This is a genomic window from Actinomycetospora aurantiaca, assembly GCF_037401875.1.
Taxonomy (GTDB): domain Bacteria; phylum Actinomycetota; class Actinomycetes; order Mycobacteriales; family Pseudonocardiaceae; genus Actinomycetospora; species Actinomycetospora aurantiaca.
The window spans coordinates 225,018-280,815 of record NZ_JBBEGN010000007.1 but is presented as its reverse complement, the minus strand read 5'-3'; the positions used below and the strand labels follow the sequence as shown (position 1 = coordinate 280,815).

Annotated in this window: 55 protein-coding genes and 1 tRNA gene (2 of these 56 only partly in view); 21 read left to right on the top strand and 35 right to left on the bottom strand. The window is 73.6% G+C overall.

Annotation, left to right across the window (positions count from 1 at the left end; translation table 11 throughout):
- Positions 1-1,252, top strand: the 3' portion of a protein-coding gene (locus WCD74_RS16775; RefSeq protein WP_337695999.1) for an alpha/beta fold hydrolase. The gene continues 1,679 nt to the left of window position 1, outside the view; 1,252 of the gene's 2,931 nt are visible here — the last part of the coding sequence; the start codon falls outside the window, past its left edge; it ends in the stop codon at positions 1,250-1,252.
- A complete protein-coding gene (locus tag WCD74_RS16770) occupies positions 1,249-2,106 on the top strand; it encodes an ABC transporter permease (protein ID WP_337695998.1) in 858 nt (285 codons plus the stop codon). The genes WCD74_RS16775 and WCD74_RS16770 overlap by 4 nt, the downstream gene beginning before the upstream one ends.
- Positions 2,107-2,112: 6 nt before the next feature.
- On the opposite strand, the gene WCD74_RS16765 is transcribed toward WCD74_RS16770, so the two are convergent.
- The 3 genes from WCD74_RS16765 to WCD74_RS16755 all read right to left on the bottom strand — a co-directional run bounded on the left by WCD74_RS16765 (position 2,113) and on the right by WCD74_RS16755 (position 4,303).
- On the bottom strand, positions 2,113-3,015 hold the full coding sequence (locus WCD74_RS16765; protein WP_337695997.1) for a hypothetical protein: 903 nt from the start codon (positions 3,013-3,015) through the stop codon (positions 2,113-2,115).
- 239 nt (positions 3,016-3,254) lie between these two features.
- Positions 3,255-3,425 carry a 50S ribosomal protein L32 gene (rpmF, locus tag WCD74_RS16760; protein ID WP_337695996.1) on the bottom strand — a complete coding sequence of 57 codons (171 nt, stop codon included), beginning with the start codon at positions 3,423-3,425 and terminating at the stop codon, positions 3,255-3,257.
- Between the two features lie 44 nt (positions 3,426-3,469).
- On the bottom strand, positions 3,470-4,303 hold the full coding sequence (locus tag WCD74_RS16755; RefSeq protein WP_337695995.1) for a class I SAM-dependent methyltransferase: 834 nt from the start codon (positions 4,301-4,303) through the stop codon (positions 3,470-3,472).
- Between the two features lie 253 nt (positions 4,304-4,556).
- Here WCD74_RS16755 and WCD74_RS16750 point away from each other — a divergent pair, with 253 nt between their 5' ends.
- The 3 genes from WCD74_RS16750 to WCD74_RS16740 are packed head-to-tail and all read left to right on the top strand — an operon-like array spanning position 4,557 to position 7,311.
- Positions 4,557-5,531: a metal ABC transporter solute-binding protein, Zn/Mn family gene (locus WCD74_RS16750; protein ID WP_337695994.1), complete on the top strand. Its 975-nt coding sequence runs from the start codon at positions 4,557-4,559 to the stop codon at positions 5,529-5,531.
- Entirely contained in the window at positions 5,528-6,397 is an 870-nt protein-coding gene (locus WCD74_RS16745; protein WP_373696091.1) for a metal ABC transporter ATP-binding protein, read from the top strand. The genes WCD74_RS16750 and WCD74_RS16745 overlap by 4 nt, the downstream gene beginning before the upstream one ends.
- 26 nt (positions 6,398-6,423) lie before the next feature.
- Complete coding sequence (locus WCD74_RS16740; protein ID WP_337695992.1) at positions 6,424-7,311, top strand: metal ABC transporter permease; 888 nt, start codon at positions 6,424-6,426, stop codon at positions 7,309-7,311.
- On the opposite strand, the gene WCD74_RS16735 is transcribed toward WCD74_RS16740, so the two are convergent.
- Positions 7,275-8,429, bottom strand: coding sequence for a citrate/2-methylcitrate synthase (locus WCD74_RS16735; protein WP_337695991.1), 1,155 nt, complete (start codon positions 8,427-8,429; stop codon positions 7,275-7,277). The two genes, WCD74_RS16740 and WCD74_RS16735, sit on opposite strands and share 37 nt — an antisense overlap.
- A gap of 54 nt (positions 8,430-8,483) precedes the next feature.
- Here WCD74_RS16735 and WCD74_RS16730 point away from each other — a divergent pair, with 54 nt between their 5' ends.
- Genes WCD74_RS16730 through glmS form a run of 3 tightly spaced genes read left to right on the top strand, consistent with a single transcriptional unit; the run spans position 8,484 to position 11,747 of the window.
- Positions 8,484-9,614 carry a citrate/2-methylcitrate synthase gene (locus tag WCD74_RS16730; RefSeq protein WP_337695990.1) on the top strand — a complete coding sequence of 377 codons (1,131 nt, stop codon included), beginning with the start codon at positions 8,484-8,486 and terminating at the stop codon, positions 9,612-9,614.
- A 48-nt stretch (positions 9,615-9,662) separates the two neighbouring features.
- On the top strand, positions 9,663-9,920 hold the full coding sequence (locus WCD74_RS16725) for a hypothetical protein (RefSeq protein WP_337695989.1): 258 nt from the start codon (positions 9,663-9,665) through the stop codon (positions 9,918-9,920).
- 24 nt (positions 9,921-9,944) lie between these two features.
- Entirely contained in the window at positions 9,945-11,747 is a 1,803-nt protein-coding gene (gene glmS / locus WCD74_RS16720; RefSeq protein WP_337695988.1) for a glutamine--fructose-6-phosphate transaminase (isomerizing), read from the top strand.
- On the opposite strand, the gene WCD74_RS16715 is transcribed toward glmS, so the two are convergent.
- From WCD74_RS16715 to WCD74_RS16680, 8 genes are all read right to left on the bottom strand, one after another.
- Positions 11,748-13,679 (bottom strand): AAA family ATPase, encoded by a 1,932-nt coding sequence (locus WCD74_RS16715; RefSeq protein WP_337695987.1) that lies wholly within the window; start codon positions 13,677-13,679, stop codon positions 11,748-11,750.
- Between the two features lie 82 nt (positions 13,680-13,761).
- Complete coding sequence (locus WCD74_RS16710) at positions 13,762-14,208, bottom strand: hypothetical protein (RefSeq protein ID WP_337695986.1); 447 nt, start codon at positions 14,206-14,208, stop codon at positions 13,762-13,764.
- Between the two features lie 27 nt (positions 14,209-14,235).
- Positions 14,236-15,972, bottom strand: a complete 1,737-nt coding sequence (locus WCD74_RS16705; protein ID WP_337695985.1) for an ABC transporter ATP-binding protein — start codon at positions 15,970-15,972, stop codon at positions 14,236-14,238.
- Positions 15,969-17,450 (bottom strand): ABC transporter transmembrane domain-containing protein, encoded by a 1,482-nt coding sequence (locus WCD74_RS16700; RefSeq protein ID WP_337695984.1) that lies wholly within the window; start codon positions 17,448-17,450, stop codon positions 15,969-15,971. Before WCD74_RS16700 ends, WCD74_RS16705 begins: the two co-directional genes overlap by 4 nt.
- Positions 17,451-17,688: 238 nt before the next feature.
- On the bottom strand, positions 17,689-18,000 hold the full coding sequence (locus WCD74_RS16695; protein ID WP_337695983.1) for a hypothetical protein: 312 nt from the start codon (positions 17,998-18,000) through the stop codon (positions 17,689-17,691).
- A 222-nt stretch (positions 18,001-18,222) separates the two neighbouring features.
- Positions 18,223-19,005: an acetoin reductase gene (locus tag WCD74_RS16690; protein ID WP_337695982.1), complete on the bottom strand. Its 783-nt coding sequence runs from the start codon at positions 19,003-19,005 to the stop codon at positions 18,223-18,225.
- The gene (locus WCD74_RS16685; protein ID WP_337695981.1) at positions 19,002-20,057 is read right to left on the bottom strand and encodes a 2,3-butanediol dehydrogenase; all 1,056 of its coding nucleotides are present in this window, start codon (positions 20,055-20,057) and stop codon (positions 19,002-19,004) included. Before WCD74_RS16685 ends, WCD74_RS16690 begins: the two co-directional genes overlap by 4 nt.
- A gap of 48 nt (positions 20,058-20,105) precedes the next feature.
- Entirely contained in the window at positions 20,106-21,377 is a 1,272-nt protein-coding gene (locus WCD74_RS16680; RefSeq protein WP_373696090.1) for a GAF domain-containing protein, read from the bottom strand.
- A 74-nt stretch (positions 21,378-21,451) separates the two neighbouring features.
- Between WCD74_RS16680 and WCD74_RS16675 the strand changes: the two genes are divergently transcribed.
- Together WCD74_RS16675 and WCD74_RS16670 are read left to right on the top strand one after the other, a co-directional pair.
- Positions 21,452-21,940, top strand: coding sequence for a GNAT family N-acetyltransferase (locus tag WCD74_RS16675; RefSeq protein WP_337695980.1), 489 nt, complete (start codon positions 21,452-21,454; stop codon positions 21,938-21,940).
- A 107-nt stretch (positions 21,941-22,047) separates the two neighbouring features.
- Entirely contained in the window at positions 22,048-22,707 is a 660-nt protein-coding gene (locus tag WCD74_RS16670) for a UdgX family uracil-DNA binding protein (RefSeq protein WP_337695979.1), read from the top strand.
- Position 22,708: 1 nt separating this feature from the next.
- Here WCD74_RS16670 and uvrB read toward each other — a convergent pair whose 3' ends face one another.
- Together uvrB and WCD74_RS16660 are read right to left on the bottom strand one after the other, a co-directional pair.
- Entirely contained in the window at positions 22,709-24,940 is a 2,232-nt protein-coding gene (gene uvrB / locus WCD74_RS16665) for an excinuclease ABC subunit UvrB (RefSeq protein WP_337695978.1), read from the bottom strand.
- Positions 24,941-24,985: 45 nt separating this feature from the next.
- Complete coding sequence (locus WCD74_RS16660; RefSeq protein ID WP_337695977.1) at positions 24,986-26,152, bottom strand: DUF5685 family protein; 1,167 nt, start codon at positions 26,150-26,152, stop codon at positions 24,986-24,988.
- Positions 26,153-26,259: 107 nt separating this feature from the next.
- On the opposite strand from WCD74_RS16660, the gene WCD74_RS16655 reads away from it, so the two are divergent.
- Positions 26,260-26,772 carry a ribonuclease FAU-1 family protein gene (locus WCD74_RS16655; RefSeq protein ID WP_337695976.1) on the top strand — a complete coding sequence of 171 codons (513 nt, stop codon included), beginning with the start codon at positions 26,260-26,262 and terminating at the stop codon, positions 26,770-26,772.
- Here the strand turns inward: WCD74_RS16655 and coaE are convergent.
- From coaE to rpsA, 3 genes are all read right to left on the bottom strand, one after another.
- Complete coding sequence (gene coaE / locus WCD74_RS16650; protein ID WP_337695975.1) at positions 26,769-27,740, bottom strand: dephospho-CoA kinase; 972 nt, start codon at positions 27,738-27,740, stop codon at positions 26,769-26,771. The two genes, WCD74_RS16655 and coaE, sit on opposite strands and share 4 nt — an antisense overlap.
- 23 nt (positions 27,741-27,763) lie before the next feature.
- Entirely contained in the window at positions 27,764-27,928 is a 165-nt protein-coding gene (locus WCD74_RS16645) for a hypothetical protein (RefSeq protein WP_337695974.1), read from the bottom strand.
- Between the two features lie 143 nt (positions 27,929-28,071).
- Positions 28,072-29,595 carry a 30S ribosomal protein S1 gene (gene rpsA, locus WCD74_RS16640; RefSeq protein WP_337695973.1) on the bottom strand — a complete coding sequence of 508 codons (1,524 nt, stop codon included), beginning with the start codon at positions 29,593-29,595 and terminating at the stop codon, positions 28,072-28,074.
- Between the two features lie 263 nt (positions 29,596-29,858).
- On the opposite strand from rpsA, the gene WCD74_RS16635 reads away from it, so the two are divergent.
- The 3 genes from WCD74_RS16635 to WCD74_RS16625 are packed head-to-tail and all read left to right on the top strand — an operon-like array spanning position 29,859 to position 31,883.
- Positions 29,859-30,683, top strand: coding sequence for a class I SAM-dependent methyltransferase (locus WCD74_RS16635; protein WP_337695972.1), 825 nt, complete (start codon positions 29,859-29,861; stop codon positions 30,681-30,683).
- Positions 30,683-31,675 (top strand): GNAT family N-acetyltransferase, encoded by a 993-nt coding sequence (locus tag WCD74_RS16630; protein WP_337695971.1) that lies wholly within the window; start codon positions 30,683-30,685, stop codon positions 31,673-31,675. The genes WCD74_RS16635 and WCD74_RS16630 overlap by 1 nt, the downstream gene beginning before the upstream one ends.
- 52 nt (positions 31,676-31,727) lie before the next feature.
- Positions 31,728-31,883: a hypothetical protein gene (locus WCD74_RS16625; RefSeq protein WP_337695970.1), complete on the top strand. Its 156-nt coding sequence runs from the start codon at positions 31,728-31,730 to the stop codon at positions 31,881-31,883.
- Positions 31,884-31,886: 3 nt separating this feature from the next.
- Here the strand turns inward: WCD74_RS16625 and WCD74_RS16620 are convergent, their stop codons facing one another.
- Genes WCD74_RS16620 through polA form a run of 3 tightly spaced genes read right to left on the bottom strand, consistent with a single transcriptional unit; the run spans position 31,887 to position 37,025 of the window.
- Complete coding sequence (locus tag WCD74_RS16620) at positions 31,887-32,732, bottom strand: NAD(P)-dependent oxidoreductase (protein WP_337695969.1); 846 nt, start codon at positions 32,730-32,732, stop codon at positions 31,887-31,889.
- Positions 32,729-34,219, bottom strand: a complete 1,491-nt coding sequence (locus tag WCD74_RS16615) for a flavin-containing monooxygenase (protein WP_337695968.1) — start codon at positions 34,217-34,219, stop codon at positions 32,729-32,731. The genes WCD74_RS16620 and WCD74_RS16615 overlap by 4 nt, the downstream gene beginning before the upstream one ends.
- Positions 34,220-34,271: 52 nt before the next feature.
- The gene (gene polA, locus WCD74_RS16610; protein WP_373696089.1) at positions 34,272-37,025 is read right to left on the bottom strand and encodes a DNA polymerase I; all 2,754 of its coding nucleotides are present in this window, start codon (positions 37,023-37,025) and stop codon (positions 34,272-34,274) included.
- Between the two features lie 50 nt (positions 37,026-37,075).
- On the opposite strand from polA, the gene WCD74_RS16605 reads away from it, so the two are divergent.
- Positions 37,076-37,516 carry a PaaI family thioesterase gene (locus WCD74_RS16605; RefSeq protein ID WP_373696088.1) on the top strand — a complete coding sequence of 147 codons (441 nt, stop codon included), beginning with the start codon at positions 37,076-37,078 and terminating at the stop codon, positions 37,514-37,516.
- A 78-nt stretch (positions 37,517-37,594) separates the two neighbouring features.
- Here WCD74_RS16605 and WCD74_RS16600 read toward each other — a convergent pair whose 3' ends face one another.
- The 8 genes from WCD74_RS16600 to WCD74_RS16565 form a co-directional block, all read right to left on the bottom strand.
- Positions 37,595-38,314, bottom strand: a complete 720-nt coding sequence (locus WCD74_RS16600; RefSeq protein ID WP_444876344.1) for an ABC transporter ATP-binding protein — start codon at positions 38,312-38,314, stop codon at positions 37,595-37,597.
- The gene (locus WCD74_RS16595; protein ID WP_337696014.1) at positions 38,311-39,162 is read right to left on the bottom strand and encodes an ABC transporter ATP-binding protein; all 852 of its coding nucleotides are present in this window, start codon (positions 39,160-39,162) and stop codon (positions 38,311-38,313) included. Before WCD74_RS16595 ends, WCD74_RS16600 begins: the two co-directional genes overlap by 4 nt.
- A 44-nt stretch (positions 39,163-39,206) precedes the next feature.
- Entirely contained in the window at positions 39,207-40,421 is a 1,215-nt protein-coding gene (locus tag WCD74_RS16590; RefSeq protein ID WP_337695966.1) for a branched-chain amino acid ABC transporter permease, read from the bottom strand.
- Complete coding sequence (locus tag WCD74_RS16585) at positions 40,418-41,362, bottom strand: branched-chain amino acid ABC transporter permease (RefSeq protein WP_337695965.1); 945 nt, start codon at positions 41,360-41,362, stop codon at positions 40,418-40,420. The genes WCD74_RS16590 and WCD74_RS16585 overlap by 4 nt, the downstream gene beginning before the upstream one ends.
- A gap of 157 nt (positions 41,363-41,519) precedes the next feature.
- Complete coding sequence (locus WCD74_RS16580) at positions 41,520-42,740, bottom strand: branched-chain amino acid ABC transporter substrate-binding protein (RefSeq protein WP_337695964.1); 1,221 nt, start codon at positions 42,738-42,740, stop codon at positions 41,520-41,522.
- Between the two features lie 158 nt (positions 42,741-42,898).
- Positions 42,899-44,104, bottom strand: coding sequence for a branched-chain amino acid ABC transporter substrate-binding protein (locus WCD74_RS16575; protein WP_337695963.1), 1,206 nt, complete (start codon positions 44,102-44,104; stop codon positions 42,899-42,901).
- A 137-nt stretch (positions 44,105-44,241) separates the two neighbouring features.
- On the bottom strand, positions 44,242-44,880 hold the full coding sequence (locus WCD74_RS16570; protein WP_337695962.1) for an ANTAR domain-containing response regulator: 639 nt from the start codon (positions 44,878-44,880) through the stop codon (positions 44,242-44,244).
- 177 nt (positions 44,881-45,057) lie between these two features.
- A complete protein-coding gene (locus WCD74_RS16565) occupies positions 45,058-45,816 on the bottom strand; it encodes a hypothetical protein (RefSeq protein WP_337695961.1) in 759 nt (252 codons plus the stop codon).
- Positions 45,817-45,930: 114 nt separating this feature from the next.
- Here WCD74_RS16565 and WCD74_RS16560 point away from each other — a divergent pair.
- Positions 45,931-46,003, top strand: a tRNA-Leu gene (locus WCD74_RS16560).
- A 15-nt stretch (positions 46,004-46,018) separates the two neighbouring features.
- Here the strand turns inward: WCD74_RS16560 and WCD74_RS16555 are convergent.
- The gene (locus WCD74_RS16555) at positions 46,019-46,363 is read right to left on the bottom strand and encodes an ArsR/SmtB family transcription factor (RefSeq protein ID WP_337695960.1); all 345 of its coding nucleotides are present in this window, start codon (positions 46,361-46,363) and stop codon (positions 46,019-46,021) included.
- Between the two features lie 56 nt (positions 46,364-46,419).
- On the opposite strand from WCD74_RS16555, the gene WCD74_RS16550 reads away from it, so the two are divergent.
- Positions 46,420-47,346 (top strand): nicotianamine synthase family protein, encoded by a 927-nt coding sequence (locus tag WCD74_RS16550; protein WP_337695959.1) that lies wholly within the window; start codon positions 46,420-46,422, stop codon positions 47,344-47,346.
- 3 nt (positions 47,347-47,349) lie between these two features.
- Here the strand turns inward: WCD74_RS16550 and WCD74_RS16545 are convergent, their stop codons facing one another.
- Complete coding sequence (locus WCD74_RS16545) at positions 47,350-48,003, bottom strand: endonuclease/exonuclease/phosphatase family protein (protein ID WP_337695958.1); 654 nt, start codon at positions 48,001-48,003, stop codon at positions 47,350-47,352.
- Positions 48,004-48,117: 114 nt separating this feature from the next.
- Here WCD74_RS16545 and WCD74_RS16540 point away from each other — a divergent pair, with 114 nt between their 5' ends.
- The gene (locus WCD74_RS16540; protein ID WP_337695957.1) at positions 48,118-48,432 is read left to right on the top strand and encodes a Rieske (2Fe-2S) protein; all 315 of its coding nucleotides are present in this window, start codon (positions 48,118-48,120) and stop codon (positions 48,430-48,432) included.
- On the opposite strand, the gene WCD74_RS16535 is transcribed toward WCD74_RS16540, so the two are convergent.
- Positions 48,433-48,732, bottom strand: coding sequence for a hypothetical protein (locus tag WCD74_RS16535; protein ID WP_337695956.1), 300 nt, complete (start codon positions 48,730-48,732; stop codon positions 48,433-48,435).
- 126 nt (positions 48,733-48,858) lie between these two features.
- Between WCD74_RS16535 and WCD74_RS16530 the strand changes: the two genes are divergently transcribed.
- Entirely contained in the window at positions 48,859-50,181 is a 1,323-nt protein-coding gene (locus WCD74_RS16530; RefSeq protein WP_337695955.1) for an MFS transporter, read from the top strand.
- A gap of 4 nt (positions 50,182-50,185) precedes the next feature.
- Here WCD74_RS16530 and WCD74_RS16525 read toward each other — a convergent pair whose 3' ends face one another.
- Positions 50,186-50,890 (bottom strand): GntR family transcriptional regulator, encoded by a 705-nt coding sequence (locus tag WCD74_RS16525; RefSeq protein WP_337695954.1) that lies wholly within the window; start codon positions 50,888-50,890, stop codon positions 50,186-50,188.
- 312 nt (positions 50,891-51,202) lie between these two features.
- Here WCD74_RS16525 and WCD74_RS16520 point away from each other — a divergent pair, with 312 nt between their 5' ends.
- Positions 51,203-51,976, top strand: a complete 774-nt coding sequence (locus tag WCD74_RS16520; protein WP_337695953.1) for an isocitrate lyase/PEP mutase family protein — start codon at positions 51,203-51,205, stop codon at positions 51,974-51,976.
- Here WCD74_RS16520 and WCD74_RS16515 read toward each other — a convergent pair.
- From WCD74_RS16515 to ppsA, 3 genes are read right to left on the bottom strand one after another with little or no spacing between them, the layout of a single operon-like run.
- On the bottom strand, positions 51,955-52,200 hold the full coding sequence (locus WCD74_RS16515; protein ID WP_337695952.1) for a hypothetical protein: 246 nt from the start codon (positions 52,198-52,200) through the stop codon (positions 51,955-51,957). The genes WCD74_RS16520 and WCD74_RS16515 overlap by 22 nt on opposite strands.
- 46 nt (positions 52,201-52,246) lie before the next feature.
- Positions 52,247-53,008, bottom strand: coding sequence for a phytanoyl-CoA dioxygenase family protein (locus tag WCD74_RS16510; RefSeq protein ID WP_337695951.1), 762 nt, complete (start codon positions 53,006-53,008; stop codon positions 52,247-52,249).
- A 28-nt stretch (positions 53,009-53,036) separates the two neighbouring features.
- Positions 53,037-55,424: a phosphoenolpyruvate synthase gene (gene ppsA / locus WCD74_RS16505; protein WP_337695950.1), complete on the bottom strand. Its 2,388-nt coding sequence runs from the start codon at positions 55,422-55,424 to the stop codon at positions 53,037-53,039.
- A 239-nt stretch (positions 55,425-55,663) separates the two neighbouring features.
- On the opposite strand from ppsA, the gene WCD74_RS16500 reads away from it, so the two are divergent.
- Positions 55,664-55,798 carry the beginning of an NAD(P)/FAD-dependent oxidoreductase gene (locus WCD74_RS16500; protein WP_337695949.1) on the top strand. Its footprint extends 1,008 nt past the window's final position, so the window shows 135 of its 1,143 coding nt (coding positions 1-135); its start codon is at positions 55,664-55,666; the stop codon falls past the right edge of the window.

Here is a 55,798-nt window from a genome sequence, read left to right as displayed (position 1 = left end):
CGCCGTGACCCTCCCCGCGGTCGTCGCCACCGTGCAGGCGGGGCACCGGCTGGAGGTGGCGGTCGCGACGACCGACCAGGGCTTCGCCTCGCCCGCGGACCCCGCCGTGTACCGGATCGGGCTCGCCGGTCCCGGCCTCGCGGTCCCGGAGGTGCCGGGCTCGCAGACCGGCGGCTCGACCGTGCCCCTCGGGCCGCTCGTCGCGATCGGGGCGCTGCTCCTCGCGGTCGTCGTGGCCGTGGTGATCGGCCGGGTCGTCGCGGCCCGCCGTCGTCGTCGGGACCTCGAGCCCGGGGGCGACCTCGCCGTGGCCCCCGACCTCGTCGACGTCCCGCTGGTGGTCCGCGGGCTCGCGAAGCAGTACCGCAACGGGTTCGTCGCGGTGCGCGACGTGTCGTTCCGGGTGGAGCGCGGCCAGGTGCTCGGGCTGCTCGGGCCGAACGGCGCGGGCAAGACGACGACGCTGCGGATGCTGCTGGGGCTGCTCCGCCCGTCGGCGGGTGAGCTGCGCGTGTTCGGCGTGCGGGTGACGCCGGGCGCACCGGTGCTCGGCCGGCTCGGCTCGTTCGTCGAGGGCCCGGGGTTCCTGCCGCACCTGTCGGGCCGGGCGAACCTGGAGCTGTACTGGGCCGCGACGGGGCGCCCGATCGGTGAGGCGCGCCTCGACGAGGCGCTGGAGATCGCGGGGCTGGGGACGGCCGTGGACCGGGTCGTGCGGACCTACTCGCAGGGCATGCGCCAGCGGCTCGCGATCGCGCAGGCGATGCTCGGGCTGCCGGACCTGCTCGTGCTCGACGAACCGACCAACGGGCTCGACCCGCCCCAGATCCACGCCATGCGCGAGGTGCTCAAGGACTACGCGGCCTCGGGCGGGCGCACCGTGCTCGTCTCCAGCCACCTGCTCGCCGAGGTGGAGCAGACGTGCGACCACGTCGTCGTCATGCACCGCGGTGAGGTCGTGGCGAGCGGGGAGGTCGCCGAGCTCGTCGCGGGCGGGCAGGTGGCCGTGGCGGTCGGCGGGTCATCCGCCGACCGCGACCGGGCGGTGATGGTGCTGCGCGACGCCGGGTTCGCGGCGGAGTCCGACCCGGAGCGCGACGACGTGGTGATCGCCGAGAGCGGGAGCACGGAGGCCGAGCGGGCCGAGGTGGTGCGGGTGCTCGTCGAGGCGGGTGTCGCCGTCGCCGGGGTCGGGCCGCGGCGGCGTCTCGAGGACGCGTTCCTCGCGTTGATCGGAGAGGAGAACCGATGACGAGCGACGTCCGGCTGGGCCCGCGGCAGGAGACGTCGGGGCGGACGCTGCCGGTGCGGATCGAGCTGCTCCGGCAGCTGCGGCGCCGACGCACCCAGGTCACGCTGGGGCTGTTCGCGCTGCTCCCGGTGATCCTGTGGATCGCGTTCTCGGTGGGCGACTCGTCGTCGCCGGGGCAGGCGGGGCTGTCGCTGACCGACCTCGCACAGACCTCCGGCCCCAACTTCGTCGTGTTCGCGCTGTTCTCGTCGGCGAGCTTCCTGTTCGTGGTGGTCGTGGCGCTGTTCTTCGGGGACACGGTCGCGAGCGAGGCGTCGTGGTCGTCGCTGCGCTACCTGCTGGCGATCCCGGTCCCGCGGGTGCGGCTGCTGCGCCAGAAGGTGGTGGTCGCGAGCCTGCTCTCCGCCGTCGTCATCGGGGTCCTGCCGCTGGTGGCGATCGCGCTCGGGACGCTCGTCTACGGCGACGGCGCGCTCGCGTCGCCGACCGGCGAGACCCTGCCCTACGGCGCCGGGGTGCTGCGGCTCGCGATCGCGGTCGTCTTCATCGCGCTGCAGCTCACGTGGGTGGCGGGCGTGGCGACGCTGTTCTCGGTGGTCACGGACGCGCCGCTGGGGGCGGTCGGCGGAGCCGTCCTGGTGTCGATCCTCTCGCAGATCCTCGACACCGTGGACGCGCTCGGCTCGATCCGCCAGGTCCTGCCGACGCACTACGCGTTCGCGTGGACCGACCTGCTCACCGCGGACGTCGACGGCACCGACATGGCCCGTGGGGTGCTGGCGGCCTTCGTCTGGGCCACGGCGTTCGGTGCGACCGCGGTGTGGTGGTTCCGGCGCAAGGACATCACCAGCTGACCCGACTCAGGGTCGAGGACGGAGGCCGTGGATCAGCCGCCTCATCACCTTCGGCTCGTCCGGGTCGGTCGGGGCGGCGGTCGGGGCGGCGCCGGGAGCGGGTGCGTACACGACCGGCGCGGGCATCGGAGCGGGTTCCTCGGTGGTGCCGTCGTCCGGGACCGGGGAGGGCGGCGCCGCCACCGTGAGCACCGGGGCGAACGAGCTGCGCGGGCCCGGGTCGGCGGAGGGCGGCTCGGGGAGCGCCTCCGGCGCGGCAGGCTCGGAAAGGCTCAGCTCGACGGTGGTCGCCACCTCGGTCTCGGTGGTCTCGGTGGTCTCGGCGGTCGCGGCCTCCGGCTGGGGGGCCACCGGCTTCGGTGCGGCGACCCGCGCCGTGAGAACGACATGGGTCTTCGTCGTCAGCGGAGGCCAGATCGACGTCGCGGGCGCCGGCACGACCGTCGGGGCAGGCAGCTCCGGGGCGTCTCCGGCGAGGGGCTCCTCGCGCGGTCCCGGAATGCGTGCGGCGAGGGGAGCCAGGGGGCCGTCCAGCCCAGCGAGGGCCGCTTTCGACCAGGCCAGACTCCCCTGCTCACGATTCACCCGGAGGCCCACCCACACCGATTCGGGGTGGCCGGGCCCCGCGAGCACCAGGCGCGAGAGGTGGTATGCGGCCGGGGTCGTCGACACGACGTCCTCGAGCTCACGGCGCCCGCTCCGGGTGGCGTCGGCGCGGGCCCGGTCCAGCAGCGCGTCCGCCGAGCCCTCCGGACCACCCCACTCTGCCAGGACCTGCTGCCCCGAGGCGTCCACCACCGCGACGTGCTCGGCGCCGGGGAGCCCCGCCAGCGTGTCGACGTAGCGTTCGGCCGTGCCGGTCGTGTCCTCGCGCGGCATCGCTTCCGCGGCGGTTGTCGCCTGTGCCACCACGTCGCACCTCGTCACTGTCGGAGTCCCCGGGCTCACGGCACGGCAGCGCCCACTCGAGCGAGCGACCCTGCCGGGTGAATCATCGTCTCCCGTTGCCGTTTCGTGACAGTCCGACGGCAGTGACCCGACTCGCCTTGCGCACCAGACCTGCGCGCGGGTGGGTCGGCGAGCTCGCGCGCGGCCGGCCCGCGCGCCCGCTCGTCGAGTCGACCCCGGTGGCCGGGACGGCGCGGCGCTCAGTTCTCCGGGCGCAGGTGGCCCCGCTGATAGGCCTTGACCAACGGGCGGGGCACGAGGATCTCCGTGCCCTGCACGGTGATCGGGACCAGGTCGGGCGCCGTGGCCTTCCACTGCGAGCGTCGGGCGTGGGTGTTGGCGCGAGACATGCGGCGCTTGGGGACGGCCATGCTCACATGATAATCATGTTCATCAGAGCGCGACCGCCCGCCCGTCAGGCGCGGGCGGAGACGAGCCAGCACGCCAGCTCGATGCGGGCGCTCCCGTCGACGACGAACTGCTCGAACGCCGGGACGACGAGCTCCGCGACCCGCGCCCGGGTGGCGTCGTCGAGCCCCGGCAGGAGCCGTCCCACCGGTCCCATGCTCAGGGCGTAGTCCTCGAGGTCCGCGGCCGGCATCGCGGTCGTGACGTCGACGGGGTCGACCGCCACGTCCTGCCAGCCGCCGTCGCCCAGGACCGTCCGCACGCGGTCCGGGTCGGCCAGGGCGAACTGGCCCGGCGCGTCGGGCGGCGGCGTCGGCACCGTGAGGACCGACGCGGCCGCGCGCGGGCCCGTCGTCATGAAGGGGTTCTCCTCGGCCGAGCGCCACACCACCATCCGCAACGCACCTCCGCTCGCGACCGCGCGGTGCAGGTTCGCGAACGCGGCGACGGGGTCGTCGAAGAACATCACGCCGAACCGGGACGCGACGACGTCCGCGCCGCCGGGATCGAACGCGTACCGCTGCGCGTCGGCGACGACGAACCGCGCCGGAGAGCCCTCGTCCGCGGCACGCCGACGGGCCAGCTCGATCATCGGGACGGACACGTCCACGCCGGTCGCCTCACCCCGCCGAGCGAGCGCCAGCGTCGTCGCCCCCGTCCCGCACCCGACGTCCAGAACCCGTCCGCCACCCCCGACCGCGTCCCCGACCGCACCGACGAGCAGGTCCGAGACCGGCGCGAACAGGTCGTCGAGGACCGGTTGCATCCGGACCCACGTGTCACCGCCCCCGCCGTTCCACAACGCCGCCTGATCGGTCGCCGGCCGGTCCGTGTCGCTCATCGAGGCCCCTCCTCCGCAGTCGGTCCGACGATGCCGCATGGTCGGAGCGTCCCGTGCACGATCTCCGTCCAAGGACGCCCGTGCGACTCTCGGTGATCGACCCGGGCCCGGAATCGCCACCGCCCGACTCCGACGGCGCAACGATGCGCGTATTCGCATGCCGTGATGTGACCGCCCAGTCACGCCCCGTACTGGCGGTCCATTCGGGAACGATTATCATCTGCACCCAGGACCGAGGAGGAGGACCAGACTCATGACGATCCCGAGCGCCGGTACCGGCGCCGCACGCCCCCGTCGGCGTGGAGCAGTGACGTGGCTGGCGGCCACGGTGGGGGTGCTCGGCCTGGTGGCGGCCTGCTCGTCGGGCGCCGAGGCGCCCCCCGCGCCGAGCGCGGCCGCTCCGCCGTCGGCGCCCGCGAGCACGCGGACCCTGAACGTCGTGGCCACCACGAACGTCTGGGGCGACATCGTCGCGAAGGTCGCCGGCCCGGACGCGCAGGTCCGGTCCATCGTCTCGGACCCGAACGTCGACCCGCACTCCTACGAGTCCACCCCGGCCGACGCCGCCGCGATCGGGCAGGCGGACCTCGTCGTCCTCAACGGCGGCGGCTACGACGAGTGGGCCGAACGCGCCGTCGACGCCGCGGGCGCCGGCGCCAAGTCGGTCGCGGCGTACGACCTGCGGTCCGACCCGGCCGAGGAGAACGAGCACGTCTGGTTCGACCCGGCCACGGTCAGCGCGGTCGCCCGTCAGGTCGCCACCCGCCTCGGTCAGGCGGACCCCGCGCAGGCGCAGGCCCTCACCCAGCGCGCCGAGCAGTTCGCCGGGCAGGTGGACCAGATCGCCCGGCAGTACGCCGCCATCGGGCAGGCGCGGCCCGGCCTGCGCGGGCTCTCCAGCGAGCCGGTGCCGTTCTACCTGGAGCGGGCCGCCGGCATCGCCGACGCCACCCCGGAGGAGTTCGCCGAGGCCATCGAGGCGGAGACCGACCCGCCCGCCGCGGCGGTGGCCGACACCAACGCGGTCCTGACGAACCGTCAGGTGAACGTGCTGTTCTTCAACCCGCAGACCGAGTCGCCGGTGACCCAGAACCTGCAGACGCTGGCCGGACAGGCCACGATCCCCGTCGTGAACGTCGGCGAGACACTTCCCCCGGGCACGGACTGGCTCGGCTGGTTCGGCGGCCTCCGGTCGCAGATCGCCACCGCCGTGGGGGCGCCGCAGTGACCTCGGGTCCCCGCGCGACGACCGGTGCCGCCGATGCGGCACCGGTCGTCGCGCTACGCGGTGCGGCCGTGGAGCGGGGCACCAGGCGGCTCTGGTCCGACCTCGACCTCGACGTCTCCCAGGGCGAGTTCGTCGCGATCCTCGGGCCCAACGGGTCCGGCAAGACGACGCTGCTCACCATGCTCCTGGGGCTGCTGCCCCCGGCCGCCGGCGAGGTCCTCGTCGACGGTCGCCGCCCCCAGCGGGGCTCGTCGCGGGTGGGGTACGTCCCGCAGCAGAAGGCGCTCGACCCGTCGGTGCCCCTGCGCGGCCGCGACTTCGTCGGTCTCGGTCTCGACGGGCACCGGTTCGGGCCGGTGTTCGGCCGCCGACGCCGCGAGCGGCGTGACCGCATCGCGGACGCGCTGCACCAGGTCGGCGCCGAGGCCTGGGCCGACGCCCCCGTGGGGCGCCTGTCCGGCGGCGAGCAGCAGCGCCTGCGCATCGCCCAGGCGCTCGTCGGCGACCCGGACATCCTGCTGTGCGACGAGCCGCTGCTCTCGCTCGACCTCGCCCACCAGGGCGTGGTGATCGACCTGCTCGACCGGCGCCGCCGCGAGCACGGTACGGCGGTCCTGTTCGTCACCCACGAGCTCAATCCGGTCCTCCCCGTGGTGGACCGGGTCCTCTACCTCGTCGACGGCCGGTTCCGGGTCGGCACGCCCGACGAGGTGATGACCTCGGAGACCCTGTCCGAGCTGTACCGCACCTCGGTCGACGTCGTGCGGGTACGGGGCCGGATCCTGGTCGTCGGCCACGAGAACGTCCCGGTGCACCACCACGGTGAGCAGGACGACGTCGTCGTCTCCTCGTTCGCCCGATCCTGACCCCTCCCGAGCCTGCACGGAGTCCCGTGGACCTGATCGACCTGTCCCAGACCGCCGAGTTGCTGGCGCTCCCCTTCGTGCAGACCGCGCTGGCCGCGGGCGCGGTGCTCGCCCTGCTGGCGGGCCTGCTCGGCCCGCTCGTGGTGGGGCGCGGGATGGCCTTCGCGACCCACGGCATCAGTGAGCTGTCCTTCGCGGGTGCGGCCGGGGCCCTGCTCATCGCCGGCACCGCGTTCGTCGGCGTCGGCGCCCTGGTCGGGGGGATCCTCGTCGCCGTGATCTTCGCCGTGCTCTCCACGCGGGCCCGCGCCAACGACACCGTCATCGGCGTGGTCCTGGCCTTCGGGCTCGGGATGGGTGTGCTCTTCCAGTCGCTCTACCAGGGCCGCACCGCGAACAAGTTCAGCCTGCTCGTCGGGCAGATCGTCGGGGTCGACAGCGGGCAGGTGATCGCTCTCGCGATCGTCGGCGCGGTGGTGGCCGTGGCCCTGGTCGCGCTCTACCGGCCCCTGCTGTTCGCGAGCCTGGACCCGGACATGGCGCTCGCCCGCGGCGTGCCGACCCGGGCGCTCGGGATCGCGTTCGCCCTGATGCTCGGGACGACGACGGCGCTGGGCATCCAGATCGTCGGCGCGCTGCTCGTGCTCGCGCTGCTCGTGACGCCCGCCGCGGCGGCGACCGCCGTCACGGCCAACCCCGTCGTCGCCACGGTGCTCTCGGTGGTCATCGCCGAGGTCGCGGTGCTCGGCGGCATCATCCTGTCGCTCTCCCCGGGCCTGCCGATCAGCCCCTACGTCACCACGATCGGTTTCGTGGTCTACCTCGTCTGCCGGGCGATCGGCGCCGTGCGCCTGCGTCGGTCCGGGCGCCGCGAGACTCAGGGCGGGACACCCCGTCCCGAACCCGTGGCGTAGGAGGGTCTCGGTCCCACGTAGGACCCGGTGACCCGGAACCGCAGGCCCGGCTCCGCGTACTGCTCGATCGCGTGCGCGATCCACCCGACCGTGCGGGCGACCGCGAAGACCGCCTCGCCGGCGTCCGGGCGCATGCCGTGCACGTGCATCACGGCGGCGAGGGCCAGGTCGACGTTCGGGAAGACGCCCGGCCGTCCGTCGACCTGCGCCGCCAGGTCGCCGACCAGGGCGGCCTCCCGCGTCCCGGCGATCGTCTCCAGGAGCACCTCGGTCCGCGGGTCGCGCGCCGTGTAGATCGAGTGGCCGAATCCCGGCAGCCGCTCCCCCGCCCGCAGCCGCTCGGCGACCGCCCGCGCGGGATCGTCCAGGGCCTCGGCGAGGAACCGGTACGCGGCCGTCGACGCCGTGCCGTGCACCGGTCCGTCGAGCGCGCCGAGCCCGGCCGACACCACGGCGTACGGGTGCGCCCGGGCGCTCGCGGCCACACGCGCGGCGAGGGTCGAGGCCGCGAGGCCGTGGTCGGCGAGCAGGACCAGGGCGGTGCGCAGCACCTCGGGGTCCTCGGACCGGTCCGAGATCGCCGACCACAGTCCGCCGAGTGCGGCGACCATCCCGCGCAGGCAGCGCAGCCCGGTGGGCACGGCGGCGTCGAGGTCGAACCGCCACGGGTCGGTCGGCGCGAGCGCGGCGACGGCCAGTCGGAGGCGGTCGACCGGACGCGGGTCGCCGGGCATCGCCTCGACCAGGGAGCGGACGGAGGCGACCACCGCCTCGTCGGGCGCGGCCTCCGGCAGCTCGGCGTCGAGGTCGCCGAGCCAGAGCAGCGCGGCGACGCGGTCGGGGGTCTCGGTGCGGGCGAGATCGACGAGCCGGTGCCCCCGGACTACGACCTCGTCGGCCGTCACGTGCGTCAGCCGCGTGGTGATGGACTCGGCGACCCCGGGTGGGCGGCGGCCGCGGCTCGCGGCGAGCGCGTCGACCTCGTCGGCGTCGAAGGTGCTGGGCCGGCCGCCGGTCCCCCGCGACGAGGTCAGGAGCCCGCGGCTGACGTACGCGTAGAGGGTGTCCGGCTTGACGCCGAGCCGCGCGGCCGCTTCCGCCGTGGTCAGGGTGGGCACGAGGTTGACGCTATCAAGATTGACGGCATTGATGGTCGGGCGGAGCGTGAGCCCATGACGATCGACACCGTCCCCGCCGGGCTCCGCGGGGTGACCGTGAGCGACACCGCCGTCGGCGACGTCCGCGGCGACGAGGGCTACTACCACTACCGGGGCCGCTCGGCGGTCGAGCTGGCGCGCTCCGTCTCCTTCGCCGAGGCCGCCGCGCTCGTGCTCGACGGAGCCCTTCCCGACGACGGGGGCGCGGGCCTGCGCAGCGAGCTCGCCGCGCACCGCGAGCTCGGACCGGCCGTCGCCGCGATCCTGCCGACGGCGGCCCGCGCCGGCCGGGGCTTCGAGGCCCTCGCCGGGCTGCGGGCGGCGCTGTGCGTGCTCGCCGTCGAGGAGGGGCTGCCGCCGACCTGGGGAGCCACCCCGACCCGGCGTCGGGACGACGCCCTGCGCGTCTGCGCGGTGACCCCGACGATCCTCGCCGCGCTCTGGCGGCTCCGGCAGGGCCTCGAGCCGGTCGCCCCGCGCGACGACCTGCACGGAGCGGCCGGCTGGCTGTGGTCGCTGCACGGCGTCGAGCCGGACCCGGCGGCGGCCGCGGCTGTGGAGTCCTACCTGGTCTCGACGATCGACCACGGCTTCAACGCGTCCACCTTCACCGCCCGCGTGGCGACCTCCGCGGGCACGGACGTCGCCTCGGCGGTCGTGGCGGCGATCGGGACGTTCGTGGGCCCGCTGCACGGCGGGGCGCCGGACCGCGCGCTGGAGGCCCTGGACGAGATCGGCACCCCGGACCGCATCGAGCCCTACGTGCGGGCGAAGCTCGCCGCGGGCGACCGGGTCATGGGCTTCGGGCACGCCGTGTACCGCACGGCCGATCCGCGGGCGATGATGCTGCGGGAGGTCGCCGAGCGGTCCGGCGGGCCGCTGGTGGAGCTGGCCGTCGCGACCCAGGAGCGCACGGAGGCGCTGCTCGCCGAGCACCGACCCGGGCGCGGGCTGCGGGTCAACGTCGAGTTCTGGGCGGGCGTCGTGATGGCGCTGGCCGGGGTGCCGCGGGAGATGTTCACCCCCACCTTCGCCGTGAGCCGGGTGGTGGGATGGTGCGCGCACGTCCTCGAGCAGGCCAGGGAATCGACGATCATCCGGCCCTCGGCCCGCTACGTCGGCCCGACCCCGGAATCTGCCCGATAACGGGCAGGATGCTGGCCTGAATCGTCGAAGTCCGGCACGCTCGTGGTCATGGACCCGGAGCTGCTGCGCCACGTGGCGGCCTCGACGGGTCTGTCCGGGCCGGTCGCCGCACGGGTGGTGGCCGACGTCGTCGCGTACTTCTCGGAGACCACCGAGCAGTACGTCCGACGACGGCACCGGGAGCTGCAGGCCCGCGAGCAGCGCAACGCCGAGATCTGGGCGGTGATCGCGACCGAACTGGCGTCGCGTCCCGTCCGGGCCGGCGAGGTCAGCGAGCGGCAGCTGCGTCGGATCGTCTACGGCTGAATCGATCTCTGGGGGCAACCACCTGTGTGCGGCATCGTGGGGTACGTCGGGAACCGGCCGGCGTCGCGGATCCTGGTCGACGGACTCGCCCGGCTCGAGTACCGCGGCTACGACAGCGCCGGCATCGCCGTCGGGCACCGCAAGGCCCTGCGCACGACGAAGGCGGTGGGCCGGGTCGACGACCTGCGGGCCAAGCTCGGTGACGAGGCCGGCCGGGTCGGCATCGCGCACACCCGGTGGGCCACGCACGGCGAGCCGAGCGAGCGCAACGCCCACCCGCACACCGACACCGCCGGGCGGATCGCGGTGGTGCACAACGGCATCGTCGAGAACGCCGAGGAGCTGCGGGCGAAGCTGGTGGCCGACGGGGTCACGCTCGCGAGCGACACCGACACCGAGGTCCTCCCCCACCTGATCGCGCAGGCCGTGGAGCAGCAGGACTCGCTGGAGGCGGCGGTCCGGGAGGCGCTGCGGGTCGTCGAGGGCACCTACGGGCTGGTGGTGCTGGACGCCCGCCGTCCCGACGAGCTCGTCGTCGCGCGCAACGGCAGCCCGATCGTGCTGGGACTCGGCGACGGCGAGATGTTCGTCGCGAGCGACGTCGCGGCGCTGGTCCGGCACACCCGCCAGGTCGTGTTCCTCGCCGACGGCGAGATCGCGACGATCACGGCCACGGGCTACGAGGGCTCGCGGCTCGGTCCGCCCACCACGGTCGACGTGGACGACGCCGACTACGACCTCGACGGCCACCCGGACTTCCTGTCCAAGGAGATCCACGAGCAGCCCTCGGCGCTGCGACGGGTGCTCGCGGGCCGCCTGGACGGCCGGTTCGCCACCTCACGCCTCGACGGCCTGCACCTGGACCCCCGCGAGCTGCGCGGGATCCGCCGGGTGACGTTCCTCGGCTGCGGCTCCGCGCACTACGCCGGGCAGATGGGCGCGGCCCTGGTCGAGGAGCTGGCCCGGGTCCCGGCCGACGCCGAGCAGGCCAGCGAGTTCCGCTACCGCAACCCGCTGGTCGACCCGGACACCCTCTACGTCGCGGTCAGCCAGTCCGGCGAGACCATCGACACCCTGGCCGCGGTCGAGGAGCTGCAGCGCAAGGGTGGCCGGGTCGTCGGCTGCGTGAACGTCATCGGGTCGGCGATCGCGCGGCAGTGCGGGGCGGGGATGTTCCTGCACGCCGGCCCCGAGGTCAGCGTCGCCTCGACGAAGGCGTTCAGCTCCATGACGACGTCGTTCGCGCTGCTCGCGCTGCTGCTCGGCCGGGTCCGCGACCTGTCCGCGGCGCACGGGACCCGCCTGGTGGACGGGCTGCGGCGGCTGCCGGACGCGGTCGACGAGGCGCTGGCGGCCTCCGACGAGATCGCGGCCGTGGCGCAGAAGTACGCGGGCGCCCGGTCCATGTTCTTCCTCGGCCGGGTGCGGGGCTCGGCGGTCGCCCGCGAGGGCGCGCAGAAGCTCAAGGAGATCTCCTACGTGCACGCCGAGGCCTACGCCGCGTCCGAGCTCAAGCACGGCCCGCTGGCGCTGGTGGACGCGACGATGCCGTGCGTGATCGTCGTGCCCGACGACGAGCTCGTGGCCAAGAACATCTCGACGATCGAGCAGGTCAAGGCCCGCGGCGGTCCCGTCATCGCGGTGACCAACGCCGACCTGCCCGACGGCCTGGCCGACGCCGTCATCCGCGTGCCGAGCGTCGAGCCGGAGCTGGACCCGATCCTGCTCGGCGTGCCGCTGCAGCTGTTCGCCTACCACTGCGCGGCGGCGCTCGGCCGGGACATCGACAAGCCGCGGAACCTGGCGAAGTCGGTGACGGTGGAGTAGTCAGCGCACCTCGAGGCGCAGGTCGCCGTCCACGACCACCTCGGAGCCGGACCGCACGGCCCCCGCGACGATCCAGCGGGACAGCGGGCGTTCGACCTCCCGGGTCACGACCTGCCGGAGACCGCGCGCTCCCGACGCCGGGTCGGCGCGGCCGGCCAGCGCGACCAGCGCGGCCGGCTCGACGGTCAGCGTGATCCCCTGCGCCGCGAGCCGGTCGCGCGTCCGGTCCAGGGCGAGCCCGACCACGCGGGCCAGCAGGTCCGGGGTGAGGCGGCGGAAGAGCACGACGTCGTCGATGCGCCCGAGGAGTTCCGGGCGCAGCGACCGGCGCAGCACGCGCATCACCGGCTCGCGCGCGTCCTCCGGGTCGTCGACCACCTTCAGCTCGGCGGCCGCCAGGTTCGACGTCATGATCACGACGGTGTCGGCGAAGCTCACGGTGCGGCCGTGGGTGTCGGTCAGCCGCCCGGCGTCGAGGATGCCGAGCAGCACCGCGATGACGTCGGCGTGCGCCTTCTCCACCTCGTCGAACAGCACGACCGACGACGGGTGGCGCCGCACCGCCTCGACCAGCTCGCCCGGACGGTCGTGCCCGACGTAGCCGGGCGGGGCCCCGGTCAGCCGCGCGACGGTGTGCTTCTCGCCGAACTCCGCCATGTCGAAGCGCACCAGCTCCGAGCCGAGCGCGTCGGCCAGGGCCCGCGCGAGCTCGGTCTTCCCGACCCCGGTCGGCCCCACGAACAGCATCGACCCGTGCGGCCGCTCCGGGTCGGCGAGCCCGGCCCGGCCTGCGAGCACGGTGTCGACGACCGTGTCGACGGCGCCGTCCTGCCCGACCACCCGGGCCCGCAGCCGGGCGTCGAGGTCGAGGAGGCGGGTGCGGTCGTCCTCGGTGAGGTCGGCGACGGGGAGTCCGGTGTCGTCGGCGACCACCTGCGCGACGTCCTGCGCCGTGACCGTGGGCCGCCCCTCCGGGTCGCGGGTGCGCACGCGGGCGGACGCGCGGTCGATCGCGTCGATCGCCTTGTCCGGCAGGAACCGCTCGCGCACGTGGCGGGCGGTCAGCTCCACCGCCGCGCGGCGGGTGGCGGGCGGAAGCACCACACCGTGGTGCGCCTCGTAGCCCGGCGCCAGCCCGTTGAGGATCGTGACCGCCTGCTCGGGCGTCGGCTCGGGCACGTCGACGGTGGCGAACCGGCGGGCGAGGGCCGCGTCCGGCTCGACGTGGCGCCGGTACTCGGCGGTGGTCGTCGCGCCGACGAGGCGCAGCTCCCCGCGCGCCAGGGCCGGCTTGAGGATCCCGGCGGCGTCCATCGGCGACTCCTGCGCCGAACCCGCCCCGACGATCGCGTGCAGCTCGTCGACGAACAGGATCGTGTCCGGGTGCGACGCCTCCGCGACGAGCGCGGTCAGCCGCTGCTCGAACTCCCCGCGATACTTCGTGCCGGCCACCATGCCGGCCAGGTCGACCGTCACCACCCGGGTGTCGCGGATCGCCGCGGGCACCTCGCCCGTGACGATGCGCGCGGCCAGCCCCTCGACGATCGCGGTCTTCCCGACGCCGGGCTCCCCCAGCAGCACCGGGTTGTTCTTGCTCTTCCGCGCGAGGATCTCCACGACCTGGCCCAGCTCGGCGTCACGCCCGATCATCGGGTCGAGCCGCCCGGCCCGGGCGTCCGCGGTGAGGTCGCGGCCGTGGCGGTCGAGCGTCGGCGTGCGCCTCGGGGCCCTTCCCGACGGTGCCCCTCCCCACCCGCCCGACTGCCGGTCCCGGGAGGGCTCGCGCGGCTCCTCCCGGCGCTCGTCACGCCAGTCGTCCTGGCCGCCCCCGAAGAGCATGCCGAGGTCCAGGTCGACCAGCCGTCCGAGCAGCTCGTCGAACAGCGGCCCCGGTCCCGGGTCCTCCCGGCGGGTGCGGTCCTGGTCGGCCACGGAGCCTCCTCGTCGTGCGGTCGACTCCAGGATGCGCCCGTCGCGGGCGCGGCGCCCGCGGCGGGCGACCCGGCCCGCCCGGTCAGCCCGGGACGACGCCGAGCCGCGAGCCCGTCCGGTCGACGACCAGCAGATCCCCGCGACGTTCCACCCGGGAACCGCGGAAGCGTCGTGTGACCGTGCCGTAGGGCTGGGCGAGGAGCCAGGCGTCCGGCTCGTCGGCCGTCCCGACCTCGACCAGGACCGCGTCGCTGCGCTCGCCGCCGACCGCGGCGTAGCCGTCCCAGGCGATCGCGTAGGCCGTGGCGGGCGTGGTCGGCCCGACGGTGGCCCGGGCCTGCTCCAGGCCCTCCGCGAGGTCGGGCCCGAACCGGGTGTGCTGCAGGGTCCGGTCCTCCGGCCGCGGCCGGTCGTCGAGCAGCATGAGGTGGGGCGCGAACGGTGCGCTGCCGCCCCGCAGGCCCTCCACGCTGTCCGCGACGATCCACTCCACCAACGTCGCCACCCGCTCGGGCAGCCCGTGATCCATGGCGACAGCATGCCCGGCCCACCTCGGTCACGCCGCCGCGGCCACCAGCCGCGCGTACTCACCGCCCGCGGCGAGCAGCTCGGCGGGCGGGCCCTGCTCCACGATCCGGCCGTCGGCCATGACCACGACCCGGTCGGCCGCGGCCGCGGTGTGCAGCCGGTGCGCGATGGCGATGACGGTGCGGCCCGCCAGCACCCGCTCGAGGGCCCGCTCGGCCCGCTTCGCCGAGGCGGTGTCGAGCAGCGACGTCGCCTCGTCGAGCACCACGGTCCCCGGGTCGGCCAGCACCACCCGGGCCAGGGCGAGCTGCTGGGCGACCGTCGCGGGCACGGCCCGGGCGCCCGCCCCGACCGCCGTGTCCAGCCCGTCCGGCAGGTCGGCCAGCCACCCGTCCAGCCCGACGACGGCCAGCGCGCCGGTCAGGTCGTCGTCGGGGAACGACCCCGCGGGCAGCAGGAGGTTGCCGCGTACCGAGCCGGTGAACACGTGCTGCTCCTGAGTCAGCAGGAGGACCTCCGAGCGCAGGGTGTCGTCGTCGAGGGACGCGACCTCGCGGCCGCCCACCCGCACCGACCCGACGTCGGGAACGGAGATGCCCGCGATCAGCCGAGCCAGAGTGGACTTGCCCGCGCCCGACCCGCCGACCAGCGCCCACCGCTGGCCCTGCGGCACGTGCAGGTTGACCCCGCGCAGGACGGGACGCCCGGCGCGGTACGCGAAGTGCACGCCCTCGACGTGCAGCCCGGTCTCCCCCGGCACCTCGCCGGGCGGGACCTCCACCGGTTCCGGCACCCGCACCCCGAGCACGCGGCGCAGCGCGACCGTGGCGACCATGAGGTCCTCCACCCACCAGAGCGCGGTGTCCAGCGGCGTGGCCAGCGCCTGGGTGTAGACGACCATCGTCGTCACGGTCCCGAGTGACGCCAGGCCCTCGGAGTAGGCCCAGGCCCCGATCAGCAGGGTCGCGGCGACCGGCAGCACGTGCGAGAGCTCCAGCCAGGGCGTCCAGCGGACGTGCAGCGCCCGCAGGTCGCGCTCGCGGTCGACGCCGTCGGCGAGGGCGGCGTGGTCTCCGCTGCGCCGCCGCGGGACGCGCCCCAGGGCGTCCAGCGTCCTGGCCCCGGTCGTCGACTCGTGGACGCGGGAGGCCAGCACCGCCCACGCGTCGAGCATGCGCTCCATCGCGACGGGCAGCCGCCGCCACAGCCACCGCGTCGGCAGGACCACCGTCGGGACCGCCACCAGCAGGGCGAGCGCGAGCAGCGGGGAGGTCACGACCATCGCGACGACGGTGAGCACCACCGTCACCGCCGCGGTCACCACCTCGGGCAGACCCTGACGCAGCGCGGAGTCGACCCGGTCCAGGTCGGTGGTCGCCCGCGAGAGCAGCGCCCCCGTCCCCACGGCCTCCACCTGCCCGAGCGGGAGCGCGAGCGCCCGGTCCACCAGCTGCGTGCGGTTCGCCGCGAGCAGGTCCTCGCCCAGCGCGCCCGCCCGCCACCGCGCGGCCCGCCGCAGCCAGGTCGCGACCAGCAGGGCCGCGAGGAAGAGGCCCGCGAGCACGTCGATGCGTGCGGTGGACCGCCCGCCGGTGGCGACCTCGTCCACGATCAGACCCAGCAGCTGCGGCCCGACCAGGCCGGCCGCGGAGGCCGCGAGGAACAGCACGACCGTCGCGGCGAAGCGCCGGCGCCGGGCCCGCAGGACGGCCGCGGCCCAGTGCAGCGCCTCCCGCGGGGTGGCGTAGCCGAGGACGGTGCTCACGGGAGGCTCCCTTCCAGGCTGCGGGTCAGGTCGACGACGTGGTCCGCGACGTGGCGCCACGGCCCGGACTGCGCGAGGACGACGGTGGTCCGTCCCCGCCGTTGGGCGGCCACGCGCGCCGCGATCCACGCCTCGGTGTGCGCGTCGACCGCCGAGGTCGGCTCCTCGAGGACGAGGACGTCCGCGTCGGTCAGCAGGGCACGGGCGAGCGCGAGGCGTTGCCGCTGTCCGCCGGAGACCTCGCGTCCCCGCTCGCCGAGGGCCTCGTCGAGCCCGTCCGGGAACCCGTCGAGGATCTCGGTGGCGGCGGAGGCGTCCAGCGCGTCGGCCACGGTGAGCCCACCGCGCGGGACCAGCTCGCCGCGCAGCGGCCCCGAGAACCACAGGTCCTCCGGCCCGGCGTGCACCACGCGCCGCCGCAGGTCGTCGAGCGCGACGGCGTCCGTCGGCCGCCCGTCGACCGTGCCGCCCTCCGCGAACCGGGCCAGCCGGGCTGCCAGGGCCGCGGCGTGCGGTCCGGCGTCGACCACGTTCAGCGCGCCCGCGCGGACGTCCAGGCCGGTCGTCGGGTCCGTGAGGTCGAGCGGGCCGGGCGGCAGCGCGGCGCCCCGCTCCCCCGGGTCGGGGAGCAGGGGACGCAGCCCGAACAGGCGGGCGACCTTCTTCGCGCCCGCCCGGGCCGAGGCGAGGGACGCCGCGGCCTCGGTCGCCGTCGTCACCGGGATCACCAGGAACGCCGAGGCGCCGTAGACGGCCACCAGCTCACCCGGGGTGATCGTGCCGGTGACCGCGAGCCGCGCCCCCAGCCAGGTGATCACGACGAGGACGAGCCCGGGCAGGAGGACCTCGGCGGCCGCGAGCGAGGCGGTGCTCCGCGCGACGTCGAGCCCGGCAGCGCGCACCCGCCCGGTCGCCTCCGCGAACCGGGCCGCGAACCGGGACTCCCCGCCGACCCCGCGCAGGATCCGCAGCCCCGCCACGATGTCGGCCGCGAGGGCGTTGACACCGGCGAGCTCGGTGCGCTGCCGGTCCCGGCGTCGCTGCAGCGGGCGCAGCAGCGGCCCGATCCCGACGACGGCGAGCGGGACCCCGACCAGGGCCACCACGCCGAGCAGCGGGGACCGGCCCAGCAGACCCACCCCGATTACACCGAACGCGACGACGGAACCGGCGAGGCGGCCCGCCGTCTCGAACAGGTTGCCGATCTTGTTCAGGTCGGAGGTGGTGACGGCGGTGACGTCTCCGCTGCCCACCTGGGGCCCGAGCGCGGCACCCAGCCCCAGGACGTGGGTGCTCAGGTGGTGCTGGGTGGTGGACGCGGCGTGCAGCCACATGCCGTGGGCGAGGAAGTCGAGCGCCCCGCCGAAGACCATCTGCAGCAGGCCCAGGGCGACGACGACCGCGGCGCCGCGCAGCAGCGCCGTCGTGTCCCCGCCGGCGATGCCGGCGTCGACCGCGTCGCCGGCCACGAGCGGCACCAGCGCACCCGGGACGAGCCAGAGGGTCCCGACGACGACCGTCGCGACCGCCAGCCCCGGACGCGCCCGCAGCAGGGCGAGCAGCAGGCCGGTGGCGGACGGTGGGTCGTCGAGGCGCAGCGCCGGCGTCGGGTAGGGCCGGCGACGTGCTCAAGAGTCGGGGAGGGGGATCACGTCCCCGACGCTAGGTCGTCGGGCGGGTTCCCGCGACCGGGTTTCGCCGTCGGCTCGAGACGGCTCAGTACGGCTCGACCGACTCCACGCCGGGGAGCCCGCGGACGGTGTCGGCGAACGCCGGGCACTCGTCGACGGTGAGCGCGACCGTGCAGGAGATGGACGAGCAGGAGACGCCCTCGTGGACGTCGACCGCGAAGTCGGGGACGCGGTAGCCGAGCTCGCAGAGCCGCGACGCGAGCGACATGACCCCGGGCATCCCCCCGGTGGTCACGACGGTGAAGGGACGCGGCAGGCGCGAGGCCCGGCGGCCGGGGCCGTTGACGGCGCGCTCGATCTCGTGGGCGTGGAGGGGAGCGGGCTCGAGAGTGGTCATGACGATCTCCTGGACGTGCTGGATCCGCGGTGAGGAATCCGAGCCAGGTCTCGGGAGTCGTTCGGGGGCTCACGGCGGCGCGCCGTGGTGCTGCGCGCCGGGAGCCTGGCTCACCCGACGCGCTGGGGTACTACCTCTGCCCGCGCGATCATGGGACCGATGTTACTCACGCCACGTCCGCCCGCAACCGCGGGGGTCGGCGTGTCCCGACCCCCGCCCCGATCAGGTCATGACGATCCCGCCGTCGATGATCCCGGCCTGCCCGGTCATGTAGTCCGAGTCCGGACTCGCGAGGTAGGAGACGTACGACGCGACGTCCTGGGCGGTCTGCGGGCGGCCCAGCGCGATCAGCTGGGAGTACTGCTGGAACGCCTCGCCCTTGCCCGTGCCGAGGTAGCCGCCCAGTCCGGCGTCGATCTCCTCCCACATCGTGGTGTCGACGATGCCCGGGCAGTACGCGTTCACCGTGATCCGGTGCTGCGCGAGTTCCTTGGCCGCGGCCTGGGTCAGGGCGCGGACCCCGAACTTGGACGCCGAGTAGTGCCCGAGGTGGTCGAAGCCCTGGTGGCCCGCGATCGACGACGCGGAGATGATCTTGCCGCCGCGGCCCTGGGAGATCATCGCCTCGGCGGCCGCCTGCAGGCACCACAGGACGCCGCCGACGTTGACCGCGAGCATCCGCTGCAGGTCGTCCGGCGAGACCTCCAGCAGCGTCTTCACCTGCGCGATGCCCGCGTTGGAGACCATGACGTCGATCCCGCCGAGCTGCTCGCGGGTGGCGGCGACGAGCGCGAAGCACGCGTCGCGGTCGGCCACGTCGGCGGCGTGCGCGGCGGCGGTGCCGCCTGCATCGGTGATCGCCCGGGCGGTGCGCTGCGCGGTGTCGGGGTCGATGTCGGAGACCATGACGGCGAGGCCGTCGGCGGCGAGCCGGTGGGCGATCGCCTCACCGATGCCGCGTCCCGCGCCGGTGACGACGGCCGTGCGCCGTGCCGGCGCGCTCACGGGTGCACCAGGATCTTCACGTTGGACTCCTTGTGGTCGATGAGCTCGCGGAAGCCGCGGTCGACGATCTCGTCGAGGGCGATGCGGCCGGTGATGAACTGCTCCACGTCGACGGTGCCGCTGCGGATCAGCTCGATGACCTCGGCGTGCCGGTTCGCGTAGGCGAGCGAGCCGATGAGGGTGATCTCGGAGAACACCAGCGAGTTGACGTCGAAGGTGGCCGGGTGGCCCCAGATGGAGACGTTGACGCAGGTCCCGCCGAGGGCCGTCGACGCGACGGCGCTCGTGAGCACCGCGTCGATCCCGGCGCACTCGAAGGTCACGTCGGCGCCGCGCCCGCCGGTGAGCTCGCGGATCGCGTCCGGGACGTCGACCTCGGTCGGGTCGAGGACGTGGTCGGCGCCCGCGCCGGGGGCCTTCGCCTTCCGGGCGTCGGCCGGCTCCACGACGACGACCTGGCCCGCGCCGGTGGCCTTGAGCGCGGCAGCCGTCACGAGCCCGATCGGGCCGGAGCCGAACACCGCCGCCGTCCCGCCGGGCCGCAGCCCGGAGAGCTTGGCGGCGTGGTAGCCGACGGCCAGGGGCTCGACGAGGGCGCCCTGCTCGGGGGTGAGGCCGTCGATGCGGTGCGTCCACCGGGCGTCGACGACCATCTTCTCGGCGAACCCGCCCTGGTCGCCGTCGAGGCCGATGAAGCCCAGCTGGCGGCAGATGTTGTAGCGGCCGTCGCGGCAGGCCACGCAGGTGCCGCAGACGTCGTAGGGCTCGACCACGACGCGGTCGCCCTCGGAGACGCCGGTGACCCCCTCGCCGACCTCGGCGACGACCCCGGAGAACTCGTGTCCGAGGGTGATCGGCACGGCGCCGCCGGTCAGCGGGTGGGGGGCAGCGTCGGTCGGCGCGAAGATCGGGCCGTCCAGGAACTCGTGCAGGTCGGTGCCGCAGATGCCGCACCACTCGACCGCGACTTGCACCTGGCCGGGGCCGGGGTGCGGCTCGGCGATGTCCTCGACGCGGACGTCACCGCGTCCGTGGAAGCGGGCAGCCTTCACAGGGTCCTCCTCGCTCGGGATGGACCCATCCCAGAGGAGTGACCGGGGTCACGGCCAGGGTTGCAGCGGTGTTGCAGGGCCGAGCAGCCGGGTCATGACGTCGGGTGCGGGCACCTCGACCTCCACGCCGGGCGCGATCCGGTAGGGCCGCGCGACGACCAGGTGGCCCAGCACCCGGCGCAGCCGCGAGAGCTCCGCGCGGACCGTGACGAGGTGGTCGGCGTCGTCGTAGAGCGCGCGGCTCAGCGCGGCGGCGTCGAGACCCGCCGGGCCGGCCCGCATGAGCAGGGCGAGCACCTGCAGGTGCCGCCGGGACAGGGTGTGCCGCCACGACTCGCGGCCCTCCACGACGGCGGCGGGCGGGTCGGCGGCGAGGTCGAGCCGCAGCCGGGTCGAGCTCCCGGACGCCGTGGTCGGGTGCAGCAGCCACCCGCCGGGCACGGGCTCGGGCAGGCAGGTCCCGAGGCCGTGCACGAGCATCAGCTCGCCCGCCCGCGGGGTGCCGACCCGGTCGCGCGGCGGGATCCCGGTGGCCCCGGCGACCCAGCCGTGGTCGTCGACGACCAGGGCCGGCCCGGTGCGCCGGGCGAGCAGCGGGGCGGCGACCGCGCGCAGCGAGTCGAGGCGCTGCTCGTGCTGGCTCCACAGCCCGGACTCGGCGAGCCGGACGGCGGTGTGCACGAGGGCGACCGTGGTCGGGTGGACCGTGGGCGCCGGACCGGACAGGTCGACGACGCCGAGCATCTCGCCGGTGCGCGGGTCGTGGATGGGGCTCGCCGTGCACGTCCACGGGTGCTGGGCGCGGGCGAAGTGCTCCGCGGAGAACAGCTGCACCGACGCGTGCTCGGCCAGCGCGGTGCCGATGGCGTTGGTGCCGACGGACTCCTCGGTCCAGTCCGCGCCCGGCGAGAACCCCAGGCCCTCCGCGAGCCGCCCCACCCGGGCCGAGCCCTCCCGCCACAGCACGAACCCGTCGGCCGCGGTGATGACCATGATGTGCTCGGCGTCCTCGGCCACCGCCGTCAGGCTCGCCCGCAGCTGCGGCATCACCCCCGCGATCGGCGACTCCGCCCGCCGCCGCTCGACGACCTCCGGCGCCGCGGGATCCGGCAGCGACCGGACCTCCGGGGTGACGCCGAGCGCCAGCATCCGGTCCCAGGACCGGGCGACGACCCGCCGGAGCGCCGCAGTCGGCCGCCCTCCGGCCAGGCGCGCGTCGTGGGCCTGGTGCAGCAGCCGCGCATGCTGACGGAGGTCGGTACTCCGCGTCACCGCGCAGACGCCGTCGTCCACCACGTGCACCTCCGAAGCAGGGGTCACACCGATCCCTGTGACCGGCAGCATAACCGCGCGGCGACCGTTCCCGGCAGCTCGCGCGGGGCACCCTGGGCCGCGTGGAGGCACTGGCGGTGCGGCGCGCCGGACCGGACGACGCCGGGGCGATGGCCGCGGTGATCGAGGCGGTCGCGCCGGAAGGGACGCTCGGGGCGGAACCGCCCGTCGACGTCGACGCCCGCGCGCACGGCTACCGGGAGCTGGTGGCCCGCGAGGACGCGGCGGCCTGGGTGCTGCTCGAGCGCTCCGACGTGGTCGGCCTGCTCACCCTGGCCCCGCGGACCCGGGGCGTCCTGGGGCTCGCGACGGCGATCGTCGCCGGTGCCCGCGGCCGGGGCGGGGGCCGGGCGCTCGTCGACGCGGCGCTCGCCTGGGCCGCGGACACCGACGCGCACAAGGTGGACCTGGAGGTCTGGCCGGACAACGGGCGCGCGATCGGGCTCTATGCGGCCGCCGGCTTCGTGGTGGAGGGCCTGCGCGACCGGCACTACCGCCGCGCGGACGGGACCCTGCGCTCCTCGCTGCTCATGGCGCGCCGGCTGGACTGACACCCCGAGTGCTCCATGGAGCAGGTTCCGGGGCCCGGGGACCTGCCAGGTGTCGCTCTCGCCGAGGCGGGCGGGTTCCCCGCGCGGCGGCTGGGCACCCCCGGCCGGTGACCGACTCCCTCTTCGACCTCGACCAGCCCGACGACGGCCCCTCCCCCGCCGTCGCCGTGTCCGAGGCCCCCACGCTGGACGACCTCCGCGAGCGCGCCACGGCCTGCACCGCCTGCGAGCTGTACGAGGGGACCACCGGCACGGTGTTCGGCAGCGGTCCCGCGACCGCGCGGATGATGTTCGTCGGCGAGCAGCCCGGCGACCAGGAGGACCGGCAGCTCGCGCCCTTCGTCGGACCGGCGGGCCGGTTGTTCGACGAGGCCCTGGTCGAGGCCGGGATCGCCCGCGAGGACGCCTACGTCACGAATGCCGTGAAGCACTTCTCGTTCCGGCGCCAGGGCACCCGGCGGATCCACCAGACCCCGAAGGTGGGGCACGTGCGGGCCTGCCGGCCATGGCTGGACGGGGAGCTCGCCCTGGTCCGCCCGCACGTGGTGGTCACGCTCGGCGCGACCTCCGGCAAGGCGCTGCTGGGCTCGTCCTTCCGGATCACCGCCGAGCGCGGCGAGGCCCGGGAGTGGGAGGGGACCACCCTCGTCCCGACGATCCACCCGTCGGCGATCCTGCGGGCCGACCCCGCCCGTGGCCAGGACGCCGACGAGATGCGCGCGGGCTTCGTCGCCGACCTGCGGGTGGCCGCCGAACTCCTGGGCTGAACTACGTCACGCCGGCCGCGTCCATCCCCCGCATCTCCTTCTTGAGGTCGGCGATCTCGTCGCGGAGGCGCCCGGCGAGCTCGAACTGCAGGTCGCGCGCCGCCGCCATCATCTGGTCGGTGAGCTGCTGGATCAGGTCGGCCAGCTCGGCCCGCGCCATGCCCTCGGTATTGCGGTGCTCGACGACCCCCGAGTGCCCGCGCGTCCCGCCGGCCTCGCCCGCGGCCCGACGTCCGCGCGAGGCGTTGCGACCGGAGCCGCCGATCTCCACCTCGGTGTCCTCGGCCTCGCGGTAGACGCGGTCGAGGATGTCGGCGATGTTCTTGCGCAGCGGCTGCGGGTCGACGCCGCGCTCGGTGTTGTAGGCGATCTGCTTCTCGCGGCGCCGGGACGTCTCGTCGATCGCGTACTGCATCGACTCGGTGATCGTGTCGGCGTACATGTGCACCTGGCCGGACACGTTGCGGGCCGCGCGCCCGATCGTCTGGATCAGCGACCGCTCGCTGCGCAGGAACCCCTCCTTGTCCGCGTCGAGGATCGCGACCAGCGACACCTCCGGGAGGTCGAGGCCCTCGCGGAGCAGGTTGATGCCGACCAGCACGTCGTACTCCCCCGCCCGCAGCTGGCGCAGCAGCTCGACGCGGCGCAGGGTGTCGACCTCGGAGTGCAGGTATCGGACCTTGATCCCGAGCTCGAGCAGGTAGTCGGTGAGGTCCTCCGCCATCTTCTTGGTCAGCGTGGTGACCAGGGTGCGCTCGTCCTTGTCCACCCGCGCGCGGATCTCGCCCACCAGGTCGTCGATCTGGCCCTTGGTCGGCTTGACGATCACCTCGGGGTCGACCAGCCCGGTGGGGCGGATGACCTGCTCGACGAACTCGCCGCCGGCCTGGCGCATCTCGTAGTCGCCCGGCGTCGCCGACAGGTAGACCGTCTGCCCGATCCGGTCGGCGAACTCCTCCCAGGTCAGCGGTCGGTTGTCGGTGGCGCTCGGGAGGCGGAACCCGTACTCGACGAGGTTGCGCTTGCGCGACATGTCGCCCTCGTACATGCCGCCGATCTGCGGCACCGTCACGTGCGACTCGTCGATGACGAGCAGGAAGTCGTTCGGGAAGTAGTCGATCAGCGTGGCCGGGGCGGTGCCGGGACCACGGCCGTCGATGTGCCGCGAGTAGTTCTCGATGCCGGAGCAGAACCCGACCTGGCGCATCATCTCGATGTCGTAGCTCGTGCGCATGCGCAGCCGCTGGGCCTCGAGCAGCTTGCCCTGGTTCTCCAGCTCGGCCAGGCGCTCCTCGAGCTCCTGCTCGATCGCCTTGATGGCCTTCTCCATGCGCTCCGGGCCGGCCACGTAGTGCGTCGCCGGGAAGATCCGGACGTCCTGCACCTGGTTCACGACGTCGCCCGTGAGCGGGTTGAGGTAGTACAGCGACTCGATCTCGTCCCCGAAGAACTCGATGCGGATCGCGAGCTCCTCGTACGCCGGGATGATCTCCACGGTGTCGCCGCGGACCCGGAACGTGCCGCGGGCGAAGGCCATGTCGTTGCGCGTGTACTGCACGTCGACCAGGGCCCGGAGCAGGGTGTCCCGGTCGATCTCCTCGCCGACCTCCAGCTTGACCGAGCGGTCGAGGTAGGACTGCGGCGTACCGAGGCCGTAGATGCACGACACCGAGGCGACCACGACGGTGTCGCGGCGCAGCAGCAGGTTCGAGGTCGCGGAGTGCCGCAGCCGCTCGACGTCCTCGTTGATCGAGGAGTCCTTCTCGATGTAGGTGTCGGTCTGCGCGATGTAGGCCTCGGGCTGGTAGTAGTCGTAGTACGAGACGAAGTACTCGACCGAGTTGTTCGGGAGGAGCTCCCGCAGCTCGTTGGCCAGCTGCGCCGCGAGGGTCTTGTTCGGCGCCATGACCAGCGTGGGCCGCTGGACGCGCTCGATCAGCCAGGCGGTGGTGGCCGACTTCCCGGTCCCGGTGGCGCCGAGCAGGACGATGTCGTGCTCCCCCGACCGGACCCGGCGCTCGAGCTCGTCGATCGCGGCCGGCTGGTCGCCCGCCGGCTGGTACGGGCTGACGACCTCGAACGGCACCCCGGTGCGCTCGATCTCCCCGATCGGCCGGAACTCGGACTCGGCCAGGGCATCGTCGGGAAGGCCCTCGGGGTTGTCCAGCAGGGAGCCCTGCTCCTGCTCGTGAGCATCCCGTGCGGCACCGGGGACCTCGGTCGCGAACGCCATGGCACGAGGCTAACCCGACCCCCCGACAGTCTCGATTCCCGCAGCTCACGACCCGCAGTCGCAGGAGCAGCAGCAGTCCCCGTCGCCGCACGACGAGCAGCAGTCACAGCAGTCGCACGAGCAGCTGGTGCAGTCGACGCAGTCCGCGCAGCGACCCTGCCGCGGCTGGCCGGTCCACGGGTCGGCGAACTCCTCCGAGCAGCACAGCTGCCCGGTGCAGCAGAGACCGGCAGCGGCTGCGCACCCGGCGAGCAGTCCACGCTCCGGCCCGAGCCGGCGCGGCCCGGGCTCGTCCGCGTCCTCCTCGGGCGAGTCCGGCTCGTCCGTGGGCCGTGACGGGTCCCACGGCGCGATCGGCGGCTCCTGCTGCGCCCGGGTCACCGCCCGCCCGGACTCGTGCACCAGCAGCTGATGGGCGAGCCGTCGGGCGGGTCCCGGGTCGAGGGTCACCCGCCGCAGCGCCGCTCCGATCCCCACCACCGTCTCCCGGCACCGCGCGAGGGCGTCCGGCGTCGACGTGTCGGTCGCCTCCAGTGGGTTCCACCGGCCGGAGGCGGCGTCGGCGGACCGGTCGGCCACGGCGTCGAGCAGGTGTGCGAGCCGCCCCAGGAGTCTGCCCGCCTCGTCCAGCGGGGCCACGTTGCCCGGACGGCCGGCGAGCACAGCGGTGTGCGCGAGCGCGGCGCCGACGGCCTGCTCGGTCGGCACGGTGACCCGGTCCAATATCGCGATGCCGCTTTCGACCTCCCGCTGGCGGGCGGGCACGGCCAGCAGTGCGGCGGGGTCGAACCCGATTCCGGCGGCGGTCGCCGACCCGGCCCGCGCCCAGCCTGCCGCCACCCGGTCACCGACCGCGGCGACCGGCCGCGACGCGAAGGCCCCGTCCCGGTCGTCGACGTGGTCGGCGACCCGGTCCGCGGCCAGCAGGAGGGCCGTCGACGCGGCGAGCCGCGCCCCGTCCCCCGTGACGACGGGCGCGGACCGCATCCCGCGCAGCGGGCACGGTCCCGCCTCCCGCCCGCCGCCGACCCCCTGCGCCTCCGCCAGGACCGAGACCAACAGGGCGTCGACGTGCGTCGTCGCGCGGGCCAGCTGGCCGGCCTCGTCGCGCAGCGTCAGGCACAGTCCGCACAGGTGCGCGCTCCACCGGGCGTGCAGCTCCGGGCCCAGGTGATGGCGGCACGGACGGAGGAAGCCGAACACGTCGCACATGATCGACGTGGCGGAGCGTGAGTACCAGCGGCCGTTCGGGCTACGCGTTCACGGGCACGGCCGCGACCACGACCCGTCGGCGACGCGGCTCGTTAGGGTCCGGCAGCGTGGCGCTGCACCCCCCGAAGGTCGAGACGTTCACCGTGGACGCGGGCACCAACACCGACCCGAAGGGCTTCGTCCGGACGGTCGACCTGTACCGGACCGCGCCGTTCGGCCTCTACCTCGCCCGCCCGATGCCGGACCACCCGACGCTCACGCACATGCGCTCGTGGCTGCTGCCCGACCTCGGGATCCGCGTCACCGACTTCACCTTCAAGCCGGCCGCGCACCGGCTGCAGGACTTCTACGTCGACATCGCCGACGTCGAACGCGACGGCTCCACCTGGACGACCACGGACCACTACCTCGACCTGGTGGTCCACACCGGCGACCGCACCGAGCTGCTCGACGTCGACGAGTACGTGGAGGCGGTCGCGGCCGGCCTCCTGGCTCCGGACGCCGCCGAGCGGGCCCTCACGACCGCCGTCACCACCCACGCCGGCATCGCCGAGCACGGCCACGACCTCGACGCCTGGCTGGCCACCCACGGCGTCGTCCTCGACTGGCCCTGGCGTTAGTCCCCGCTGCCGGACCGGGCCCGGTCCCGCGCGTCGAGCAGGTCGGCCGCCACGTCGGACGACTCCGGAGCGACCGTCACCCGGACGGGACGCGCGGGGTCGGCGCTGCCGAAGCGCCCGCCGTCCACCGCGGGGAAGCCGATCCCGGCGAAGGCCGGCCCGGGATCGCCGGAGCTCAGCACCAGCAGGTCGATGACGTCGGGGGCGGGCCGCCCGGGCACGGCGGTCGGCCCGACGTGCTCGACGCGGTCGAGTTTCCCGCGGCCCGCGAGCACGAGCCGTGCAGCCAGCCGGCGGGCCTGGTCCGGCCAGGTGGGGTCCGGGTCGTCCACCGCGTCCGGCCACGGGGTCGCCGATCCCGCCCGCACGGCCGCCTCGAACGGCACGAGCCGCTCGCGCCACAGGGAGCGGACCCCGGCGCGCACCTCGTCCTCGGAACCGACGTTGTCGATCCACACGTCCGCGGCCGCCCGCCGCGCCTCGGTGGTCGCCTGCGCCCGGATGCGGGACCGGGCGTCGTCCTCCGCCATGTGCCGGGTACGCGCGAGGCGCTCCACCCGGACGTCCTCGGGGGCGTCCACCACGACGACGAGCGCGAACGCCGCGCCCATCCCGTTCTCCACCAGCAGCGGCACGTCGTGCACCAGCACCGCGTCATCGGGCGCGGCGGCGACCAGCTCGCCGGTCCGGGCCCCGATCCGCGGGTGCAGGATGCCGTTCAGGCGCGTCCGGGCCTCGTCGTCGGCGAACACGATCCGGCCCAGCGCGGGTCGGTCCAGGCGTCCGTCGTCGTCGAGCACGTCGTCGCCGAACGCCTCGACGACCGCTGCGAGCCCCTCGGTGCCCGGCTCGACGACCTCGCGGGCGATCCTGTCGGAGTCCACGACCACCGCGCCGAGGGACGCCAGTTCGGCGGCCACCGTCGACTTGCCTGCCCCGATCCCTCCGGTCAGTCCCACACGCAGCACAGGCGCAGTCTGCCGGACCTCGTCTACGCGAGCGCCGCGTGCCTCGCCGTCGCGAAGAAGGTCTCGAACAGCCCGCGGCGCGCGATCGCCGGCACCCCGAGCGCGGCGGCGATGGCGCCGTGCTCGCGCACCCAGGTCAGCCCGGTCGACCCGAGACGGTGCCGACCGCGACGGCGCCACGCGAACATGTCCGAACCCCCTGTGACTGGTGTGACCGGTGGGACGGAAGATACCGAATCGACGCCGGGGAGCAACCCGGACACGACGACGGGCCCCCACCCCGGGAAGGGGTGAGGGCCCGTCGACGAGCACCGTCAGGCGCTCATGGCACTCAGTTGCCGGACAGCTTCTCCCGCAGCGCGGCGAGCTGGGCGTCGCTGGCGAGCGAGCCCGCACCGGACTGCGACGGCGGGCCCTGGCCCGGGTCGTCGTCGTCCCGCGGCTCGGCCGACTCGTCGGCCTCCTCGCCCGGGCCGCCCGAGGAGTAGTTGGCCGGGGCCGCCTCGGCGGCCTCCGCCTCCTGCTCCGCGGTGCGCTGCAGCTGCGTGATGTGCTGTTGGTAGCGGGCGTACGCCGCCTGGTACTGGCGCTCCCACTCCTCGCGCTGGGACTCGAAGCCCTCGCGCCACTCCCCGGAGTCGGGGTCGAAGCCCTCCGGGTAGATGTAGTTGCCGGCGTCGTCGTACTCGGCGCCCATGCCGTACAGCGCCGGGTCGAACTCGGTCTCGGTCGTCATGCCCTCGTTCGCCTGCTTGAGCGAGAGGGAGATGCGCCGACGGTCGAGGTCGATGTCGATGACCTTGACCATGACGTCGTTGCCGACCTGGACGACCTGCTCGGGCACCTCGACGTGGCGCTCGGCCAGCTCCGAGATGTGGACCAGGCCCTCGATGCCCTCGTCGACACGGACGAACGCACCGAACGGCACGAGCTTCGTGACCTTGCCGGGCACGATCTGGCCGATCTGGTGGGTCCGCGCGAACTGGCGCCAGGGGTCCTCCTGCGTCGCCTTGAGCGACAGCGAGACCCGCTCGCGGTCCAGGTCGACGTCGAGGACCTCGACCGTGACCTCCTGGCCGACCTCGACGACCTCGGAGGGGTGGTCGATGTGCTTCCAGGACAGCTCGGAGACGTGAACGAGGCCGTCGACCCCGCCGAGGTCGACGAACGCACCGAAGTTGACGATCGAGGAGACCTGACCCTTGCGGATCTGGCCCTTCGCGAGCTGGTTGAGGAACTCGCTGCGCACCGCGGACTGGGTCTGCTCCAGCCAGGCGCGGCGGGACAGGACCACGTTGTTGCGGTTCTTGTCCAGCTCGATGATCTTGGCCTCGATCTCCTTGCCGACGTACGGCTGGAGATCGCGGACGCGGCGCATCTCGACCAGCGACGCGGGGAGGAAGCCGCGGAGGCCGATGTCGAGGATGAGACCACCCTTGACGACCTCGATGACGGTGCCCTTGACCGGCTCGTCGTTGTCCTTGAGCTGCTCGATCGTGCCCCAGGCGCGCTCGTACTGGGCGCGCTTCTTGGACAGGATCAGCCGGCCCTCCTTGTCCTCCTTCTGGAGGACGAGGGCTTCGACCTCGTCGCCGACGGCGACGACTTCGTTGGGGTCGACATCGTGCTTGATCGACAGCTCGCGCGAGGGGATGACGCCCTCGGTCTTGTAGCCGATGTCGAGAAGGACCTCGTCGCGGTCGACCTTGACGATGGTGCCTTCGACGATGTCACCATCGTTGAAGTACTTGATCGTCTCGTCGATGGCAGCGAGGAAGTCCTCTTCCGACCCGATGTCGTTCACAGCCACCTGGGGGCTGGACGTGCTCGGGGCGGTGTGGGTGTCGATGGACATACGGTGGATGGCTCCGGGATGGGCAGGTCTCGGTCGGGTGGACGTGTGCTCTTCCCACGAGGGCGGACGTCGTCCTGACGCGCTGATCGGAACCCGCGGGGACCGAAGGGGATCGCTGCCCACCGGAGCCGACCGGACGCAGGCGAGACCACTGACGTGGAACACCATCGTATCCACTCGATCTCGTGGGCGGCAAACGGGTCAGACCTCCCCCGCGGCCCGGCGTGTCGGGCGTCTCGCGCGCGCGTGTCAGGATGCCGCCCATGAGCGTCGACGCCGTGGGCGGGGAGGAGTCCGTGGCGGCCTCCCGCTCCTGGTGGGACGCCGACGCGCCCGCCTACCAGGCCGAGCACGGCGCGTTCCTCGGCGACGCCGACTTCGTCTGGTGCCCGGAGCGCCTGCGGGAGGCGGACGCGCAGCTGCTGGGTCCGGTCCGGGGCCGGCGCGTCCTCGAGGTCGGCTGCGGCGCGGCGTCCTGCGCGCGCTGGCTGACCGACCGCGGGGCCCACGCGGTCGGCCTGGACCTCTCGGCGGGGATGCTGCGCCAGGCGCGGGCGGCCTCGGCCCGCTCGGGCGTGTCGGTGCCCCTGGTCCAGGCGGACGCCTCGCACCTGCCCTTTCCCGACGGCGGGTCCGCCAGGGGGTCCGACGGCGGGGGGTTCGATGGCGGGTTCGACATCGCCTGCTCGGCCTTCGGCGCCGTGCCCTTCGTGGCCGACACCGCCGCCCTGATGCGCGAGGTCGCCCGGGTGCTCCGGCCGGGCGGGCGGTGGGTCTTCGCGGTGAACCACCCGCTGCGCTGGATCTTCCCCGACGATCCGGGCGAGGACGGCCTCACGGTCGCCCACTCCTACTTCGACCGCACCGGCTACGCCGAGTTCGACGACGACGGCCGGGCCAGCTACGTCGAGCACCACCGCACCGTCGGCGACCGGGTCGCCGAGATCGTCGACGCCGGGTTCGTGCTCGAGGGGATCGTCGAACCGGAGTGGCCGGCCGGCCTCACGGAGGTCTGGGGCCAGTGGTCCCCGCTGCGCGGCGCCCTCTTCCCCGGCACCGCGATCTTCCGTTGCCGGCTGCCGGGCTGATGGCCCGCCCCCGGCACGCCGCACCGCCTGCCCCGGAGACCCCGGCCCAGGTCCTCGCGGAGCTCCTCGCGGTCCAGCGCGGACGCTTCGCGGCCCTCGACCCCCGCCTGCCCGAGGCCGCCGCGCCGCCGCCCGGGGACATCGTGGTCGTCGGGACGCCGCCGCACCGGGTCGCCGGGGTCATCACCCACCACAGCTGGCCCGCCGGCAGCGGCCCGCTGCTGTGGTCGGCGGCGCAGGTCTCCGAGCTGCACCCGGTCGTCGGGGCGGCCGGGCACGCCCCGCTGCACGCGCTGGTCGAGGCGTGGCGGGGCCGGATGCTGCCCGCCGTGCTCCGCGAGCCGGACTCCGCGGCCACCGTGACCTGGCCCAGCCGCGACGTCGTCGCCACGCGGGTCTTCCTCGACCACGGCCTCGTCCCCCTCGCGGTCCTCGCCGTGCGCCCGCCCGGGGCGGTGGCGTCACCGCCACCGGATGCGGGCCTCGAGATCCGCCGCGCGGACGACGGCGACGTCGACGCGTGCGTGCGCCTGGCGCTGGAGGAGCTGGCCTACTCCAGCCAGGTCGGCGGCTCGGTGGTCCGCGCCGATGCCGAGGCGGTGAAGCGGACCGTCATCCGCGACCGGCTCGGGCGCGGTGAGCCGACCTGGATCGCCCTCCGCCGCGGCCGGGCGGTGGGGATGATGGAGTGCGGCCGGGCCGAGTCCACCCCGGGGACGTGGCTGGCGGGCCTGCTGCCCGAGGGCGCCTGGGGCTACGTCAACTGTGCGTCGGTAACCGCGGCCGAACGCGGGAGCGGCGTCGGGCACCAGCTGCTCGCGGCGGCCCTGCCCGAGCTCGACGCCGCGACCTCGGACGTCCCTCCGCGGGGCACGTACCTCTACTACAACCCGCCCAACCCGCTGTCGTCGGTCTTCTGGCCCCGGGCCGGCTACCGTCCGTTGTGGACGCTGTGGGAGGTTCGTCCCGCCGGGGGCCTGCGCGGGCTGTGACCCATCACCCGAACGGCGTCACCCGGGCGGTGCAGGCCTCGTTGGCCACGGCATGGACGAGCTCGCGAGGAAGGCCGCGGCGGTGGACCCGGCGATGGCGCCCGGCGCGCCGGACGCGGTGCGGTTCGGCTGCCGGTGCTCGGTGCTGTTCAACACCGACGGCGCGTTCGTCGACCCGCTCTGCCCGCTGCACGGTCCGCAGACCTGACCCTCACCGGCGCGGACGCAGGTTCCCGACGTCGGGTCCGTCCGGCAGGTCCTCCGGCCGGTGGTCGGCGTAGGGGCTGGTCGCGAGGTCGGCGTAGACGCGTGCGAAGGCGTCGAAGAGCTCCCGGGGCAGCCCGGCGCCGGCCTGCGTGTCGGCGATCGCGGTCATCTCGTCGACGAACCGCCACGCCTTGGTGGCTGCGACGGCGGCCGGGCGCACCCCCGCGGCGGGGAAGTCCAGCCGCAGGTCCTCGACGACCGCGTCCACGACGCCGTGGTGCCCGGCGGTCAGCAGCGCCTGGGCCAGCAGCCCGGTGAAGCCCTTGCGCACCGAGGCGGTGCACATCTTCGCGGCGCTCGCGGCGCCCGGCTCCGCGCCCAGGGCGACCCACCCGACCCCGGGCACGGTGAGCGCGGCGACCTCGTCGGCGCGGGCGCCGGACAGGAACACCCGGGTCGCCTGCTCCGCGTCCGGGGCGGGCGGCGGGCCGGAGATCGCCGCGTCGACCAGGTCGGTGGGCAGGTCGTCCGCGATGGCGGCGACCGTCCCCGGCGACACCGCGTTCGCCTCCACCACCAGGGGGCGGGCACCGGTGCGGCCGCAGGCGGTCCCGATCTCCCGCGCCGCCTCCCCCGCGCGGCCGGGCGGCACGACGCTGACGAGCACCTCGGCCCCTGCGACGACCGCGTCGAGCGACCCGGCGTCGTCCAGCCCGGCGTCGGCCAGGCGGCGCGCCGTCGCGGCCGAGCGCCCGGTCGCGGTCGTCAGGACCTCGTGGCCCCCCGCCCGCAGACAGCGGGCGAGGGCGACGCCCATGGCTCCGGGCGCGTGGACGCCGAGTGTGGTCACACGCCCACGGTGGACCGGGCGGGCTCGAAGCGCATGCCTTCCTCGATGCTGCCGCGGCGCAGGGTGACCGCGTCGATCGCGTAGTTCATCGCGAGGGTCCACGGCTTGCGGTCGCCGCCCCGGGGCAGTTCGTGGATCGAGCGCTGCACGTAGCCCGCGTCGAAGTCGAGCAGCGGCCGCTCCTCGACGGCGGGATCGCGCTCCGGCACGGCGACGGCCTTCCCGTGCTGGTCCATCCACCGCAGCAGGCGGCAGAAGTACTCGGCGACGAGGTCGACCTTGAGCGTCCACGAGGCGTTCGTGTAGCCGATCATGAAGACCAGGTTCGGCACGCCGGAGAGCATCATGCCCTTGTAGGCCATCGTCTCGGGCAGCGTCACCGGCTCGTCGTCGACGGTCAGGTTCGCGCCGCCGAACATCTGCAGGTTCAGCCCGGTCGCCGTCACGACGATGTCGGCCTCGAGCTCCTGCCCGGAGCGCAGCCGGATCCCGGTCTCGGTGAAGGTCTCGATGTGGTCGGTGACGATGTCGGCGTCGCCGCGCTTGATGGCCTTGAACAGGTCGCCGTTCGGGACCATGCACATGCGCTGGTCCCACGGGTCGTACGGCGGGTTGAAGTGGGTGTCGACGTCGTAGCCCTCGGGCAGCTGCGCGGCGACCTGCTTGCGGAGCACGCCGCGCATGAAGCCCGGGAAGCGCTGCGAGACCTGGTACAGCGCGATCAGCTGCGCGATGTTCTTGGCCCGCACGATCGGGTCGGCGACGCGAGCGGGCAGCCACCTCGACAGCGTCTCGGCGACCGGATCGGTGCGGCCGATGGCGAGCACGTAGCTGGGCGTGCGCTGCAGCTGGGTGACGTGCGCGGCGCGCCCCTCCCCCTGGCTCATGGCGGGGACGAGCGTGACCGCGGTGGCGCCGGACCCGATCACGACCACCCGCTTGCCGGCGTAGTCGAGCCCCGGGTCCCAGTGCTGCGGATGCACGACGGTGCCGCCGAAGCGCTCCAGGCCCGGCAGGTCGGGGGTGTAGCCCTGGTCGTAGCGGTAGTAGCCGGAGCACCACAGCAGGAAGGAGCAGGTCAGCTGCTCCTCGCCGTCCGGGGTGCTCACCGAGAGGGTCCAGCGCTGCTCCGTGCTCGACCACGCGGCGGCGGTGACGCGGCGGCCGTAGCGGATGTGCCGGTCGACCCCGTACTCCCGCGCGGTGTCGCGCACGTACTGCAGGATCGACGGGCCGTCGGCCAGCGCGACCGAGTCCGGCCACGGGCGGAAGCGGAACCCGAGGGTGTGCATGTCGGAGTCCGAGCGGACCCCCGGGTAGCGGAAGAGGTTCCAGGTCCCGCCGAGGTCGTCGCGCGCCTCCAGGACCGCGTAGGACCGCTGCGGGTGCTCGGTCTGCAGGTGGCACGCGGTGCCGACCCCGGACAGACCCGCGCCGACGACGACGACATCCAGGTGCTCGGGGGTGCCCCCGCCCGCGGTACTCATACGTACCATCCTACCGCTCGGTACCGCCGCGTACCAGTCCTCGACGGCGTGCCTAGTGCGCCGCCTGGTCCCACGACCGCCCGAACCCGACCGACACCTCGAGCGGCACGTCCAGGTCGAACGCCGCCCCCATCTCGCGGCGCACCAGTTCGGTGACCTGCTCGCGCTCGCCGGGTGCGACCTCGAGCACCAGCTCGTCGTGCACCTGGAGGAGCATCCGGCTGCGCAGCCCCTCCTCGCGCAACGCCGCGTGCACCCCCAGCATGGCGACCTTGACGACGTCGGCGGCGCTGCCCTGGATCGGCGCGTTCAGCGCCATCCGCTCGGCCATCTCGCGGCGCTGGCGGTTGTCGCTGGTGAGGTCGGGCAGGTAGCGCCGCCGGCCGAGGATGGACGACGTGTACCCGTCCTTGCGCGCGCGGTCGACGACCTGGAACAGGTAGTCGCGCACCCCGCCGAACCGGGCGAAGTAGTCCTCCATCAGCTCCTTGGCCTCGTCGGTCGAGGTCCGCAGCTGGGCGGAGAGCCCGTAGGCCGACAGCCCGTAGGCCAGGCCGTAGTTCATCGCCTTGATCTTCGCCCGCTGGGCGGGCGTGACCGCGTCCTCGGCGACCCCGAACACCTTGGCCGCGGTGACCGAGTGGAAGTCCTCGCCGGACTTGAACGACTCGATCAGCTCGGCGTCGACCGACAGGTGCGCCATGATCCGCATCTCGATCTGCGAGTAGTCCGCGGTCATCAGCTCCGCGTACGCGCCGTCGGCGGAGTCGGCGCCGACGACGAACGTGTCGCGGATGCGCCGGCCGGCCTCGGTGCGGACGGGGATGTTCTGCAGGTTCGGCTCGGTGGACGACAGCCGGCCGGTGCGGGCGATCGTCTGGTTGAACGTGGTGTGGATGCGCCCGTCGTCGGAGGTCGAGTCGAGCAGGCCCTTCACCGTGACCCGCAGCCGCGTCGCGTCGCGGTGCTCCAGCAGGTGCTCCAGGAACGGGTGCGGGTGGGACTCGTTCAGGGTCTGCAGCGCGTCGGCGTCGGTGGTGTAGCCGGTCTTGGTCCGCTTGGTCTTCGGCATCTCCAGCTCGTCGAACAGCACCACCTGCAGCTGCTTCGGCGAACCGAGGTTGATCTCCTTGCCGATCACGTCGTACGCCGACTGCGCCGCGGCCTGCACCCGGCCCCCGAACTGCGACTCCAGGTCCTGCAGCGCCGAGACGTCCACGGCCACGCCCGCGGCCTCGAGGTCGGCCAGCACCCCCAGCAGCGGCAGCTCCAGGTCGGTGAGCAGCGCGGTGCCGCCCAGCTCCTCGAGGTCGGTGTCGAGCTTGTCCGCCAGGTCGGCCACCGCCCGCGCGCGCAGCATCTCGGTCTGCGCGAGGGTCGCGTCGGCCTCCTCCTCGCCGCCGTCGAGGGTCAGCTGGTCGCCCGTCGACTCGGGCTCCTCGACCCGCAGCTCCCGGCGCAGGTACCGCAGCGCGAGGTCGGCCAGGTCGAAGCTGCGCTCACCGGGCCGCGCCAGGTAGGCCGCGAGCGCGGTGTCGCTGGTGACCCCCTCCAGGCGCCAGCCCCGTTCGCGGACCGCGTGCAGCGGGCCCTTGATCTCGTGCCCGGCCTTCGGCACCTCGGGGTCGGCCAGCCAGCCGGCCAGCGCCGTCTCGTCCTCCGGGGTGACGGCGCGGACGTCGACGTAGGTGGTCTCCCCGTCGGCCGCGGCGATCGCCACGCCCTCCAGGTCGCCCGTCCCGTGCGACCAGGTGCCCTTGAAGCCCAGGCCCGCCCGATGGCCGTCGCGGGCGTGCGCGTCGAGCCACGCTCCGACGGCGCCCGGTTCCAGCGCCGCCCCGCGCACCTCGAAGCCCTCGTCGGCCTCCGGCTGCGCGGACTGCAGCGTCGAGAAGAGGCGCTCGCGCAGCACCCGGAACTCCAGCTCGTCGAACAGCCGGTGCACCGCGTCGCGGTCCCACGCCTGCGCCTCGAGCCCGGCCGGGGCGACCTCGAGCTCGACGTCGCGCACCAGCTCGGTCAGCTGCCGGTTCAGCACGACCGACGACAGGTGCTCGCGCAGCGCGTCACCGGCCTTGCCGCGCACCTCGTCGACCCGCTCCACGAGCGCGTCGAGGCTGCCGAACTCCCGCACCCACTTCTGGGCGGTCTTCTCCCCCACGCCCGGGATGCTCGGCAGGTTGTCGCTCGGGTCGCCCCGCAGGGCCGCGAAGTCCGGGTACTGCTCCGGCGTGAGCGTGTACCGCTCGAGGACCGCCTCCGGGGTGTAGCGCGCGAGATCGGACACGCCCTTGCGCGGGTAGAGCACCGTGACCTGCTCGCTCACCAGCTGGAACGCATCCCGGTCGCCGGTGCAGATGGCCACCTGCATCCCCTCGGCGACCGCCTGCGTGGTGAGCGTGGCGATCACGTCGTCCGCCTCGTAGCCCTCGCGCGTGATCACCGGGATGTGCAGCGTCGCGAGGATGTCCTTGATCAGGTCGACCTGGCCGCGGAACTCGTCGGGCGTCGCGCTGCGGTTGGCCTTGTAGGCCGCGAACGTCTCGGAGCGGAAGCTCTGCCGCGACACGTCGAAGGCCACCCCGACGTGCGTGGGCGCCTCGTCGCGCAGCAGGTTGATCAGCATCGAGGTGAAGCCGTAGACCGCGTTGGTCTTCTGCCCCGACGTCGTCGTGAAGTTCTCCACCGGCAGCGCGAAGAACGCGCGGTAGGCCAGCGAGTGGCCGTCGAGCAGCAGCAGCCGCGCGCCCCCGGCCTCGTCCCCCGGCGTCGTCGCGGGCTTGCTCGCAGTCCTCGTCCCAGCCACGTCGCCGAGTCTGCCAGGGGGGTCCGACAGCCTCCTCCGTCGCTCCTAGCATGCTGCCCGTGGCACAGACCCCCGAGCAGCAGGCCGTCCCCGAGATCGAGGTCGCGTACCCCGACGAGCAGCTCGCCGTGAAGCTCGGCATCGAGATCACCGAGTGGGACCCGGCGCGCGTGGTGGGCACGATGCCCGTGGCGGGGAACCGGCAGCCGTTCGGGCTGCTGCACGGCGGGGCCAGCGCGGTGCTCGCGGAGACGATCGGGTCCACCGCGGCGTACGTGAACCGCGTCGGCGACCGCCGTCCCGTCGGGCTGGAGCTCTCCTGCACCCATCACCGCTCGGCGCTCTCCGGGCACGTCACCGCGGTGTGCACGCCGGCGTCGGTCGGGAGGACCGTCGGCACGTTCGAGATCGTGATCAGCGACGACGAGGGCCGGCGGGTCTGCACCGCGAAGCTCACCTGCGTCTACCGGGACGCCACGCCGTCGGCGTGAGCCCGTCCCCGGAACCGACGAACGGGCCGTCCATCACGATCTTCCGTGACGAACGACCCGCTCGTGCGGTCCCGGTCCCTACGAGACGCCCAGGTACGCGTCCTGGATCGTCGGGTCCGCGAGCAGCTCGGAGCCCGGGCCGGAGCGGGTGACCTCCCCGGTCTCGAGGACGTAGGCCTGGTGGGCGAGCCCGAGCGCCTGCGTGGCGTTCTGCTCCACCAGCAGGATCGTCACGCCCTCCTTGTTGATCTCCTCGATGACCCGGAAGATCTGCTGGATGAACTGCGGGGCGAGACCCATCGAGGGTTCGTCCAGCAGCAGCAGCCGCGGCCGGGCCATCAGCGCCCGCCCGATGGCGAGCATCTGCTGCTCGCCGCCGGAGAGGGTGCCGCCGACCTGGTTCCGTCGCTCGGCCAGGCGCGGGAAGTAGGTGAAGGCCCGCTCCTGGTCGTCGGCGAACTCCTTCGAGCGCCGGTCCGAGCGGACGAACCCGCCCATGTCCAGGTTCTCCAGCACCGTCATGCCGGGGAAGATCCCCCGGCCCTCGGGCACCTGGCAGATCCCCCGCCGCACCCGCAGGTCGGCCCGGACCTTCGTCAGGTCGGCCCCGTCGTAGGTCATCGACCCCGACTGCAGGCCGAGCAGTCCGGAGATGGTCTTCATCGTCGTCGTCTTGCCGGCGCCGTTGGCCCCGATCAGCGAGACGATCTGCCCCTCCTCGACCGACAGGGTGATCCCGCGCAGCGCCTGGATCCGCCCGTAGGCGACGTTCACGTCGTGCAGCTCGAGCAGGCTCACCCGTCCACCGCCGTCCCGAGGTAGGCGGACACGACCGCCGGGTCGCGGCGGACCACGTCCGGCTCGCCGTCCGCGATCTTGCGGCCGAAGTCCAGGACGACGAGCCGGTCGGTCACCCCCAGCACCACCCGCATGTCGTGCTCGACCAGGACCACGGTGTACCCGTCGTCCCGGATCTTCAGGATCAGCTCGGACAGGGCGTCCTTCTCCACCGCGGAGAACCCGGCCGCGGGCTCGTCGAGGCAGAGCAGCTTCGGCTCCGTCGCGAGCGCGCGGGCGATCTCGAGCCGTCGCTGGTCGCCGTAGGGCAGCGACGTCGCCTTGTCCGCGGCCCGGTCGGCGATCCCGACGAACTCCAGCAGCGCCATCGCCTTGTCGACGGCCTCCCGCTCCTCCCGACGGTGCCGCGGCAGGCGCAGCAGCGCCCCCGGCACCGACGTGCGGTGCCGCGCGTCCGTGCCGACGACCACGTTCTCCAGCGCGGTCATCGCCCCGAACAGGCGGATGTTCTGGAACGTCCGGGCCACGCCCGCCTGGATGATCTTGTAGCGCTTCATCCGGGCGAGCGACTGCCCCTCGAGGCGGATGTCGCCCCGGGTGGGCCGGTAGACGCCGGTGACGATGTTGAAGCAGGTCGTCTTGCCGGCGCCGTTCGGGCCGATCAGGCCGAGGATCTCCCCGCGCCGCACGTCGAAGGAGACCTCGTCGAGCGCGGTGAGACCGCCGAACTGGACCGTCAGGCCGTCGACGGCCAGCAGGGTCTCCCCGGCCGACACCGCGATCTCCCGGTCGGGTGCGACCTTCTCGGCGACGCTCGCCTCGTGCTCGGCGCGCTCCGCGGCGTCCATGTGCTCGACCGCCTCGAGCAGGCCCTCGTCGGGCACGGGAGCACTCACTCGCCACCTCCCTGCGGACGCGACCCGGACCGGTCGTCGGGAACGGCCTCGGCGGGCTCACCCGCCGCTCTGGACGAGGGTGTCAACGACGTCGGTGCCACACCCGTCCCTGCTCCGAACAGTTTCTGGTACGCCTGCCTGCCGTAGGCGAGCAGGTGCTGGCGCATCCCCAGGATGCCCTGCGGCCGGAAGATCATCAGGATGATCAGCGCCAGGCCGAAGACCAGGAAGCGGTACTCCGGCTCGAACTGGAAGCGGTCCGGGATGTAGGACACCAGGAACGCGCCGACGATGACGCCGACCTTGTTGCCCTGCCCGCCGAGGACGACCGCGGCGAGGTAGAGGATCGAGGTCGTCACGTCGAAGCGCTGGTTGTTGACGAACCCGACCTGGGCGGCGAACAGCGTGCCGGACAGCCCGCCCACCGCCGCGCCGATGGCGAAGGCCCAGATCTTGAACTTGTAGGTCGGGACCCCGGTGAGCTCCGCGGCGTCCTCGTCCTCGCGGACGGCGATCCAGGCGCGGCCCACGCGGGACCGCTCCAGGTTGCCCATGAGGAACAGGACGATGATGACGATCGTGACCGCGAGCCAGTAGAAGCCCTGGGCGTCGTTCTGGGTGAAGATCGGCGAGCCGTCGGGGTAGGTCCCGCCGGGCCGCGCGATGTCCTGGAAGCCCCGGTTGCCGCGCAGCGGGTCGATGTTGTCGGCCAGCAGGCGAACGATCTCGCCGAAGCCCAGCGTGACGATCGCCAGGTAGTCCCCGCGCAACCGCAGGGTCGGCGTCCCGAGGATGACGCCGGAGATCATCGTGATCACCATGGCGATCGGCACGATCACCAGCCACGGGAAGCGCACACCGAGCTCGGAGTCCGGCGAGGACAGCACCGCGGCGGAGTAGGCCCCGATGGCGAAGAAGCCGACGTAGCCGAGGTCGAGCAGGCCGGCCTGGCCGATCACGACGTTCAGGCCGATCGCGATCAGCGCGAACACCGCCGCGTTGAACAGCGCGATCGGGAACGACGTCGCCGGCTCGGTGGTGAGGATCGGCGGGTTGAGCACCGGCAGCAGGTAGATCAGCGCGGCGACCGGCACGAGCAGGCCCCACTGCTGGGGCCGGCTGCGGGCGTTCCACCAGCGGGACAACTCGCCGAACCGGCCGGACTTCCCCGTTCCCGACGACGGGGCCGGGCGGGATTCCGTCGTCGTCATACCCTCGCCTTCCCCAGCGACTCGCCCAGGATCCCGGTCGGCCGGAACATCAGGACGCCCACGAGCAGCACGAACGCGACCACGTCGCGCCAGTCGCCGCCGAACAGGGACTGCCCGTAGTTCTCCGCGATGCCGAGGATCAGGCCGCCGAGCAGGGCACCGCGCAGGTTGCCGATGCCGCCGAGGACGGCTGCGGCGAACGCCTTGATGCCGAGCAGGAAGCCGCCGTTGAAGACCGCGCCCTGCGGGATCGTCATGAGGTAGAACAGCGCCGCCGCGCCGGCGAGCAGGCCGCCGAGCAGGAACGTGATCATGATGACGCGCTCGCGGTTGACCCCCATGAGCGTGGCGGTGGCGGGATCCTGGGCGACGGCGCGGACGCCGCGGCCGAGGCGCGTGCGGTTGACGAACGTGTCGGCGACGACGAACAGCGCCAGCGCCGCGACGATGATGATCAGCTGCAGGTTGGTGACCGGCGCGCCGAAGATGCGGAACACCGGCTCGGGCGGGAGCAGCCGGATGGTGCCCTCGGGGTTGGAGCCGCGGGTGATCCGGAAGATCTGCTGGATGACGAACGACGCGCCGATCGCGGTGATGAGGAACGCGAGGCGCGGTGCGTTGCGCTTGCGCAGCGGCCGGTAGGCCACGCGTTCGAGGATCACCGCCGCGATCCCGGCGAGGATCATGCCGACGGCGCCCGCGAGGACGAGGTTGGCGATGATGCCGGCGAGCGGGACGTTCGGGGTCTGGCCGGGCTGGAAACCGAGCGCGAGGAACGTGAAGTACACGCCGAACACACCGATCACGAAGATCTCGGAGTGGGCGAAGTTGATGAGCTGGAGGACCCCGTAGACGAGGGTGTAGCCGAGGGCGACCAGGGCGTAGATGCTCCCGTAGGAGAGCCCGTTGATGGTATTGGCCCAGAAACGGTCGAGGAACAACCCGACGTCGAAGTTGATCCACGGCCCGGAGCCCTGGGCGACCAGGTCCGTGACTGCGGTGAGGGTGTGGATGACGCTCTCCGGGAGGGGTGAAGGGAGCGGACGTACGACGGCCGCGCCCGGGCTCGTGACCCGGACGCGGCCGTCGACGTGGTGATCAGCCGGTGATCGGCGAATCCGTGACGATCTTGTCGCCGTCGACCCGGTAGACGTACACCGGGGTGTCGGTCAGCTCGCCGTTGGGCTGCCACTGGAAGCGCTTCGTCAGGCCCTGGCCGTTGTAGGACCTGACGAAGTTGAGCAGCGCGGGACGGTCCGCGGCGCCCTTGTCGATGCCCTGCAGCAGGATCGTCGCGGCGTCGTACGCCTCGGCGGAGTAGGTCTGCGGCGGGGTGTTGTAGGCCTGCTGGTAGGCCTGCGTGAAGGCGGTGAAGCCCTCCTGCGGGACGCACGGGCAGGTGAGGAACGAGCCGTTGGCCGAGCCGGCCGCGTTCACCACGAACTGCTCGTCCTTGACGCCGTCCGGCGCGACGAACGGCGTCTGCACGCCGGCGTCACGCAGCTGCTGGATCAGCGGCGAGGCCTCGGTGTAGTAGCCGGCGTAGAAGATCGCCTGCGGGTTGGCCTGCTGCACCTGGCCGACCGTCGCGGAGAACTCCTTCTGGTTGGTCTTGACGTCGCCCTGGCACGCGGCGACCTGCGGGCCGAGCGCCTGGGTGACCGCCTGGGCCAGCCCGATGCCGTAGTCCGAGTCGTCCTTGATGACGCAGATCGACTGCGGGGTGAACTTCTGCTGCATCCACTTGGCGGCGGCCGGGCCCTGCACCGCGTCGTTGCCCAGACCGCGGAAGAAGTTCGTCCACCCGTTGGCGGTCAGCCCCGGGTTCGTGGCCGACGGCGTGATGTTGACCAGGCCCGCGGCGTTGAGCGCCGGGCCGACGGCCTTCGACTCGCCGGAGAACGGCAGGCCGACGATCCCGAGGACGGCCGGGTTGTTGAGCACGGCCTGCGTCGGGCCGACCGCGGTGTCGGGCGTGCCGCCCGAGTCCGCCTTGACCAGGGTGACCTGGCAGTTCGGGTTGGCCTGGTTGTGCTGGTTGACCGCCAGCTCGGTGGCGTTGGCGATCGCCTGCCCGAGGGCCGCGTTCTGGCCGGCGAGGGTGCCGACGTAGGCGATCGAGGTGCCGGGGGCGCACCGGCCCTGCCCGTCACCGGCGGGCAGGACGGCGTTGTTCGGCTGGGCGGGGGCGGGGGCCGCGCTGGTCTGCGCCGGACCGCTCCCGCTCTGGTTGGCGCAGCCGGAGAGCACCAGGGCCGCTGCCGCGACCAGGGCGCCTGCGGCGGCGAGCCGACGTCGGACCACTGAACGAACCTCCATGGATGATGTGCTCGCAGAGCGACCGTTGAAGTTCCAAACTCCGCCGGTCGGGTGGGAAACATAGACCCAAATCACCGCGAGGAACAGCGGGCGTCCAGCTGGTGTCGAAGCCGTGACGCGAGGTGTGGCGCGACGGGTGGGCCACGCGGCGGAGCCGCTCAGGGTTGGGTACGCTCAGGGATCCATCGGCCGCCGACCAGCCGATACACCGTTACGGAGTCGGAGCCGACGTCGCCGAACCGGTCGAACGAGATGTTCCCGGTGACGCCGTCCGCGTCCCAGGACTGGACCGCCTGGTCGACGGCGGGTCGTTGATCGGTCGACCACTCTCCGCCACCGCGACCAGTGACCACCGAGCCGACGGCGCCGAGCACGACGTTCGCGGCGTCGTAGCTGAAGGCGCCGTACTCGCCGAAGTCCTCGCGGTACCCGGCCTGCCGGTAGGCCTGCACGAACGCCCGGGCGCCGGGCAGCGTCTCCGGCGGTGCGCCCACCGAGGTGCCGAGGTCGCCCTCGCGGCCCCCGGCGGCGGCGTAGCCCGGGTTCACCATGCCGTCCCCGCCCATCACCGGCCCCGCCTCCCCGGCGAGCGCCTCGGAGAGCGGTCCGCCCGCGGGGTACTCGCCGCCGTAGAACACCGCCTGCGGGCGGGCGGCGCGGACGGCGGCCACCGCGGCGTCCCGCGCCGCGGCCGGGGCGGCGGCCGGGAGGGTCTGACGCAGGACGACCTGCCCGCCCCGGGTCTGGAACTGCTTGACGAACTCGGTCGCGATGCCCTCGCCGTAGGTGTTGCCGTCGCTGACCACCGCGACCCGGGTCCGGCCGGTGGCCGCCAGGTGGTTCGCCGCGAGCGGGCCCTGCACGGCGTCCGTCGCCACCACGCGGAAGTACGTCTGGTACTGGCGCAGCGGCGCGGTCACCGGGTTCGCCCCGCGCGTCAGCGAGATGTTCGTGTTGCCCGGGGACACCTGCACCACGCCGGCGTCGCCGAGGACCGGCTGCACGGCCTGGGCGGTCGAGGAGTTGTACGTGCCGACGACCCCGATCAGGTCCGGGTTCGCCACCAGGGCCCGGGCGGCTTCTACGCCCGTCGCCGGATCGGCGCGGTCGTCGCGGGCGTCGAGGACGAGCCGGTAGCCCGGGACCGCGCACTGGTCGTTGGCCTCACGCACCGCGAGATCGGCACCGTTGCGCATGCCGGCGCCGACGCTCGCCAGCTCGCCCGAGAGCGGTGCGACGAGCCCGAGCGTCAACGTCCCCTGGTCGGTGTCGCAGGCCCCGGGCGAGGATCCGGCCGCGCCGCACGCGGTGAGGGTGAACGCCGCTGCCACCGCCACTGCTGCCAGAGCAGCGCTGCGCCTCATGGCCGGACACCGTAGGTCACGATCAGGTGACGCCAGTGTTCGGGTCCGGCCGTTGCTGCAGGTCAGCGAGCCGGGTCACTCACGTGGCGGTACGACGCATCGTCACCGTGTCCGTCTCCGGGCGGACACTCCCCTGCTCAGCCGAACGTCTCCACGACGGCGTCCGCGACGGCCTTCATCGTGGTGCGCCGGTCCATCGCGGTGCGCTGGATCCACCGGAACGCGTCCGGCTCGGTCATCTTCTTCTTGGACATCAGCAGGCCCTTGGCGCGCTCGACGGCCTTGCGGGTCTCGAGGCGCTCGGTCAGCTCGGCGACCTCGTTCTCGAGGGCGCTGACCTCGGCGAACCGGCTCGCGGCGACCTCGATGGCCGGGACGACGTCGGTCCTGGTGAACGGCTTGACCAGGTAGGCCATCGCGCCGGCGTCGCGGGCGGACTCGACGAGCTCGCGCTGGCTGAAGGCGGTCAACATGACGACGGGAGCGATGCGCTCCTGCGCGATGGTGCTCGCGGCCTCCAGGCCGTCGGTGCCGGGCATCTTGATGTCCATCATGACGAGCCCGGGGCGCAGCGACCGCGCCATCTCGACCGCCTGCGCGCCGTCGCCGGCCTCGCCGACGACGTCGTACCCCTCCTCGCGGAGCATCTCCACGAGATCCATCCGGATGAGCGCCTCGTCCTCGGCGACCAGGACCCGCAGGGCCTCGCGCGGCGTCTCCTGCGGCTCGGGCACCGTGTCCACCTCGGCGACGATGTCCGCGGCCTGCTGGCTCATGGTGGTCCTCCTGTGCGCGTCGCTGCCGCCGGCCGGCGCCCGCTGTCTCCCCCGAGGGGCGGGCCGGTCACCGAGTCCCGGCTGGCGGGCTCGATTCAGTGCAGCCTATCCACGCGACCTGCGGCGCCGTCGACGACGAGCGCCACCATGAGGGCGCCATCACACGCCCGTGGCCGGTCAGTACTTGGGGCCGACGAACTCGTCGAGGCGCCCGACCGCAGGTCGACGCGCGACCGAGACGAGGTCTTTCCGGGGCCGTCGGTGCGCGATGTCCAACCGGTCCAGGGCGGCCTCGCACATCGCGAGGATGTGCTCGGACTTGTTCGAGAACATGTAGCGCGGGTATTCGTAGCGCTTCGTGCCCTGGGACGTCTTCTTCGTGGCCCAGTTGATGATCCGGCACCCGTCGGAATGGAACAGGCCACGGAGGAATCGGTCCGGGTGCTCGTCCACGATGGCCTGCTGCCACGGTTCGAGCGCGATCTCGCGACGGTGCTTCAGGCCGTGCCCGTGCTGCGGGAAGAGGCAGAGCCAGTGCCGTGAGCGGCTCTGGAGCGCGTGGCACCCCGTCCGCTGCGACCGATGCACCGACCGGTCGGGGAGGACGGCCGCCATCGCCGCGGCGAACTCGGCGGACACCCCGGGCCAGTCGTCGGCACAGTAGAGCCAGAGGACGGTGGATCTGTGCTCGCCGGTGGTGATGTGCCCGTCCCCCAGGTAGCCACCCAGGAGATAGGCGTACTCCCACTCGTTCAGCGGAAGGCTGTGGCACCGGGGGCACGAGGGCGGCTCCCGGCGACGCAACTCCCGTCGCCCTCCACGGCACCAGTACTGCACCGTGCTCTTCGGTACGTCGAGCCGGCGACCGATCTCCGTCGCGTGCAGGCCGGCGGAATGGAGTTCGAGTGCGGCCGAAATCTGCGATTCGCTGTACATGGCCGGAGTTTGCCTTCGAGGTCCGACAATCTCGCCACGCGTGCGACCCTCCTCGGGGGCACTGGTCGTGATGGCGGTAGACTGCCGTCGTCGGGTGACCGGCGAACGGAGTAGGCCCCTGTATTCCAACGGCAGAGAAGATGGATTCAAAATCCATGCAGTGTGGGTTCGAATCCCACCAGGGGCACTCGTAGAACGATTCTCACCGCGCTGCGAGCCGGTGTCCGGCGTCGTGGACGAGGTCGGCGAGGAGTTCCCCGACGTGGTGGTCGCGTGCCCGCGAGAGCACCCGACGCCCCTCGCGGCGTTGGGTGATCAGGCCCACCAGGCGGAGTTTCGCGAGGTGTTGGGACACGGCCGGACGGGCCACCCCGAGGCGTTCGGCGAGCGAGGACACGTCCAGTTCCTCCCCGCAGAGCAGCCACAACAGACGGAGCCGGGTGGGATCGGCGAGCATGCGCAGCCCCTCGACGACCTCGTCGACGCGTTCGTCGGCCGGGAGCTGTTGCCACCTCCTGGCGGCTGCATCGTTGTCCTGTGCGCACACGAGCACGTATGTTGGCACGGGTACCTGCCCGGCACCACCGTGGAGGTCGATCGATCATGACGAGCCCGACGCCGATCCGACGTCCCGTCGGCCACGCGCACGACGCCGACCATCCCGCTCCCCGGTCGGCGCGCCCGCCCGTGCGTGGGTGCGGGCACGCCGAGACCGGGTCGTCGCGGGCCGGGACGGTCGTGGCGGAGGTCCGCGCGCTGCACGGTGCCCTCGCCGCGCGCGACGACCTCTCCCCCGGTCCGGAGACGAACGGCCTGTTCGGGCGGCTCGTGTCGCTCGCGATCGAGCCGGCGGCCGCCCGGGAGGCCGATGCCGTCCTGGCCGACCCCGCCGTCGAGACCCTCCTGCCCGAGCTGCGCCGACTCTGCGCCGACGGCGAGTACGCCCTCGAGCGTCACTGGGCCCGGCGGATCGTCGAGGCCGCCGACCCGCAGGCCGAGCTCGGGCGCTTCCCGTACCACCGCAACTACGTCGACCTCACCCGCCTCGAGCACCACGCGGTCGCCGGCCTCGTGCCCGACGGCCCCCGGCGCGTGCTGTTCGTCGGCTCCGGCCCGCTCCCGCTCACCTCGATGTTGCTGGCGGAGCGGTACGGCTGCGAGGTCGACAATCTCGACCGCGAGCCGGAGGCGGCCGCCCTGGGCGACGCGCTGGCGGCGAGCCTCGGGCGCACGGGCCTCCGGTTCCACACCGGCGAGGCCGAGGACGTGGACGGCCTCGAGCGCTACGACCTGGTCTACCTCGCGGCCCTCGCTGGCCTGGAGCCGACGTCGAAGCAGCGGCTGCTCGCCCACCTCGGCCGATGTCTCGCGCCCGGCACGCTCGTGCTCGCCCGCAGCGCCCACTCGCTGCGCGGCCTGCTCTACCCGGTGCTCGACCCGCACGACCTCCCCGGCCTCGAGACCCTGTCCGTCGTCCACCCGTTCACCGACGTGGTGAACTCCGTGGTCGTCGCCCGCGTCGCGAGCTGACCGCTACGGCTCCACGGCGAGGTCCGCGACGACGGGCCGGTGGTCCGAGACCGACGTCCCCGGCGACTCCGCGGACACGACGCCGAGCCCCCGCACCAGCACGTGGTCGATCGCGCCCGCACCCGTCGTCGGGAAGGTCCCGGCCGACGTGAGCGTGCGCAGCGGCCCGACGTCCTCGACGTTGAGGTCCCCCAGCACCACGGTCGGTCGCTGCTCGACCGCTCCCGCCAACGTCTCCAGCTGCGGTCCGACCACCCCGTTCAGGCCGAGGTGGGCGTTGAGCACCACGAGGGGCCCGAGGTCGACGCGCTGGTACCCGCGCTGCTCGTCGCGGCGGTCGGGGGCGAACAACGACACCGACGACCCGACGACCGGGCGTCGGGTCAGGACCGCCAGCCCGTAGGTCACCGGGCCGCGGTCGGAGCACGGCCGTCGCAGTGCCGCGTTCACCGGCGCCGCGTCCTCGGCCGGGGTCGGCACGACGGGTCCCGGCAGCGCGACGTAGTCCAGCCCGTGGTCGCGGCGCAGCAACTCGGCCAGCGTGGTCGCCTCGGCGGCGCAGATCTCCTGCAGGCCCACGACGTCGGGTCGGGACGCGGCGATCACCGGGGCCCAGTCCGCCGGGCCGTACCGGGCCGTGAGGACGTTCCACGTCATCACGCGCAGCCCGCCGGCGGGCGGGGGCGCCGCCGGAGCGCACCCCGTGAGGAGGAGGACTACCAGCAGGGCCGCCCGGGCAACCACCGTCCACGGCGCCGGAGGGGGACGACGATGGCCGAGGAAGCGATCGCGGACGTCGACCAGCTCGAGGAGGGTGAGCCGTTCCGGGTCGAGCTCGCCGGCACGCCGATCTGCGTGGTGCTGCTCGGACCCGACGAGGCCTGCGCGGTGCAGGACACGTGCACCCACCAGGGCCAGTCGCTCGCGGAGGGGCACGTCACCGAGGACGACGAGATCGTCTGCCCCGCCCACGCGTCGACGTTCGACCTGCACACCGGCGAGGCCCGGGGCATCCCGGCGGTCGAGCCGGTGGCGACGTTCCCGTGCACGGTCCACGACGGGGCGGTGTGGGTCGACGCGGGGTGATCAGGTCCGGGTGAGGCGGCGCCGGTTGCCCCGGACGGCCCGCTGCACCGGGGCCAGGACGTCGCCGACGAAGCGGGCGGTGTCCGTCGGCGGGCGGCTCAGGGCGACCCAGCCCGCCTGCCCGAACGCCGACGCCTTCTCCGTGACCATCCGGGTCAGCTCCCGGCGGTCACGGGCACTCGGCGGCCATCCGCCGGCGACGAGCCGGGCGGTGCGCACCCCGATGACGACGGGCGCGGACACCGTGATCTCGACGAGCTGCACCCACGGGCGCACCCATCCCCTGCTCGCTGTGGCCATGGACCCGACCCTACGGACGGCGCCTTCCGTCCGGTGGGCATCGCCCTGGTGGACGGAACGCCGCTCGCCTACGGTGACCGCGCCCACCCTGTCGGCGTGCTGTATTGGAGTCGGGAAAGGACGTCGATGTCCGATCAGCGCCAGGTGCGCCGCGTGCTCGGCGCGAGCCTCGTCGGGACCACCATCGAGTGGTACGACTTCTTCATCTACGCCTCGGCCTCCGGGCTGGTGTTCGGGCAGCTGTTCTTCTCCCCGCTCGGCCCGACGGCGGGGCTGCTCGCCTCCTTCGCGACCATCGGCGTCAGCTTCGTGGTGCGCCCGATCGGCGGGGTCCTCGCCGGGCACCTGGGCGACCGGGTGGGCCGGCGCGGCGTCCTGGTGGCGACGCTGCTGTTGATGGGGCTCTCGACGGTCGGGGTCGGGCTGCTGCCCACCTACGCCTCGGTCGGGGCCGCCGCGCCGATCCTGCTCGTCGTGCTGCGACTCCTGCAGGGCGTCTCCGCGGGCGGCGAGTGGGGCGGCGCGGCGCTGATGTCGGTGGAGCACGCGCCGCACGGGAAGCGGGGCTACTACGGGTCCTTCCCGCAGCTGGGCGTGCCGATCGGCCTGCTGATCGCGAACGCGGTGTTCTTCACCGTCTCCGGGCTCACCACCCGCGAGCAGTTCCTCGACTGGGGCTGGCGGATCCCGTTCCTGCTCTCGATCGTCCTGATCGGGGTCGGGTTCGTGATCCGCTACCGCGTGGACGAGAGCCCGGTCTTCGAGGAGCTGCGGCAGCGCCGGGCCCGGCGGTCCGCGCCGCTCGGCGTCGTCCTGCGGCAGCACCCCCGCGAGCTGCTGATCGGCATCGGGCTCTTCGTCGCGAACAACATGGCGGGCTACCTGCTGATCGCGTTCATCACCTCGTACGGCACCCGGTCGCTCGGGAAGTCGACGGCGACGATGCTGCTGGTGGGCATCGCGGGCGCGATCTCGTGGGGGTTCGCGACGCTCTACGCCGCACGCTGGTCGGACCGGGTCGGGCGCAAGCGGGTGTACCTCGTGGGCACCCTGGCGCTGCTCGCCTGGGCGTTCCCGCTGTTCCTGCTGCTGGACACCGCGAACGTCGGGCTCATGGTGCTCGCCGTCGTGGTCTTCGGGATCCCGCTCGGCCTGACCTACGGCCAGCAGTCCGCCGCGTACGCCGAGATGTTCCCGGCCGCCGTGCGCTACAGCGGCGCCTCGCTCGCCTACGCGCTCGGTGCCGTGCTCGGCGGCGCGTTCGCGCCGCTGCTGTCGGCCTACCTCGTGGAGGTCACCGGGACGTCGCTGGCCGTCTCGGCGTACATGGCCGTGCTCGCGCTCGTGACCCTGGGCGCGGTGCTGGCGATGCGCGAGCGTCCCGCGGCCGAGCGGGACGCCTTCGTCGACGGCGTTCCCGACGACCGGTCGGTGCCGGCGGGGGCGTGAGAGGTCAGGTCCCGGCGGGCTCGTCGAGCGCCGCGACGATGCGGGCCTCGGCGTCGGCGAGGTAGGCGTCCAGCTCGCCCGCGGCCTCGTCCGGCCGCCCCTGCCCGACCAGGTCCGCGACGGTGCCGTTGCGCTCCAGGTACGGCGCGTGGAAGTCCTCGCGGACGCCGACCCGGTGGAAGATCAGCCGCATCTCGGCGAGCAGGAGGGCCATCTGCGCGTCCAGCCGCTCGCTGCCGGCGAGGCCGACGACGGCGCGGTGGAAGTGCTGGTTCGCGTCCGCGACGCCGGCCCAGTCCTGCTGCGCCGCCGCCGCACGCCCCTCCTCGACCGCCGCCGCGAGGCCCTTGACCGCCCCGGGGTCCTGCGCCTGCACCCCGTGCCGGACGGCGGCCGGTTCGACGAGGCGGCGGACGCGGTAGACGTCGCGGACGTCGGCGAGACCGGGCGTCCGGACGAACACCCCGCGGTGCTGCTCGCGGGCCAGGATGCGTTCGGCGATCAGCTGGCTGAACGCCTCGCGCAGGGTGTTCCGGCTGACGGCGAGGGCCTCGCAGAAGGCGACCTCCGGGAGCCGGACGCCGGGCAGCAGGAGCCCCTCCACGACCTGCTCGCGCACCGCGTCGGCCACCCGCTCGGCGGTCGAGCTCGTCTGCACCACGCGCGCCTGCGCGAGCGCGTCCAGGGCGGAGCGGGCCGGGTCGGTCACGATCACCAGCGTACGACTCGCCGGATCGTTCAACGATGAGCCGCCAGTTCGTCGCGCGGCGAAGGGTGCAGCGGGCAGGGTCGGTCGCATGCGACGAGACCGGCCCCGCTCGCCGAGTGCGTGCCGCACACGGTCGGAGGACGCCGACCCGCCCGGTCCACGCTGTGCGTGCCGCACACGACCCGGCCGGGCCCGAGTCCACGCCCATGATCAGCGGTTCGGGAGCGACACGCGCAAGCCCTGCTGCGACTCGCCCACGAAGTACTGATCATGGTCCGCCCGGCCGGCCGCCACCGACCTCGAGGAGTTCCGATGAGCACCCCGTTCGCCGCCCTGCACGTCCCCTGCGACCCCTTCGTCCTGCCGAACGCCTGGGACGTCGGGTCCGCGCGGGCCCTGCTCGCGGCGGGATTCCGGGCGATCGGCACGACCAGCCTCGGCGTCGCGGCCTCCCGGGGGATCGAGGACGCCACCCGTGCCTCGCGCGCGGCCTCGCTCGCCGTCACGCGTGAGCTGCGCGAGGCCCTGCCGGAGGTCCTGCTGACCGCCGACCTGGAGGACGGGTTCCACGACGACCCGGCCGCGGTCGCCGACCTCGTCGCATCGCTGGACGTCGACGGCGTCAACCTCGAGGACGCGACCGCGGGCGAGCTCGTCGACCCGGCGCGGCACGGGGCCCGCATCCGCGCGGTAATGGACCGCTCCCCCGACGTCTTCGTCAACGCCCGCACCGACGTGTTCTGGCTGCACACCGGCACCCTCGACGACGCGATCGCCCGGGTGCGGCGGTACGTCGACGCCGGGGCCGACGGCGTCTTCGTCCCGGGTGCGCTCGACGCCGCCACCGTCGAGGCGATCGCGGAGGCCGTGGACGCGCCGCTCAACGTCCTCGCCTCACCGACCCTGGACCGGCGCCGGCTCGCCGACCTCGGCGTGGCCCGGATCAGCACCGGGTCCCTGCTCTACCGCGCGGCCGTGCACCGGCTGGTCGATGCCGCGGAGGCCGTGCGCGACGGTCGCGCGCCCGGCGCGGCGGTGTCCTACGACGAGGTGCAGGCCTGGTCTCAGACCTCCTCGAGCTCGTAGGCGTCGTCGCCCACCCACACCCGGAGACCCTCGGCGTCATCGGTGATGGCGCCGTCCTCCTCCTCGGAGAGCTCCCGCGACGCCCCGAGGGCCCGCTTCGAGTAGCGGATCCGTCCGTCGCCGAGGTCCTCCGGGCGGTACTCGCGGGCCAGGACCGACGTCCGCGTCGACGTCGCGAGGTAGGCCGCGTTCTCCGCACCCACCTCGGCGATCCACTCGTTCATGACGGCGATCACACCGCTCGGCGCGGCTCCCGCCAAGATCCGCCGTTCAGGTGCGAATCCTGCACAGCCCCGCCCGGATCGCGGCCGCCACCGGGTACGGCGCGTCCAGGTCGACCGGCCCGGTGGGCTCCAGCGGCGGCTGGGCCATGAGCCGCGGCCGGGTGCCGTGGTGCGGCTGCGCGGCGTGGACCAGGAACGGGTGGCAGAGGAACACGTCGCCCGCCTCGCCGTGCGCGGTCACCACGGGCCGGTCGGCGGACGCCGGCACCACGTCCTGGCATACCGCCATCCACTCCCGGCCCTCGTTCCCGGCCTGGGCGAGGAACGGGGGCACGTCGAGGTGCGAGCCGACCCGGATGCGGGTCGGCGCGTCGTCGGGCCCGACGTCGGCGAACAGGAACAGCATGAGCAGCGCCCGGCCGTCGCTGCGCAGGTTCACCCGCGGCCCGCCGTCCGGCCCGGCGAAGCTGCCCTCGAGGTGCCACCCGTCGTCGCCGGGCTCCTCCGACGACGGAAACCGCACCGGGATCGTGCCCAGCCCGGTCCGCGGGACCCAGCGACCGGAGCCGACGAGCTGGTCGAACGCCTCGTGCAGCACCGGTGCCCGCGCAGCCGTGGCGAACGGCGGCGTGCCGAAGCCGTGCAGCCGGCGTACCGGGACCGACCACGTCGACGGATCGTCCGGCGACTCCGGCAGCGCCGCCCAGATCTCCTCCGCGCAGGCGTCCGCGACGGACCGCGGGAACGCCCCGCGGACCGCCACGAACCCGTCGTCGCGAAAGGCCTGCACGTCGGCATCGGTGAGCATCACCGACGATCGTCGCGCGCCCGTCGAGCTACTTCTTCTCGGCGGCCGCCACGTGCTCGATCACCGTGAGCACGCTGTCCGGGTTCAGCGACATCGAGTCGATGCCCTGCTCGACGAGGAACTCCGCGAGCTCCGGGTGGTCGCTCGGGCCCTGTCCGCAGATGCCCACGTAGCGGCCGTGCGCGTGGGCGGTCTCGATGAGCATCGAGATCATCTTCTTGACGGCGGGGCTGCGCTCGTCGAACAGGTGGGTGAGGCGGTCGTCGTCGCGGCCGATGCCCAGGGTCAGCTGCGTGAGGTCGTTCGAGCCGATCGAGAAGCCGTCGAACCGCTCCGCGAACTCGTCGGCCTGCAGCACGTTCGACGGGATCTCCGCCATCACGTACACCTGCAGGTCGTCCCGGCCCCGCTCGAGGCCGTTCGACGCCATCACCTCGAGGACCCGGTCGGCCTCCTCGGGGGTGCGGCAGAACGGCACCATGACGACGACGTTGGTGAAGCCCATCTCGACCCGCACGCGGCGCAGCGCCCGGCACTCGAGCGCGAAGGCCGGCGCGTAGTCCTCGCTGTAGTACCGCGAGGCCCCGCGCCACCCGAGCATCGGGTTCTCCTCGTCGGGCTCGAAGGTCGTCCCGCCCACCAGCCCGGCGTACTCGTTGGTCTTGAAGTCCGACAGCCGCACGACGACGGGCTCCGGGTACTGCGACGCGGCGATCACCCCGATCCCGCGGGCCATCTGCTCGACGAAGTACTCCTCGTTCGAGTCGTAGCCGGCGGTCAGCTCCTCGATCCGTGCCCGGTCGTCGTCGGACACCTGCTCGGGGTGCAGCAACGCCAGCGGGTGGGCCTGGATGACGTTGTTGACCAGGTACTCGACGCGGGCCAGGCCGATCCCGTGCGCCGGCAGCCGCCACCACTGCATCGCGGCGGCCGGGTTCCCGATGTTCATCATCACGCGGGTCCGCGTCTCCGGGACGTCGTCCAACGACAGGTCCTCGACGGTGTAGGACAGCAGCCCGTCGTACACCAGGCCCTCGTCGCCCTCGACGCAGGAGATCGTGACCTCCCGCCCGTCCGACAGCGTCGCGGTCGCGTCCTGGGTCCCGACGACCGCGGGCACGCCCAGCTCGCGCGACACGATCGCGGCGTGCGAGGTGCGCCCGCCGCGGTCGGTGACGATCGCCGCGGCCTTGCGCATGATGGGCACCCAGTCCGGGTCGGTCATCTCCGTGACGAGCACGCGCCCCTCGACGAACGCGTCGATGTCGTCCGCGGACGCGATGCGCTGCACCTCGCCCGACGCGACCGCCTGCCCGATCGCGAGCCCGCGGACGACGACGGTCCCGGACTCGTCGAGGCGGTAGGTCTGCAGCGTCCCGGCGCCGGCGTTGGACTGGACCGTCTCCGGCCGGGCCTGCACCACGAACAGCTCGCCGGTCCGCCCGTCGCGGGCCCACTCGACGTCCATCGGCCGCTCGTAGTGCGCCTCGATCGTCGCGCCCCACCGCGCGAGCGCGAGGATGTCGTCGTCGCTCAGCACGAACCGCGACCGTTGCTCGACGGGCGTATCCACGTTCTCCGTCGTCCCGCCGGCCTGCTGCGGGGCGGCGTCCGCGCCCGCGTACTGCAGGGTCTTCTCCTTCGCCCCCACCGTCTTCTCGAGGATCGGGACGAGCTCGGGGTTCTCCAGGAACGGCTTGTACACCGTGTACTGGTCCGGGGTGACCTCGCCGCCCACGACGTTCTCCCCCAGCCCCCAGGCGGCGTTGACCACGATCGTGTCCGGGAAGCCGGTGTCCGAGTCGATGGTGAACATGACGCCCGCGCTGCCCAGGTCGGAGCGGACCATCTTCTGCACGCCCACCGAGAGGGCCAGGTCGAGGTGGTCGAAGCCCTGCTCGATGCGGTAGGCGATCGCCCGGTCGGTGAACACCGAGGCGAAGCAGTCCTGGCAGGCCCGGAGCAGGGCGTCCGCCCCGGTGATGTTGAGGTAGGTGTCCTGCTGCCCGGCGAAGCTCGCGTCCGGGAGGTCCTCGGCGGTCGCGCTGGAGCGGACGGCCACGTCGACGTCGTCGGTGTCGTAGCGGCGGGACAGCTCGGCGTAGGCCTCGCGGATCGCGGTGGCGGTGTCGTCGGGGAACTCGGCCGCGGCGAACGCCTCGCGGATCGCGGACCCGACATCGGCGAGCTTCTCGCCCTCGGGGTCCAGGCCGTCGAGGAGCTCGCGGATCCGGTCGTCGAGGCCGTTGGCGGCGAGGAACGCGCGGTAGGCGTCCGCGGTCGTCGCGAACCCGCCCGGCACCCGGACCCCGGCCGACTCGAGGTGCTGGATCATCTCGCCGAGCGAGGAGTTCTTCCCGCCGACCGCCTCGACGTCGCCCGACGAGAGCGTCTCCAGCCAGCGCACGTGGTCCATCCCGGCCCTCCGTCCCGGTCCGCGCGACGACGCACGGACGTCACATCGAGGTGAGATTCCCTCCGCCCGACGCCCGGGAAACGGTGGCCCTGCGACACCCGGCCGAACGGAGGGGGCGCAGCGGAGCAGCCGGTCGAGACGTGGGCTCTGTGCTGCGGGTCACACGCCGACCTGTCACGCCGGAGGCCGGCCGTCGGTCTCCTCCCCGAACGCACCACCGCGGATCGAGGAGGCTCGTCATGAGCATGCTGCAGGCCGTCCCAGCGAGGGAACGGACGCCCGGGGACCGGACCCACGTCGTCGTCCTGGGCGGCGGGTACGCGGGCCAGCTCGCCGCACAGGCCCTCGCCGTGCGCACGGACGCGCGGATCACG

Coding starts and splice junctions, on each gene's coding strand:
- WCD74_RS16770 (WP_337695998.1), top strand. CDS start 1,249: ATGACGAGCGACGTCCGGCTGGGCCCGCGGCAGGAGACGTCGGGGCGG.
- rpmF (WP_337695996.1), bottom strand. CDS start 3,425: ATGGCCGTCCCCAAGCGCCGCATGTCTCGCGCCAACACCCACGCCCGA.
- WCD74_RS16755 (WP_337695995.1), bottom strand. CDS start 4,303: ATGAGCGACACGGACCGGCCGGCGACCGATCAGGCGGCGTTGTGGAAC.
- WCD74_RS16750 (WP_337695994.1), top strand. CDS start 4,557: ATGACGATCCCGAGCGCCGGTACCGGCGCCGCACGCCCCCGTCGGCGT.
- WCD74_RS16730 (WP_337695990.1), top strand. CDS start 8,484: ATGACGATCGACACCGTCCCCGCCGGGCTCCGCGGGGTGACCGTGAGC.
- WCD74_RS16725 (WP_337695989.1), top strand. CDS start 9,663: ATGGACCCGGAGCTGCTGCGCCACGTGGCGGCCTCGACGGGTCTGTCC.
- WCD74_RS16710 (WP_337695986.1), bottom strand. CDS start 14,208: ATGGATCACGGGCTGCCCGAGCGGGTGGCGACGTTGGTGGAGTGGATC.
- WCD74_RS16695 (WP_337695983.1), bottom strand. CDS start 18,000: ATGACCACTCTCGAGCCCGCTCCCCTCCACGCCCACGAGATCGAGCGC.
- uvrB (WP_337695978.1), bottom strand. CDS start 24,940: ATGGCGTTCGCGACCGAGGTCCCCGGTGCCGCACGGGATGCTCACGAG.
- WCD74_RS16660 (WP_337695977.1), bottom strand. CDS start 26,152: ATGTGCGACGTGTTCGGCTTCCTCCGTCCGTGCCGCCATCACCTGGGC.
- WCD74_RS16645 (WP_337695974.1), bottom strand. CDS start 27,928: ATGTTCGCGTGGCGCCGTCGCGGTCGGCACCGTCTCGGGTCGACCGGG.
- rpsA (WP_337695973.1), bottom strand. CDS start 29,595: ATGTCCATCGACACCCACACCGCCCCGAGCACGTCCAGCCCCCAGGTG.
- WCD74_RS16635 (WP_337695972.1), top strand. CDS start 29,859: ATGAGCGTCGACGCCGTGGGCGGGGAGGAGTCCGTGGCGGCCTCCCGC.
- WCD74_RS16630 (WP_337695971.1), top strand. CDS start 30,683: ATGGCCCGCCCCCGGCACGCCGCACCGCCTGCCCCGGAGACCCCGGCC.
- WCD74_RS16625 (WP_337695970.1), top strand. CDS start 31,728: ATGGACGAGCTCGCGAGGAAGGCCGCGGCGGTGGACCCGGCGATGGCG.
- WCD74_RS16615 (WP_337695968.1), bottom strand. CDS start 34,219: ATGAGTACCGCGGGCGGGGGCACCCCCGAGCACCTGGATGTCGTCGTC.
- WCD74_RS16605 (WP_373696088.1), top strand. CDS start 37,076: ATGCTGCCCGTGGCACAGACCCCCGAGCAGCAGGCCGTCCCCGAGATC.
- WCD74_RS16595 (WP_337696014.1), bottom strand. CDS start 39,162: ATGGACGCCGCGGAGCGCGCCGAGCACGAGGCGAGCGTCGCCGAGAAG.
- WCD74_RS16590 (WP_337695966.1), bottom strand. CDS start 40,421: ATGACGACGACGGAATCCCGCCCGGCCCCGTCGTCGGGAACGGGGAAG.
- WCD74_RS16580 (WP_337695964.1), bottom strand. CDS start 42,740: ATGGAGGTTCGTTCAGTGGTCCGACGTCGGCTCGCCGCCGCAGGCGCC.
- WCD74_RS16575 (WP_337695963.1), bottom strand. CDS start 44,104: ATGAGGCGCAGCGCTGCTCTGGCAGCAGTGGCGGTGGCAGCGGCGTTC.
- WCD74_RS16570 (WP_337695962.1), bottom strand. CDS start 44,880: ATGAGCCAGCAGGCCGCGGACATCGTCGCCGAGGTGGACACGGTGCCC.
- WCD74_RS16565 (WP_337695961.1), bottom strand. CDS start 45,816: ATGTACAGCGAATCGCAGATTTCGGCCGCACTCGAACTCCATTCCGCC.
- WCD74_RS16550 (WP_337695959.1), top strand. CDS start 46,420: ATGACGAGCCCGACGCCGATCCGACGTCCCGTCGGCCACGCGCACGAC.
- WCD74_RS16545 (WP_337695958.1), bottom strand. CDS start 48,003: ATGACGTGGAACGTCCTCACGGCCCGGTACGGCCCGGCGGACTGGGCC.
- WCD74_RS16540 (WP_337695957.1), top strand. CDS start 48,118: ATGGCCGAGGAAGCGATCGCGGACGTCGACCAGCTCGAGGAGGGTGAG.
- WCD74_RS16535 (WP_337695956.1), bottom strand. CDS start 48,732: ATGGCCACAGCGAGCAGGGGATGGGTGCGCCCGTGGGTGCAGCTCGTC.
- WCD74_RS16530 (WP_337695955.1), top strand. CDS start 48,859: ATGTCCGATCAGCGCCAGGTGCGCCGCGTGCTCGGCGCGAGCCTCGTC.
- WCD74_RS16520 (WP_337695953.1), top strand. CDS start 51,203: ATGAGCACCCCGTTCGCCGCCCTGCACGTCCCCTGCGACCCCTTCGTC.
- WCD74_RS16515 (WP_337695952.1), bottom strand. CDS start 52,200: ATGAACGAGTGGATCGCCGAGGTGGGTGCGGAGAACGCGGCCTACCTC.
- WCD74_RS16510 (WP_337695951.1), bottom strand. CDS start 53,008: ATGCTCACCGATGCCGACGTGCAGGCCTTTCGCGACGACGGGTTCGTG.
- ppsA (WP_337695950.1), bottom strand. CDS start 55,424: ATGGACCACGTGCGCTGGCTGGAGACGCTCTCGTCGGGCGACGTCGAG.